Consider the following 57671-nt stretch of genomic DNA (forward strand, 5'->3'; position numbering starts at 1 on the left):
ATCCATGCCTGTTCCTGGGTGCTGGTATAAGGCTTCTTTTCCCATTCCTTGGCCACGGCACCGGCAAGCTGCGGCACGACGGCCGGAACCGGACGGCTTTCCGCCGCAAGCGCCAGCGTCGCCGCGCCATCACGTAGGGCAGAGCCATAATCGGCGCGGGCGAAGCTGACATTGGTGGTGCGGCTTGCCATGTCGAGCGAAGCGCCGAATACGGCCTTCGAACGGGCCTGATCGCCATAAAGCGAAAGGGCGGCAGCAACCTGCGCCTTGGCGAGCGGCGTGGCGAAATCGGCCAGCGCCGTATCCGCGTAATATCTGAGATCGTTGATCGCCGCCTTGCGGTTGCGCGCCAGGACATAAAGCGAATAGGCGATCTCGTTGCCGCGATCCTTGACATTGCTGTCATAGGAAAGACCGTTCTGCAGGTTGTTCAGCGCCTGTACCATGGCGGCTTCGGGCACATCGTAATTCTGCTCGCGGGCGCGGGTCAGGAAGTCGGTGATATAGCCATCGAGCCACAGATCGCCGTAACCGGGCGACCAGAGACCGAAGCTGCCAGAACTCGACTGGAAGGACAGCACGCGGTAGATCGCCTCCTGCACCCGCTTGCGGGTATCGGGGTCCTCAGCCATGCCGCTATCCTTCGTCAGCTCCGAAACGTAAAGCAGCGGCAAAGCGCGGCTCGTCGTCTGTTCGGCGCAGCCGTAGGGATATTTGTCCAGCATCATCACCAGCGCCGGAATATCGAAAGCGGGCGAGCGCGTCACGTTAACCGCGACGGAAGAGCCGAGAAGCATGCTATCGGCCAGAAGATCGCCGTTGATCGTCAGGCTGCTATTGGGCGCGATCCTGATTTCGCGCCGTGTCGTAACGGGCAGAACGGCCGGGCGCACCGGAACATTCAGCACCTGCTCCAGCGAGACACCCGATGCATTGGAGACCTTGATGGTGATCGCACCATTGCCGGGCTGTTCGCCCGTCAGCGGCACTGTCAGCGACGACTTGCCGCCTTTCTGAAGCGCGAGAGTTTGCGACATCTCGCCCTGATCGACCGTCAGCGCCGTATTACTGGTCACATCCAGCCGGTAATCACCGGCCTCGCCATCCGTATTGGCGATATCGAGCCGCAATTGCGACACATCGCCGGGTGCGAGGAATTTCGGCGCGCTGGCCGTGACAACGACAGGATCGCGAATGACGGCATCGGAAACCGCATGCCCCACGCCTGTCTTCGTCCAGGCCACCGCCATGATGCGGGCCGTGCCGTTGAACTGCGGAATATCGAAGCTGACTGTCGCCTTGCCGTCAGCGTCAAGTTCGACCGGACCGGCAAAGAAAGCCACGAGCTTTTCCGTGGGTGGGCTGCCCTGAAGAGCAACCTGTCCGCCGTCACCGCCGGTGCGCAGCCGGCCGGTGGCGCCAAGTGAACCGTCGATCAGGCGGCCGTAAAGGTCGCGGATTTCCAGTCCCAGCCGACGCTGGCCAAAGTACCATTCATCCGGCTTCGGCGGCTCGTAGCGGGTAAGGTTCAATATGCCGACATCGACTGCCGCAACGATGGCATAGGCCTTTTCGCCCACGTCAGCGCCGGCGACCGTGATCGGAATTTCAAGCGGCTGGCGCGGCAGCGTTTTCTGCGGCGCGCCAAGCGTGACGGCAAGTTTGCGCTCGGCCGGATCGACGGCGAGCCATTTGATGCCGATGGCGCGCATCGGCATACGGCTTTCCTGCGCATCGCCCGGGCGGAACAGCGTGGCCGTGACATAAGCGCCCGCGCCCCATTCCTCGGTGACCGGAATATCGATCTCGCCGCCATCCGTTCCGATCTCGGCATTCTGAACGGAAATCAGCTTTTCTGAACCGGAAGTTACCATCAACTCGCCGGCAAAACGCGACGAAATCTTGAGTTTGGCCGTATCGCCGATCTTGTAGCTCTGTTTGTCGAGAGCGATTTCCAGCGCATCCGGCGTTTCCGTCGAGCTTGCCTCGACATAAAAACCGGCATCGAATTCAACGCTGGAAACCGGCGCGCCATTGCCGGCGCCCTCCACTTCCAGCCGGTAGCGGCCCCAGGTGACAGGCACGGAAATCTCGCCACCATTGGCATCGACGGACAGGGTGCCGGTTTCCTGCTGCTTGGTATATTCCACCGGCTCGTAACGCCAGGAGTTACCCTGACGATACCATTGATAGTTCCGCTCTACCTTGATGAGTTTCCAGGTCAGGCCATTCATCGCCTGTCTGGCGCCGTCGGCACTGACGCCAATGATGTGGAAACGACCAACGGAATTTTGAGCGAGATCGCCGGAAAATTGCGGTTTGATGCCGATGACAGGCGCATCCGCCTTGATAGGCAGCGTCAGCGAGCGCTCGACGGCACGGCCCCCGGCCTCTTGCATGCGCACGGTGATGTTGGCCGAAAGAAGCTGGGTAGTGGAAGGCAGATCGGTCAGATCGACATTGAAGCTAGCCTTGCCCTCTTCATCCAGATCAGGCAGATCGGCAAGCGTGGTGCGGTTTTCCTCTTCGCTCTCCTCATCGGCCAGACCGAAGAAATAACCTTCGAAATCGGCGCTGGTGCGCGTCGGCTTGATGGCGATCTCGCCTTCCAGCGTCAGGCCGGCGGCGGGCGCGCCATAGAGATAACGTCCATCGACGTCGATTGCCGTTTCCGTGCCCGGATCGATTTGTTTCGCCTTGCTGGAGAGGTCGAATTCCGCCCGGTCAGGCACGAAATCATCGACGAGGAAACTCTTTTCGCTGATCGCAGCCGTTTTCGGGTCGGTGTGGATGCGCAAAGTCCAGGTGCCGCGCATCGCATTTGCCTGCAATGGCAGATCGACCGTATGGCCGCCCAGCGCCTTACCATCGCTGACGAAACGCCGGTCCTCGACGCCATCAGGGCGCGAGAAGATGAAGGTGAGCGGAAGATCCTCGATTGCCTTGCCGTCGACGTCGCGGGCAAGCGCTGCGGCGTGCACGGTCTCGCCGGCGCGGTAAATGCCGCGCTCGGTCCAGCTGAACACGTCGATGGCGCCGGGGGCTGCACGGCCCGTCACGCCACGATCCGAAAGATCGAAGCCAGCGCGGGTCATGTCGAGGAAGACGTAATCCTTGTCGCCGTTGCGCGCCGTCAGGATTGCCGGCGCCTGTGCCGCGGTACCGCGCATCAGGCCGGCCGAGAACACCGCACGCCCATCCGCGTCGGTCTTTGCCGTGCCCAGCACCTCGTTATTCTTGGCGAGCAGTTGCAAATCCACATCTGCCAGCGGCTTTGCGCTGCCAAGGGCGCGAACAAAAACATTCAGACCATCGGTTCCGGCATAGGTGGTGATGCCGGTATCGGATACGAGGAACCATTGCGTGGCGCGCGAATCCCAGGTTTCCGGTGCTACGCCCGGCGGCACGGCGGTCAGCACATAGATTCCGGGCTTGCGCTCGGGCAAGGCCTCATCCACCGGGAAGCTCGTTACCACATCCTTGTTGAGATCAGGCTGGATATCGATCGACCCCTGCCAGACAAGCTCGCCGATCTCGTTTTCAATGCGGTCGGCATTATAGCCGTCCATTTGCGTCAGAAACTGCGAGTTTGAAAGAAGCGAGGTGATATTGCGGTCGCCGACGCGATAAAGCTTCAGGTCCGCCTTGTCGGCATTGACAGAAACGATTGGAATGCCGCGGCGGGCCGTGCCCGGCAGCACGAAATTCTCGCCGGTAAAGCGAACGCTGGCGGCGCGGTCACGCACATAAATATCGAGATCGACCTGCTTTTCCAGTGGCTCTTCCACTGAAGACGGCAGGCCGGCGCGAAGCGCGATCTTGTAACGCTGACCATGGGTCAGGCCTTCCACGCAAATCTCGCTTCCCTTCGCCTCGATGGCCTTGGGAGCGGCCCCGTCCAGCGTGACGAACGAGGAATAATCGACACCGTTCTTCACCAGCGGCTCGGAAAATTGCACGCAGGCGCGCGGGCTGATACTGTCCGTATCCACGGTATTGTTGATGACGCGGAAACCCTGACGCGTGCGCAGATCGGCATAGGCGGCCTTTGTCCGCGCATTGTCGGTAAGTGCAAGGCTCTCCTTATAAGCACTGAGCGCCGCGCGATAATTCTGGGTTCGCTCAAAAGCCTTCGCCAGCCGGTTCAGGGCCTCGGTGCGGGCGCTGACCGTGCGGCTCAGCTGATAGGCATTGATGGCGGCAGACGCCGCCTGCCCGGCAATGGAATAATTATCAGTAACCTGCGCCGCCTTTTCCGACAATTCCGCCCAGAGCGCGCCATCGTCAGGCGTGATAGCAAGGGCCTGTTTGTAGGTCGTGACGGCATCGGGAATATTGCCTGCTGCTGCCTGCTGCCGCGCGATCTGCACAAGGGCTTCCAGGCCCTGTTCGCCCTCGCCCTCATTCGCCGCAAGGCCGGATTTCAGCCGGCGCGCTTCCTGCTGCAGGCTGTCGGTCACAAAGGACAGGCGCTGCGGCGCGCCGATATCGGCTTCCGTGGCCACTTCCACGATCTTCCCGGCCACTGCGCCGGGGAAGGCGTTCAGCTGATTGAAATCCGATTTGAGGAAGCACCATTTCACCTTGGGATTGTAGGTGAAGGCCTTGCAGGCGGTATCGCCGACGCAAATGTCGCCGCATTGCTCCAGCGAGACATTCTGCTCCGTCCTCAGATCGAAGCCGAAATAATCGCCGTTTTGGGTCGTAACGACCTTGCGGGAGGGCTCCGCCGCCATGGCTGGCGGGAAAAACAGGGCGGTGGAAACCGCAACCAGCGAAATCCGGACGAGCGCGCGCAACGACATCAGTTTTCTCCCCGCAACAGACATGTCGGGCGGGACTCTGGTCAAATCCACGCATGGTTGTCAACGCATCTTCGTCAATTCGCGACGCGCAATGTGCGAAGACGGCTAAGCGGGAAGGTCAGTCTTCTATTTTTCGCGCTTCCGAAATCAGCATGATCGGCACACCGTCACGGATCGGATAAGCAAGCCTGGCGCTTTCGGAGATAAGCTCATTGCGGGCGCGGTCATAGGAAAGGCGCCCTTTCGTCAAAGGGCAGACCAAAAGCTCCAGGAGCTTGGGATCGACATTGCTCATCCTGTCGTCCATGGCGGCGATCCTATTGCAGCACGTTGCCGCCCTCGCCCGATCCCTGGGCGAGGACGATCTCGGTGATGGCGATCAATGTTTCGGCCCGTGTCTTCAGGTCAGGCGCTTCCAGCAGTGCCTGTTTTTCAGCCGGTCCGAAGGGAGACATCATGGAAAGCGAATTGACGAGAACGCGATTGCCCGCCCTTTCCACGCTTTCCCAATCCGCTTCCAGCTGGTTGGCCTCCAGAAACGAGCGGAATACCCGCAGCAGGTTTTCACGGTCCACCGCATCCTCATCGTATTCGCCGGAAAGATCGGCGATGAAAGGCGCATGCCGGAAGCTGCGATAGGGTTTGCCCGCCTCCACCTCTTCCAACAGACGGAAACGGCACACGCCGGTGAGCGAGATGATATAACGGCCATCACCGGTTTCAGAAAAGGACGTGATGCGGCCGAGGCATCCGACCGCGCTCAGCGGACCGCCCTCAAGCCCCGCCTCGATGACATGCAGGGCGGGCTGCACCATGCCGATGATGCGATGGCCGGACAATGCCCAGTCGATCATCGCGAGATATCGGGGCTCGAAAATATTGAGCGGAAGATGGCCTTCCGGTAGAAGAAGCGCGCCCGGCAATGGAAACACCGGCACGGTTTCCGGCAGATCGTCGTTCTTCACATATCTCGCATTTCCGACATGCATGGGAATCACGCCCCCTGTTCACTGCTGCCCGGCCGGCGGATCGACCGCCACAGCCGGGATATGCCCGCACTACGAAAACAGTATCGCCGAAAGCTTCCTGCGGCCGGCAACGGTTGCCGGGTCCTTGAAGCCCCAGGCCTCGAAAAACTCCAGAAGCTGGCGGCGCGCGCCGTCATCGTCGAAGGTCCGGTCCTTGCGCATGACGTATAGCAGATGGTCCGCGGCCTCGTCGCGCCGGCCTTGAGCATTCAGCACCTTGGCAAGCTTCACCCGCGCCTCGTGACGATCAGGATCGAGCGCGAGCTCGCGCTCCAGCGCCACCGGGTCGCCGATCTTGCGGGCTTCCTCATATTGCGCGATCTTTTTCGAAACGAGCTGAATGCCCGCATCTTCGTTGAGTTCCGCAGGCAGCGAAGAGAGCAGTTCGCTTGCCCGCTCATATTGACCGGCAGCGATCATGCATTCGGCAATACCGGCAATCGCTGCCGGATTTTCCGGATCGGCTTGCATGACGGCGCCGAAAAGCTGCGCAGCACCATTAAAATCGCCATCCGCCAGAAGCTGCTTGGCCTCTGTCAGAACAGCCTCGATCTCGGCCTTGGGGTCGCCCGCGTCAGGCCCGGCGATCTTCTCGATGAACTGCTTGATCTGGCTTTCCGGCACGGCGCCCATGAAGCCGTCCACGGGCCGGCCGTCGGCAAAGGCGACGATTGCCGGAATGGACTGGATACCGAGCTGGCCGGGAATCGACGGGTGATCGTCAATGTTCAGCTTCACCAGCTTCACGCGGCCATTCGCCTCGTTGATGACCTTCTCGAGCACCGGCGTCAGTTGCTTGCACGGGCCACACCAGGGCGCCCAGAAATCCACCAGTACCGGCTGGCGACGCGATTCCTCTAAAACGTCCCTGGAGAAAGCCGCCGTCGTGGTGTCCTTGATGTGGCCGGAGGCCGCACCGTTCAGCTCGCCATTATGATGGGCACTTGCAGTCATCTGCCCGCTATAGGAACCGCCGTAAGGATTATTGTCGCCGCTCATGCCGGTCTCCCGTAAACTTCTGTCATCTGGCTTATTTGAAGCAAAGATCGTATCTCACTCGCTGACTTTCAAGACAAGCGGCGCATGTCCGGTTGCCTCGAGAAAGCGAATGAGATCTTTGGACGCGATCGTTGTCGTCTGGTCGTTGGAAAGCGGATGGCCGTTCACCAACTCGTTTTCCAGAAGATCGCTGTCGAGCACGAAGGTGACCTGCCTGTCCGTGTCGTTGATGGCGCCGAACACTGTCACCGAGCCCGGCACGACGCCCAGATATTCAAGCATCTTTTCCGGTCTGCCAAAGGACACACGGCTTGCCGCACCGATGGTCTTGTGAACGCTTTTCAGATCGACGACCGCGTTTTCCTCAACGGTCAGAACGAAATACTGATCCTTCTTGTCCTTTACAAAGAGGTTCTTTGTATGGCCGCCGGGAATGAGGTCGCGCAGCGACTGGGATTCGGCGACGGTAAACACCGGTTCGTGCTGCTTCGTGCTGTGGGAAATGCCGAGTCCGTCGAGAAACTCGAACAGCTCCGTTGCCGTCTTCCGGGAATTTTCCGCCATATCCTGCCGCCTGTCTCTGCCGATTCCACAATCCTTGTTTCCTGATTAAGCGGGCAACCGACGCTTGGCAACGCAGGAAAAAACAGCGAGATGAAAAATTCTCAATCATTTCCGCCGCTTGTCGCATTTCTCAAAGAAATTTTCGCGTTTTTGTCATTTCCCTGTTGCATTCCAAAATCGATTGAGCGATATAGCGCCCGTCGCCGCTTGGCGGCCCACGGTTCAGCGAACTACCCCGGACCGGTGGATTTGAGCGGGTGTAGCTCAGGGGTAGAGCACAACCTTGCCAAGGTTGGGGTCGAGGGTTCAAATCCCTTCGCCCGCTCCAAATTTCCCTAAAGATAGAATTGCCTTCTAAATATAGTCGTTCGCGCGCGGCGCATCGTTCCGTGTCGTGCGGCTTGAAATTTGGCCTTCGCAGCCGCCTATCCGCAGAGCGCGACGGAAATTATTCCGCAAGCGGAACTTATGCGGAAGATGTCCGTTTCAGACGCGAGGCTCCTAACCTCAGTTCCCCTCTGATTGCCCGCCTTGAGCGGGCATTTTTTTGCCGATGTCGCTGGAACAGCTTATGTGCACAGCACGTTCTCCTGCGTTGTTCAACGTGGGGAAGAGCCATGTCCGCATATCCCAGAAGAATTCTCTTGATTGCCGCATTCGCCGCCTCGTCGATACCCGGCACATCGCATGCCGCCGATACCACGGTTTATCGTGAGGAACGGGTTTTACCGCACAAAACACATCATCAACCGCAACGGATCGAAAATACCTATTCCAATCCCGTACAAATGAACTGCACCGAAAATATCGTGTCCTATCGCTCCCCTTATGAACGGCACACGGAACAGGTCACGCTCTGCCATCCGCCGCTAAATTGGCGAACAGGACCGTCAACAGCAACAATATGGTCGCCTTGATCTTGCCATAATTCTTTCAATGTGCTTTTGTGCAGCCGCCCTTGTGGGAGGGGGTAGAGGTTGAGACCCGCTGGCTGCATTTTTGCAGTAAGCGGGTTTCCCTTTTTTTGGGCGAAACTTGCTGGCAGAATCAATCGCTTCTCCGCCTCGGAAAAGCAACGAAACACGGGCGCAGAACGGCGCGGTCTGGATTTTTCAGATCAAGGAAAATGGTAGCGGGAGAGGGACTTGAACCCCCGACACGCGGATTATGATTCCGCTGCTCTAACCACCTGAGCTACCCCGCCACAGGGGAAACGTGACAGTCATGTGACCGACCGTTCCATCAGGATGAGCGGCTTATAAGGTGCCGCTCCCCAAAGTGTCAAGCGCAAGATGCGCAAAAAATTCGCTTTCCGCATCATGGCAAAAAGCGAATGGTTTCAGGCGGCAACCGGTTTTTCGAGAAGCGCCTTGAGCGACGCCTCGGCATCCACTGAGCGTTCCGACCGTTCGATGAAACCGCCGCCGTAAACGCGGGCATCGGCCCCCGGCGCGGAATAAAGCACGCAGGCCTGTCCAGGAGCGACACCGGCCTCCCCGGTCATCAGATCGACATAGATGCCGTTTTCGTCCGCATGCAGCACCGCTTCCGTCGGCGGGCGGGTGGAGCGCACCTTGGCGAAACAGGCAAAGCCCTGCCCGGCGTCGACGGCCAGTTCGCCGTCACCCAGCCAGTTCATGTCACGCAGATAGACCCGGCGGGTTTCCAGCGCCTCACGCGGGCCAACGATGACCCGGCGGCCGCGCGCATCGAGATGCACGACATAAAGCGGCTCCCCCGTCGCGACACCGATACCACGGCGCTGGCCGATCGTATAATGCACGATACCATCGTGGCGGCCGAGCACACGGCCGTCGAGATGAACGATATCGCCCGCCAATGCCGCATTCGGCTTCAGCTTGTTGATGATATCGGTATATTTGCCCTGCGGCACGAAACAGATGTCCTGGCTGTCGGCCTTCTTGGCGACGACAAGCCCCATCTCTTCCGCCAGCGCCCGTGTTTCGGCCTTGGAGAGGCCGCCGAGCGGAAAGCGCAGATAATCGATCTGCTCCTGCGTGGTTGCAAACAGGAACCAGCTCTGGTCACGGTCGCTGTCGATCGGCCGATAGAGCGCACGCCGCCCCGGCTGGCCGGCAACGGGATTGGGGCGCGATCGAATGTAATGACCGGTCGCCAGCGCATCGGCGCCCAGTTCCTGCGCGGTGGCGAGCAGATCGGCGAATTTTACCGTCTGGTTGCAGGCCACGCAGGGGATCGGCGTTTCGCCCATCGCATAGGCTTCGGCAAAGGGGTTGATGACGGTTTCGCGGAACCGCGCTTCGTAATCCAGCACGTAGTGGGGAATGCCGAGCGTTTCGCAGACCCGGCGCGCATCGTCGATATCCTGCCCGGCGCAACAGGAGCCGGCGCGGTGCACAGCGGCACCGTGGTCGTAAAGCTGGAGAGTTATGCCGAGGACATCATAGCCCTCACGCTTGAGGATACCGGCCACCACAGAAGAATCGACGCCACCGGACATGGCGACAACGATCCGGGTATCTTCCGGCCTCTTGTCAAAATCGAGCGTATTCACGTTTTTTCCCATCGTCAGTCATAACGGGGGTAAAGGCCCCGCCGCCTGTCGGTCATCCGTCGGGAGAAACCTGGCCATTCGTTGGCCGTCCTGTCTCATCATCCTGCGGATTTAAGGGCTGCATATAGAAAGGAATGGCCGCGCACGCAAGTATGGGGCGGAAAACCGCCCCGCAAAGCCGTCAGATTCGGGCTGGGACCCGGCCCTCAGGCGCCAGCCGTCTTCTGGCCGCTGCTGCCGAACCACTTGTCGCGCTCCCGCCACAGGGCTGGCAAGGCCAGCAATCCAATCGCCGTGACGGCGATCAGCGTCTTGTTGAGCTGCGACAGTTCTGCCGTGCGGCCGTCGAGATAATAGACGCCGTAGACGATCGCCACATGCCAGACATAGACCTGCAGCGAATGGCGGCCGAGCAATTGCAGGAACTTCAGCGACAGCACCCAGATGACGCCTTCGGCGATGGAACGCACGAGCGGACGGTGGTGCTTCGGACCGGCAATCACCAGCCAGGTCAAGCCGACGCCAACGGCGAGGAAGTTGATGAGATAGACCGGGCCGAAATCGGCGCGGATTTCCATGGTAGAGAATTTGCCCATCATGAAATCCGGCATCAGGCCCCAGGCAGTGGCGATGCGCAGCGGCATGAAGAACAGGCAGATGGCGAGCGCCGCTTTCGGCAACCATGTACGCTCAGGCGAGAAGATCGCCTTCCACGGAATGCGGTTCTGCGCCGTCATCGCGCCCATTACCAGCGCCGAATAGAATACCAGCTGCCAGCCGAGCAGGTTGAAGCTGACACGGATACCTTGCTCATCCGCCCCCTTGACGAGTTCGTTGAGCGGGGTCGTCACAATTTGCTGCAGGCCAAGCTGGCCCGCCATCCAGACCAGCAGGGAGCCGGCCATGACATAGGCCCACTTACCATCCAGACAAAGCTTCACCAGCACCGGCGCAAAGATCATGTAGACGATATATTGCGGCAGAATATCCATGAAGGTCGGCTGGAAGAGGAATGTCGCAATCGCCGCGAGACGCAGCGGATCGTCGAACGACGTCATGCCAAGCCAGTTGTACCAGATATAAGGCGCATGCGGGATGACCATGCGGAAAAACAGCACGGCGATGACAAGGCCCATGGCATAACGATAAAGCTCCATCGCGCGGTTCCAGATCATCTGTTTGCCGGCGTCATAGCCATATTTCATCATCTTGCGCGCATAAACCATGCCGATCAGCAGGCCGGACAGGAACACGAAACCCTGCGCGTCCTCGACAAAAGCAAACTGCCGGTGATTGATTTCCACCAGCCAGAAGCCGCCGGCAAACACCAGATGGTTGATCAGCATGAAGACGAGGAAGTAACCACGCATCCCGTCGATCAGGTCAAAGCGTTTCATCTCGATAGCTCTCCGTTCTCGCAGGGCCTGCATTGCCCGGCCATCCAGCCCGGCTTGGGAGGGGCCGGGTATGGATTGTCAACGCTGTTTCGCGCCTCAGGTTCCCTTTCCAAAGCGGTGTAGAACCCGCGCGAAAAGTCACATCGATGTGTGTGCCCTGTGGTTAGGACGCCGGGACTGAATGCCGGATGAATGAAAAAAGGCAATTGCGTGAAGCGGAAGAGCCATGCGCGGGTAACATGTCGCGACAAACAGGGCTAAAAACGTTGCATAGCAGGACGAAGCGGAATTCACCGCCGATGGCCGCGGGAGATATCACCCGTTAGATTTATCAGTCGTTTTTTTGACCGCATCTTTTTGTCCCTTAGCCGAGCGAGCGTCGGCGTGACCATGTTTTCCGCGAGCGTGACGAGCAAAGGCCCGGCGGTAACGAGAACCGCCGGGCCTTGATTTGTTAAATAAGCTACGATTCGTCAGGCGGCCGCCTGAATAGCGGCGACCTGCCAGTTATCGTTTCCGGGGCGGCGGACGAAGGTCCACATTTCCACCGCCTCAGAAGGCTGGTGCTCGTCACCTTCGATCACCTTGCCGGAGGTACGGTCGCGCATCACGTCGATGGCGGAGTAGCGCATAGCCACCGTTGCATAATCCTGGCCCTCTTCGTGCCATGCTTCGGCAACATCGCCCTGTAGCAGCGTCACATCGCGCACGTCGTTTTTCACGCCGCTGGTCGCGTTGTCGCTCAGTTCGTCGGCGAGATACGACATGGCTTCCGGCGTCGTCAGCTTGCGCAATGTGCCATAATCCTCGGCGGCATAGGCGGCCTGCACGTCTTCCAGCATTTTCTGGAAAGTTTCGAGATCGCCCTGGGTAATGCCGATTTCATCGCCTTCCGACATGGCATTGGCATGAGGCGCGGGGGCATGAGGCGCAGGCTTTGCCGTTGCGGCATTGGCGGCCACGCCGCCCGCAGCGCCGGCCAGCGCGCCGATCTTCGGAATCTTGAAGGAGGATGCAGCAGAACCCGGCTGCGAACCGCCATTATAGGAAGAACCGGAATGATCCCTACGCTGCGAGGCACCGGCCGCGCCGTAAGCGGGCTGGCCCTGACGGCGCGAGGCGAAGAAACGCATGGCGAGCATCACCAGAAGGCCGATCAGAGCCACCTGCAACAGCATACCGAAGAAACCGGCCATGCCGCCAAAACCGCCGCCCAGCAGCATTCCGAACAGACCGCCCATCAAGAGGCCGCCCATCAAACCACCCATCATGCCGCCGAACAAGCCGCGGCTCTGCTGCGGCGCCTGCGCGCCGGGACGGGCCGGCTGAGCAGCGCTCGGCGCTGCCTGATTGGTATTGGGAGTCATGCTGCGGTTTATCGGCGCGGTCTGGCCGGGTGCCGTGCTGGTCGAAGGCGGAGCGGAATAGGTCCGCGTGCCGCGGCTGCCGAAACCGCCGCTGGCGCGACGCGCTTCCGCCATATCAACCGCCACGAAAGACACCGCGATACCAAGCGCGGCGACTGCGAACAAACCCTTGAAGCGCCGAAAGGCAGCAAACATCGTTATCTCCTGTTGGCCGCCCTCCCATGAGCGGCATGTCAGCAGGCGATATAGCAACTCATGATCATCATTTTTAGAGCAGTTACCTTAAATTTTTCGTGATATGCAACCAATGCGATAGTCACATATATTCTGCGACGAAAGAGACACTGGATAAACGAAAAACCCGGCACAGGGTCTCCCCTGCGCCGGGCCTTATTGTCCCCTTGGGAGGAACGATATCAGTCGACGTTGAAGGTCAGCGGCTTGACCTGGCGGATCGCCGGGTTGGCGCGCAGCTTGTCGAGCACGGTTTCGGAAACCGGACCGTCGACATAAAGCAGCGCGATGGCGTCGCCGGCTTCCTTTTCACGGCCGAGCTGGAAGTTGGCGATGTTGACGCCAGCTTCGCCGAGCGTGGTACCCATGAAGCCGATCATGCCGGGAACGTCGGTATTGGTGATGTAGATCATGTGCGATCCGACATCCGCATCCATATTGATGTTCTTGATCTGGATGAAGCGCGGCTTGCCATCCGAGAAGACCGTGCCGGCAACCGAGCGGATCTGGTTTTCCGTCTTGACCGTCAGCTTGATATAGCCGTCATAAACGCCGGTCTTGTCGCGCTTGACCTCGGAAAGGATGATACCCTTTTCCTTGATCATCACCGGAGCCGAAACCATGTTCACATCCGCAACCTGGCTGCGGATCAGGCCGGCCAGCAGGGCACTGGTCAGTGCCTTGGTGTTCATGTTGGCGGTTGCGCCATCATAAAGGATTTCGATTTCCTTGGTGGCGCTTTCCTGCACCTGGCCGACAAAGGAGCCGAGAACATCCGCCAGACGGATGAAGGGCTTCAGGCGCGGCGCTTCCTCAGCCGTGATCGACGGCATGTTGATGGCGTTGGAAACCGCACCCTTGACCAGATAATCCGACATCTGCTCGGCAACCTGAAGGGCGACGTTTTCCTGCGCTTCCGTGGTGGAAGCACCGAGATGCGGCGTGCAGACGACATTCGGCAGGCCGAAAAGAGGGCTCTCGGTGGCGGGCTCGACTTCGAACACGTCAAAACCGGCGCCGGCGACATGGCCGGACTTGATGGCTTCGGCAAGGGCCGCTTCATCCACAAGACCACCACGGGCGCAGTTGACGATACGCACGCCCTTTTTGGTCTTGGCGAGGTTTTCAGCGTTCAGGATGCCGCGCGTCTTGTCGGTCATCGGCACGTGCAGGGTGATGAAATCGGCCTGGGCCAGAAGTTCGTCCAGCTCAACCTTGGTCACACCCATTTCCTGCGCGCGTTCCGGCGACAGGAAGGGGTCATAGGCAAGAACATGCATCTTGAGGCCAAGTGCACGCGAGCAGACGATGGAGCCGATATTGCCGGCACCGATGACGCCGAGCGTCTTGCCGGTGATTTCGACACCCATGAACTTAGATTTTTCCCACTTTCCGGCCTGCGTGGAGCTGTCGGCTGCCGGAAGCTGGCGGGCAACTGCGAACATCAGCGCAATAGCATGTTCGGCAGTGGTGATGGAGTTGCCGAAGGGCGTGTTCATGACGATGATACCGCGGCGCGAGGCGGCCGGGATATCGACGTTATCGACGCCGATGCCGGCGCGGCCGATAACCTTGAGGTTGGTCGCGGCTTCGATCAGTTTTTCGGTCGCCTTCGTGGCCGAACGAATGGCAAGACCATCGTAATTGCCGATGATTTCAGCCAGCTTGTCCTTGTCCTTGCCGAGTTTCGGCTGGAAATCGACTTCGACGCCACGATCACGGAAAATCTGGACGGCGGTTTCCGACAGTTCGTCGGATACGAGTACGCGAGGTGCCATGGTTTACGGGCTCCTTGAAAAGCGGTGCAGTTTTGAAAGCGGGGAATATGCGGCCCTGCATCAGCGCAGGGCCGGTATCGAAATCAGGCGGCAGCCTTGGAAAGTGTTGCCTTCTGCGTCTGGTAAGCCCAGGCGAGCCAGGGCATGACGGCTTCCATATCGGCCGTCTCGATGGTCGCGCCGGCCCAGATGCGCAGACCGGACGGGGCGTCGCGATAAGCACCAATATCCAGGGCGACATTTTCCTTTTCGAGCAGGGCGACTACGCCCTTGGCGAAATCGGCCTGTGCGGCGGCATCCAGCGCCTGCACCTCGGGATCGACGATCTTCAGGCAGACGGAGGTGTTGGAGCGGGTTTCCGGCTTGAGGGCCAGATTGGCGATCCAGTTATTCTTCTCGATGAAGTCGTAGATAACCTTGGCATTGGCATCGGCACGGCCGATCAGCGCCTTGAGGCCACCGAGGCTTTTCGCCCACAGCAGCGCGTCGATATAATCTTCAACGCAGAGCATGGACGGCGTGTTGATGGTTTCGCCGGTGAAGATGCCCTCGATCAGCTTGCCGCCGGAGACCATGCGGAAGATTTTCGGCAGCGGCCATGCGGGTGCGTAGTTCAAGAGACGCTCGACGGCACGGGGCGAAAGGATGATGACGCCATGGCCACCCTCGCCGCCCAAAACCTTCTGCCAGGAGAAAGTGACGACGTCGAGTTTCGTAAAATCCATGTCCTGCGCGAAGGCTGCCGAAGTGGCGTCGCAGATGGTCAGACCCTTGCGGTCGGCGGGAATGAAATCGGCGTTGGGAACGCGAACGCCTGATGTCGTGCCGTTCCAGGTGAAGACGACGTCACGGTCGAAATCGACTTCGGCAAGGTTCGGCAGCAGGCCGTAATCGGCCTCCAATTTGCGGACGTCCTTCAGCTTCAGCTGCTTGACGACGTCAGTGACCCAGCCAGCGCCAAAGCTTTCCCAGGCGAGCATATCGACGCCGCGTTCACCGAGCAGCGACCATAGCGCCATTTCAACGGCGCCGGTGTCGGATGCGGGAACGATACCGATGCGATAATCGGCAGGAACGTTCAGAACTTCACGGGTGAGATCAATGGCCTGCTTCAGCTTGGCTTTGCCAACCTTGGCGCGATGCGAGCGACCGAGCGGCGCATCGGAGAGAGCATCTAGCGACCAACCGGGACGCTTCGAGCAGGGACCAGAGGAAAAATGCGTATTGCCCGGACGGACGTCCGGTTTCACGATATCTGTCATTTGACTACCCTTCCAGATAGGCGCTCCACGTTAGGGTGGAGTGTCCTGACGCCGTTGCTATTCCTGTCGCCCATCCCAGTCAAGCGGAATATGTCGCTACGCAGAAGAATCTTGGTCCATATGCGTCATGCGCCGCGTCAGGTGCCGGTAAAACAAAACCGCCCGCACCCGGAGGATGCGGACGGTCTGAAACTACCAGCAGGGCGTGACGTTTATTTATAAACGGCAGGCTGCAGCGGAATATCGGCGGGCGGCATGTATTGTGCGGTATCGCAGCCGTTGAAGACATAACGGCCGCCGACGCGGACTTCGTGCGAATAAAGGCCCTTGTCACGGCCCGGACCGCCGCCATTTTCGTAAGCGAACATATCGCCCTTGTTGATGTGGCGGAAACGATAGCCGATATCGGCCTTCAGGTTACAGGTGACATCGATGGATGCGCCGGCCATCAGGGCGTAGGCGAAGCGCCATTTGCCCTTGCCGCCATGTTCGGTGGTCGGGTCGCAACCCAGGCCGTTGACGCTGCAGGATGTGTTGCGCAGCTTATCCCACTTGACGTAGGAGCCGCCGATACCGCCACCGACATAAGGCGTCACCCGCCCATAAGTGCCGAGATCGACATAGGCATTCGCCATCAGAGTATAGGCGCGAAGTGAGCTAAGGTCCTCTGAGACGCAGCGACCGGGAACGGAACCGCAGGAGCCACTCGTGGAGCCGCGGAAATCCGACTTACCCATATAGTCAAAGGTCAAGTCGCTACGGAAATAGTTGTTGAACTGATAACCGACGCCGGCGCCAATGACATAGCTGTCCTTGATCGTCGCGGTGTCAAAATCCGCGAGATAGCCGCCGGGGCCACCCTGATAATAATGGGCGCCGCGCAGCTTGTTGAAGGAATAACCGACGTCGCCGCGCAGGTACCAGCCACTCGCCTGGGTGACGGTCACTTCGGGTGCATCGACATAAGCAGGGGCAGGCTCGGCTTGATAGAGATCGGCAGCGATGGCGCTGGTACCGGTCAGCAGGACGGCCAGAAATCCGGCCAGGGCGTTTTTCATGACTTCCACTCCAGAAGAGACACATGCGGTTTCGGCGTCAGATGCCAGTGAATTCTTCAGTCATGAAGATTGTCGTAAAATGGTTAAGTCCCGATTAAAATGGAAACCTGTATTACAACAATCGTTACTGAAAATGGTAAACACACTGATACGGTTTGCGCTTTCTTAACCCTAAAACGCATAGGTTAAGGAAGTGCAAAAGCTATTGCGCTGATCCGGTTATGGATGGAAGCCTTACAAAATTCGGCATCTCTCTTTGCACGGAAGGCAGACGGCCCCCTGACAAAATGGCAGCGAAAAGCCGCGCAAGGCAGAAGAGATCGTGACAAAGTTCCGCCAGGTTGGCGTGCTGAATGCGCCGGACGGCACGATGGCGGAAGCGAACCTTGGGATTGCCGGCGAGAACGCCGACCCTATCTCTCGCTCCAACTCATCGTATAACGCGTACCCACCTTCCGGTCCGGGTGGGTATGTGTCTGATCGACACGGGCGCCGATGTTCTGCGCCATCGCCATGATCAGTTTCGTGCCCAACCCTGTGCCCTTCGGCGATATGTGCGGGTTCGACCCTATCCCGTCATCTTCCACAACCAGAATGAATTGCCCATTCTCTTCAGAGAGCTTGACCCGGACGGCGCCGGTTTGATCGGGGTAGGCATATTTGAGCGCGTTGGTCAGAAGTTCTGTGATGATGACGCCAAGCGCAACGGCATGGTCCGCATTCAAATCGACCTCACACAGCGACGTTTCAACAGTGATGGAGGAAGAGCCGGGCACGGCCTGAAACAGATCACCGATGATCGAGGTCAGATAGGAATTGAGAGAGACCAGGCCCACATTCGCGGTGTTATAGAGGCTGCGGTGAACGCCGGCGATTGCCGAAATCCTGCTCTGCGTTTCCAGCAACGCGGTTTCTGCTTCCTGCGACTTCAGGGTATTTATTTGTAGTCGGATCATGGCGGAAACCAGTGAGAGACTGTTCGCGACACGATGGTTCATCTCTTTCACCATCATTTCCGCGTGCTCTTTGGCCTTCACCAGCAAACGGTCGGCCTCCTCCTTCGTCTGGCGCAGGCGATGGTTTTCCAATGCCTGATTAATGGCTGTGAGCAGAAGCGGGAAGAAATCATCTCCGACATTCTTGATGACGTAGTCGGCGGCACCTGCCCTGAGCGCATCCATGGCGATCTGCGCCTCGTTGGACCCCGTCACATAAAGGATGGGAACACGCGCCGGTATCGTCTCGATAGCGGCGAGAAATTCCATGCCCGTCGCGGTTTGGAAATAATGGTCGAGAACGACGATATCGAACTGCCCGTTTTGAAAAAGCTCGAGTCCGGACGCCACGGAGGCGGCATGAACCACCTCCATTCCGTGGCGACCAAGAACGCGGCTCGAAAGCCGGGCCAGAGCCGGGTCGTCATCGACATATAAAACGCGCAGAGCCATCGTGCCTTCAAGGTATCTGAATTACGGAAAAGAACAGGCCAAGATTTTTGATGGCAGTCGCGAAGCCCTCATAATCGACCGGCTTGGTTATGTAAACATTCGCGCCCAGGTCATAGCATTTCTGAATTTCAGTCTCGTCATCGGTAGTTGTCAAAACCACGACGGGCAAACGACGGGTGTATTCGTTGCTTTTGATCTGCTCGAGAATGTTGATGCCCGACATGTCAGGGAGATTGAGGTCGAGCAGGACAAGAAGATAACGGTCTTTGCTCACAAGGCCATCTCGACTTTCGCCCAGTATATAGTCAAGCGCCTCAGCTCCGAGCGTAAACGGCACGATCTCGTTGTTCACGCCGGCCCGCCGCACGTTCTTTTCGATCAGCCGCGCATGGCCCTCGTCGTCTTCGATCATCACGATCGTCACTTCCTGACCGGTCGCTTTCATGTGTCGCCTTCCTTCGTCACTCGTCTGAGGTCACTCGGCAGCAGCAGGAAAAACGTGCTGCCCTCACCGAGTTTGGACTCAACTCTAATGTCACCTCCTAAATTTCTGATTAGCGAACGAACATGGGCAAGGCCAATACCCTCTCCCGGCTGGTCCTGATTGCCCGCCCGGCGAAAGAGTTCGAAAACCCTTTCGAGATCCTTTTCACCGATACCGCGCCCATTGTCGCCGACTTCGATACAGATCGCACCACGCCCGGCCGGATAGGCGCGCGCCGTCAGCCGCAGCGGACGACCAGGCATCTGGTATTTCACCGCATTGTCGAACAGATTTCCGAGAATCTGATCGAGTGATATGCGGTCGGTCACGATCGTCAGCTTCGGCGTGTCGACGTCGATCTCGCCGCCGTTCGCCGTGATCTGGTGGCGTACCGTCTCGGAAAGTGACAAGAGCAATGTTTCTACGTCGACTTTCTCGGGCTGCAGCTTGCGCTGGCCGTCGCGGGAAATTTTAAGGATCGCGTTGATCAGCTGATCCATTTTGCGGGTGGATGAGCGGATAAAGCCGATAGCCTCGGGAATATCCTCTTCCACCGCCAACCGCGCCTCGCGGACGACGTCGTCGGCCAGGGTTTTCCCATCCGCAAGGACATAAGCATTCACCGACTTCAGCGAGGTGTCGAACTCGGAGAGAAAGCCCATTATATTTACCAGCGGCGCCCGCAGGTCGTGTGTAACGATGTAGGCGAAGCGCTGGATTTCCTGATTGGCGCGGCGGAGATCGCGTGTCCTGCCTTCTACACGTTCCTCCAGATTCCGGTTAAGCTCGTCAACATCCTCCCGAGACCGGGTCAGAGCCTTGATATAGGTGAAGACAAGGAAGATCGAACCGCCGACGACAAGGAGAATTGCAAGCGCGCCGCCCACGGTTACCCATCGGAGTGTATTGGCGGCATCGAGCTGATCATTAACAATGACACGCAAACGATCGTCGACATTCGATTGCAGATTGGACAAGATGCCTCTGATCTCGCTCATTAAGCGCTTGCCGTCATTGTTGCGAACGATCTCAATTGCCTCCGTGATTCGACCCGTGCGCTGCAGCTCAATGGTTTCGCTTGTCTCCGCCAGCTTGGCTTCGATCGCCCGCCTCAAACCGGAAAGAGACTGCGCATATTGAGGCTGTTCCTTCAGCAGGTCGAAGAGTCTCGACTGGCGTTGCGGCAATGTACGCAGAGCCTCTTCATAAGGCGCTAGATATTCCGAGTTGTTGGCAAGCAGATATCCTCGTTGCCCGGTCTCAATGTCCTGCATCGCCGTCAGCACATCGAAAACCGCGGCACGAAAACGTCGGAGTTCCGCAGTCTCCTGTGAGTACCTGTTGTTCACCTGGACGAGCCATAAAGACACGGAGACCATGCCAATCAAAATCGCAACACCCACGGCCAGCATCAAAAGGCTTCGTTTGGCAAACGGTGAAAAACCAGTCACAGCAATACATTCCCGGTAGGCGCTAAATTAGTTGCGCAAGCTAGAGTATGACAACACCGGAGGCGACTGTTTTCTTTTTATCGATCCGTGGAACCAGCGCGGGGTTCAGGGGTTTTGCAATGTTGATTGAAAGAGGCCTGCGGGGCCGAAGTAATGAGAATACGGTGACAATGAGCTACGATTTCCAGGGAAAACAGATCCTCGTATTGGAAGATGACGCACTTCTCGCGATGGATATGGAAGATTTTCTCTCCGACCTCGGCGTCAATGTTGTCGGGCCGGTTTCCCATGTTGACGCCGCGCTCGAAAAAATAAACGTCACCGATCTCGACGGTGCGGTCATTGATCTCAATCTGAGAGGAGAATTGTCCTTCCCCGTCATCGAAGAGCTCAAGGCGGCGAACATTCCCTTCGTCATCTGCAGCGGATATGCGGAAGTACCCGGTGTCCGGGCTCAGCTGGACGGCCTGACAGTCGTTTCCAAGCCTTGCGATTTCGACAATCTCTCGCGTGTTCTGGCCAATGAGTTTTCACTGATCGACTAGGGCCGAGCCGATCGCGGCTTGGCGCCCCACCTTCATCTTTTCATCCGGCATCTTTTCATCCGGCGATTCAATCCAGGGGAAAGAGGACCTGATATTTCAGGCCGCCGCGATCGTAGCGAATTTCACTTTCAGCCTGCAATTCGTATTGCGCGCCTTTTGTTATCAGGGTCGTTCCAAAGCCGGTTTCCTTCGGCGCGGAAACAGGCGGGCCTCCGCTTTCCTGCCACCTTAGGTCAACACGGTTGCGCCCATCTCCGTCACGCAACTTCTTCCAGAAAACCTCGACCTTTCCGTTTGCGCCGGACAGAGAACCGTATTTCTGCGCGTTCGTCGCCAGTTCATGCAGGATCATTCCCAGCGCCAAAGCTGATTTTGGCGACACATGCACGCCATCCGGACCGTCAAGTTCGACCCTGCTCGCAAAGACATTATGCGGCTCGATCGCGCGCTTCACGACGTCTCTGAGGTCAGTCTCTCCCCAATTGCTCTGAAAAAGCAGGGCATGGCTCTCCGCCAGTGAACTCACGCGGGCCACAAGCCGTTCCTGATAATCCTCGATCGAGGTACTGCCTTTTGCCGTTCTGCGGATAATGGATATGACCATCGCCATGGTGTTCTTGACGCGATGGCTCAGCTCACGAACAAGAAGTTCCTTGTGCAGCTCTGCCCGTTTCCGCTCCTGTTTTTCCCGCGCTTCCGCCAGCGCGCGCTCGACGGCGGACGGCAATCTCACCAGCCGCTGCTTCAGCACGTAATCCGTGGCGCCGCGCCGGAATGCGTCGATCGCAGCATCCTCGCCCAAAACTCCGGACACGAAGATAAACGGCGTATCGGGTCGGGTCTGCATGACGACGTCAAGCGCCGCCATGCCGTCGAAGTCCGGCAGGGAGAAATCCGCAAGAATGATATCAAACGGCTGTTTTTCCAAAGCCTCTATGAACGACGCCTTGCCGACCGCCCTGGTCACCAGCGGAGGTGGTGAAATACGCGAAAGCTGGTCCTCAATCAGTTCTGCATCGACCGAGCTGTCCTCAAGGAGAAGAAGCTTGCCTGCTTCCATTCGCCGCACCGCCTCATCCACCATTGCGACGTGCACCGGGTGGCGGCTCGTTCAGGAGAGCCCAGAAAACTCCGAGATCCTGTATAGCCTTAAAAAACTGTGTGAATTCCACGGGCTTGACGACAAAGGCGTTAACGCCCAGTTCGTAGCTCCGCACCAGGTCCTGCTCCTCTCGAGATGACGTCAGCATGACGACCGGAATGTGCCGCAGATGATCAGCGCCCTTTACCCTCTGCAAAACCTCAAGCCCGTCCACTTTCGGGAGTTTGAGATCGAGAAGGACGACAGCCGGATCGCCGGCAGGCCGGTTGTGATAGCTGCCAGTGACAGTGAGATAGTCGAGCGCCTCGGCGCCGTCGCGCGCCACCACCACCTCATTCGCCAGCTGGCATTTTTCGAGAGCGGTCAGCGTTAATTCCAGATCGCGCGGATTATCTTCCACCAGCAGAATAGGTCTGAGTTCAGGCAATGTCGTCCTCTTTAATCTTCACAATCGGCAATCGGAAGGAGAACGTGGCTCCCTCACCGACAGTTCCCTCAGCGCCGACCGAACCGTGATGGCGCTCGACAATTCGTCTCACCAACGCAAGTCCAATGCCCGTGCCCTCGAAATCCTCGACACGCTGAAGCCGCTGAAACACGCCGAAAAGCTTGCCGTAATAGGCCATATCGAAGCCGACACCATTGTCTTCGACGGAATAGGTGATGTCGTCTTCGCCTTCAACCGCTGAAATGCTGATGATCGAAATCGGCTCCCGGGAGGAATATTTGATGGCGTTTTCGATCAGATTGTACCAGACCTGCCGCAACAGGGTCGGATCTCCGAATATCACCGGCAGTTTTCCGATCCGCCATTCGATCTGGCGGCCAGCAACCGCCGGATCGAGAGAACGGCGGACTTCGCTCACCACCTTCTGCATATCGACCGGCTTCATGGTAATCTGCGTGCGGCCAAGCTGAGAAAAATTCAGAAGATCGTCCACCAGCCTGCCAGCGCCGAGCGCCGCCTCGGATATCATCTGAAGATAATGCAGGGATTTCTCGTCCAAGGCGTTGCTGCGCTCACGCAATAATTGCGCAAAACCGACGATATGGCGGAAAGGCGCGCGCAGGTCATGCGAAACGGAATAGGAAAAAGCCTCCAGTTCCTTGTTGGTCCGTTGCAGTTCCCGCGTCAGATCCGCCATTTCCTCCGCCTTGCGCAGGACAATACCGATGATCGCGCTGCGCAGCTCCCTTGCGGCTGCAAGCTCGGGCTCCGACCACGGAGACGCCGTGCCGCGCAATTGCTCCTTCCAGATTTCGAAGGACTTGCGCGGATGGATGCGTCCGCTTTCCTGCACCGTCTTGTGCGGATCGCCACCCCAGCGCACTGTTTTTATGACCTCCGGCCGAAACCAGATCAGCCAGCTTCCATGCAGTTCCGAAACCCGCATCGCGATAATCCCGCTGGCGACGGATGCATAGGCCGACGCAGCAGGGTAATCACCTGCCAGATTGTCGGTCGCAAGAACATCGGTTAAATCCTGCTCACCAAGCCACAGGACAAGCTCTTCAACCTGCTGCCGTGAAGGCGTCTTGCCGACAAGTTCATATTTGTCGCCAAGAATAAGCGCAGCACCATCGGCTCCCACCTGTTTCAGCAGGTCTTCTCTTTCGTCGTCGCCTGCAATCAGACCGTCAACCCATTTTTCGGCAGTCGCCATCCGCTTCAGCAGACGCGCCTGAACGTGGCCAAGCTCCACGCGGCGGGATGCATCCTGAGAACTCTGCTCCATCGCTATCCGCATCGACAGCAGCTGCGCCGCAAAATCACAGGCCTCTCGCACGGCAAGGGACACCGCATGAGGTGTGGCGTGGTGGCAGGCGATCAGGCCCCACAGGGCGCCGTTAACGATGATCGACACCGACATGGAAGCGGCCGTGCCCATGTTGCGCATATACTCAAGATGAACCGGAGACACGCTCCGCAGCTGTGAAAAGCTCATATCGAGTACCGCCCCCGTTTCCGCATTCACCTGCGGTCTCACCGGGACGGGCCGATAATTGGCATCGGGGATCATTCGCAAACGGTTGATGGTATAGAGTTGCCGCGCCTGCGGCGGGATATCACCCGCCGGAAAACGTAGTCCAAGATAAGACGGCAAAGCCCCGCTACCGGCTTCCGCCACGACGTGGCCGCTCCAGTCCGGCCCGAAGTCGTAAATCAGGGTGCGATCATACTCACTGATTGCGGAGACCAGTTGCGCTGTTCGAAAAAGCGCATCTTCCAGCGACGGCGCGCTATTCAGATATTGCGCCAGACGGGTGAGTTCGCCCATCAGCCTTTCAGCCGATTCGCCCTCCCTCGTCTTTTCCACCTCAACGATAATCAGAGGGCCGGATCGATGCGCCGAAACATCGAGTTTCTTTTCGGCCCAGACATATCGGAAAATGCTCTCTTCACTGGAATACCAGGCGGACAATGCTGCGAGAAACGGCAACACCACCTCGCTTGCAACGGCACCGATCGGCACTGCCCGACCAATATAGTCAGCGAAATTGTCACTGGTCTGCACCACGGAAAATTCCCGCGCAGACAAGACCAGAAGAGCCCCATGCTCCTGAATAGCGCCGGGGATATGGATGGGCTCGGCGCCGCAACTATCCAGTTTCGGCGTAACTGAACTCATAACTTTCTCCAGCTGCTCCTTGTGCAAGAACGTTCGACCTGCTCAAAAGATGCGGCCAGCCTATTCATTATTGCGGGGATGTAAACGTTCGTTTCGGCAAACGTTTCGAGAGCGGTTTTTGAAACGCGCCCATGCCGATTGCGGGGCGCTGACACTAAACCGCCTTCAAGAGGTAGTGCCCCACCCCCCACACGTCACCACCATCATGCCCGAAAAGCCCCGCGGTGGCCAGGAAGAACAATCGCCACCGCCTTTCCCAAAGCCGCGCATCGGCACCATAGGTTTGTTGCAGAATGGGTCGGATGCGGTCAATTTTTCTGTCGAAGTTTTCGAGCCAATCGAGAGCTGTCCGACGATAGTGCGACCCTGACCAGCGCCACTCCCGCTCGACGGTGAAAAGCTGGTTGAAACGATGGGGAAGGTCAAAGGCCGGCATGATGCCGCCGGTGAAGAAATGCCGGGCGATCCAGTCGGCAGGATTGTTATGGTCGAAACGATAGGATCGGTCGCGGTGGTTAAACACATGCATGAAAAACCTGCCGTCCGGCTTCAGCCACGCGTGAACACGCTCAAACAACACGCGCCAATTCGACATGTGCTCGAACATTTCCACCGATACGACACGGTCGAAGCGATCGTTCGTCGTGAAATCATTCATATCGGCCGTTATTACAGAGAGGTTTGAAAACCCAGATTCTCGCGCACGACCGATTATATATTCGCGCTGCGACACGGAATTCGAGACTGACGTGATACGCGCATTGGGAAAACGGCCGGCCATATAAAGTGACAACGAACCCCATCCGCAGCCAAGTTCCAGAATATCCATCCCGTCTTCAAGGCCGGCATGGGCCGAGGTCTTGGCCAAAGCAACATTTTCAGCTTCATCCAGCGTCGCCGTGGCATCGTCATAATAACAGCAGGAATATTTGCGATGCTCTCCCAGAACGAGCGCGAAAAATGCCGCTGGCACTTCATAATGCTGTTTGTTCGCGTCGTCGGTATGGCTGGCGACGGGAAATTTCACCATATCCGACGCGAAAACCTCTTCCGCATCGGCTGGGATGGCGGCAAGCCGCCGCTTCGTCCGTCCGCAGAGCATATCTATTCCGGCAAGCGTCACGCTATCGCTAAGCGGCGTGCGCTCGGCGGCGTTGATGGCGAGTGCGAGCATGTTCATGGCCTGTCCTCGTTCTTGCGCGGCCCCGGGAAAAAGGCGTTGACGCGTTGTTGAAGGGCGCGGAATTTTTCCCCGCGCGATTGCAGCATATGGTCTTCAAGCGGCGGAATGCCGGAGACATGGACAAGCAGCCAGTACATCATCGCCGGTGCGGCGAGCGACGCCCATGACAAGGCCAGCCCCTGAATGGCCAGCAGCGGAAAACTGCACCAGAAAAGCCATTCGAAAAAATAATTGGGATGGCGGGAATAACGCCACAGGCCGGTTTCGCAGACACTGTTTTTTGCCGCTGCGGTCTTTCTGAATTTCGAGAGCTGGGCGTCGGAGAGCGCTTCGCCTGCCAGCGCGCCAAGGGCAAGCACCATGGCGATCACGTCAACGATACGCGGAAAACCATGGGTGTTGCTTGCGGCGAGATAGACCGCGAGAACGAGCACAAAAGCGGCGATTGCCTGTATTTGCAGGAAGATGAAGAGCCGCAGGGCGGCAGCGCTCCCCCATTGCTCCATAAGCTTTGCATAACGGGGATCTTCCCCGCCTCCTCGCGTGCGCATGCCGATATGGCCGGCAAGCCGCAGGGACCAGACAACGACCAGGAAAAGTGTAGCGCCGCGCCGCCAGCCGTCTCCGCCGGCGAAAACAACAGCGAAAATTCCGCCAAGCCCGACGCTCGCCGCCCACACCGTGTCGATCCAGCCGCTTGAACCGGTTGCTCTCTGCAACGCCCAGGCGCCTGCCATCAGAAGCGACATAAGAATGGCCAGCGCCAGGACAACAGAAAATATCACCACTTTGCTCGCCCTTGTGAACAGTTTGAGGTCGGGTTTCGTGATGGGAAATACGACCGAACCGGCAAAAGAGTTTCAGGCGTCGAACAAAATTTCAGAAAATCAATGCGCCGGTGAAACTGATCGGGCGCCCTCCTCGTACATGTCGCAGACCCAAAGACTGGATTGGCAATGCGATAGCGAGGAAAAATGGTCGACACCGAAGCGAAAAAACAACAAAGCCGGCGCCGCATCGCCGTGGTTGGAACGGGAATTTCCGGTTTGTCGGCGGCTTGGCTTTTGTCGCAACGGCACGATGTAACTGTTTTCGAAGCTGCTGATCGCATCGGCGGCCACACCAATACGGTGACGTTCAGGACGGACCACGGACAAGTCCATGTCGACACCGGATTCATTGTCTACAACGAGCAGACCTATCCCAATCTCACCGCTCTTTTTCGAACACTGGACGTGGCCACGGCGGCTTCGAACATGTCTTTCGCTGTTTCTCTGGATGATGGCGGTTTCGAATATTCCGGCGGAACCGGCCTTGGCCTGCTGGCCCAGAAGTCCAATATCCTGAGGCCACGTTTCTGGGCGATGCTTGCGGACCTTTTGCGCTTTTACCGCAACGCCCCACGGGACCTGCATGTGATGGGCGATCTGTCTCTCGATGAATATCTCTCCCGCAATCGGTATGGTTCAGCGTTTCGCGACGATCATCTTTATCCCATGGCTGCGGCCATCTGGTCCACGCCGGCCATGGAGGTCGGCCGTTATCCGGCGGCGCATTTCATCAAATTCTGCCGCAATCACGGCCTGCTGTTGCTGCGCAATCGGCCGGTCTGGCGCACCGTCGTCGGTGGCTCGCGCGAATATGTGAAACGCATCACGGCGCCTTTTGCGGATCGAATTCGCCTGTCGACACCAGTGAAGCGCATCCACCGCCTGCCGGACGGCGTCGAAATCACTACTGCGGACGGCGAAGCCGTGCGCTTCGATGAGGTGGTGATCGCAACCCATGCGGATCAGGCGCTCGACATCCTTGCCGACGCAACACGCGCCGAACGGCGCATTCTCGGCGCTTTTACCTATACCCAAAACCGCGCCGTGCTTCACACCGACAGCAGCTTCATGCCGCGCCGCCGCGCTGCCTGGTCAAGCTGGAACTATGTGGCCGACACGCGCATTAAAACGGGCCAGCCGAGCATTACCTACTGGATGAACAGGCTTCAGCCGCTGGGCGAAATCCCGGACGTTTTCGTAACGCTGAACCCGGCGCGGGAACCGGATCAAGGAAAAATCATCGCCGAGGAAACCTATCACCATCCGGTTTTTGACGCTGGCACCGAACAGATGCGTCAGGAGCTATGGGCCTTGCAGGGCCTGCGAAACACCTGGTTCTGCGGCGCTTATTTCGGATCCGGTTTCCACGAGGACGGCCTTCAGGCCGGCCTCGCCGTCGCCGAAGATCTTGGCGGCGTATCCCGCCCATGGAAGGTTGCCGATGACAATGGCCGGATCATTCGCCTGAATTTGGCGACAGTTGCGGCAGGCACGGAAGTGATGGAGGTGATGGCATGACGTCCCCCCTCAACTCGGCGCTTTTTCCCGGCCATGTAACGCATGCGCGTTTCAAGCCGAAAACCCATAAACTCGCCTACCGGATTTATTCGCTGCTCCTCGACCTCGATGAGTTGAATGTGCTTGACCGAAAATTGCGGTTTTTCTCCGTAGACCGGTTCAACCTTTTCTCATTCCACAGCAGGGACCGCGGCAGCCGCAGCGCCATCGGGCTGCGCCAGCAGATCGAAACAGCCATGACGGCGGCAGGCATGCCGGTGGACGGAGGACCGATACGTCTGCTCACCATGCCGCGTGTGCTCGGCTGGGCCTTCAACCCACTCAGTGTCTTCTTCTGTTACGGGCGCGACTTGTCGCTCAAAGCTATCCTCTGGGAAGTGGACAACACGTTTGGCGAGAGACACGCATACCTGATCCCCGTGGAAGCCGGCAAATCGACCGAGATCGTCCAGCGATGCGAAAAGGCCTTTTATGTCTCGCCTTTCATGGACATGGATCTCCGTTATGTTTTCCGCGTCACCCCACCCGGCGACAGGCTGAAAATCGTCATCGAGACTTTCGACGATGACGGCCTGGTCCTGACCGCCCGCCATCTGGCCCGACGTGTCGAGTTGACGGACAGCGCACTTGTGAAAGCTTTCTTCGCCATCCCCCTCCTGACGCTCAAGGTCATTCTGGGCATTCATTGGGAGGCGCTGAAAATTTGGCTGAAGGGTGTGCGTTTCAGAAAACGTCCGCTGCCGCCTGCCAGTCCAGTCTCCTTCCTTCATCCTTCATCGTCGCAAACCGAGGCCAAAATTCATGACCCCGTTTGACAATCTCACGGAATCATCGGTGAAAAATACGCGTCTTGACCGCCGCATCAGCCCTGGCATGTGGCTCATCAGCCGGCTGTTGAGCAATATCGACCGAGGAAGATTACATGTTATTCTTCCCGGCGGCGGTTTCATTGAAAAATCCGGCGCAACAAATGGCAGCGAGGCGACCATTGTCCTGCATAGCTGGCGCGCGCTCCGGCGAATGCTGCTGAACGGCGACATCGGCTTTGCCGAGGGGTTCATCGAAGGCGACTGGACAACACCGGATCTGACGGCGCTTATTCGCTTCGCGGCCCAAAATCGCGAGGCGTTCACAAGGTCGATGCGCGGCAGCCTGCCCATGCGCCTTCTCCACCGCACTGCGCATAGGTTGAATGCCAATACCAGACGGGGCAGCCGCCGCAATATCGAAGCACATTATGATCTCGGCAACGAGTTCTACCGGCAATGGCTCGATCCTTCGATGCTGTATTCATCGGCGATCTTCGATGACACGGCGTCTACGCTCGAGGCCGCCCAACTGAAAAAACTGGAACGTATCGTCGATAAACTGCAATTGAGTGGCGGCGAAAACATATTGGAGATCGGCTGCGGCTGGGGCGCACTCGCCATTCACCTTGCCACCCAGGCCAAAGCCAACGTCACCGGCATCACCCTTTCCCCCTCCCAGTTGAAATGGGCAAAAAATGCAGCGGAAAAAACGAAAAGGACAGGCCGCATCGATCTGAGGCTGCAGGATTATCGTGACCTGAATGGCCAATTCGACAGGATCGTCTCCGTCGAAATGTTCGAAGCAGTCGGCGAGGCCTATTGGCCAAGCTATTTCGAAACGCTGAAAAGATGCCTGAAACCCGGCGGCCGCGCTGTGCTGCAAATCATTTCGATTGAAGAAAGCCGCTTCGATACATATCGGCGTAAGGCGGATTTCATCCAGAAATACATCTTTCCCGGCGGTTTTTTGCCCTCGAATGACGCGCTCGAAAAGGCGGTCGGCAAGGCCGGCCTGAAGCTCACGGATAACGAGCTTTTTGGCCAGTCCTATGCGCTCACGCTCGCCGAATGGCGTCAGCGTTTTCATGCGCGGTGGCAGACGATATCCCTGCTCGGTTTCGATGACCGCTTCCGGCGGCTTTGGGATTATTACCTTTGCTATTGCGAGGCAGGTTTTGCCGAGGGGACCATAAACGTCGGATTCTACACCATCGAACACGGATAAGGCGGGACCAAACTACGGAGTGAGACAATGATGATCAATGGATTGACAGCTGCTTCCGTCCTGTGGCCACTGCTGGTTGCATCCAGCGCCATGGCGGCCGATATCGACGGCAACTGGGCGCGCGGAGACGGCAAGGCGAAAGTAATGATCGCGCCCTGCGGCGAAAATATCTGCGCCACAAATACCTGGATCAAGCCGGGAACCCCGAAAGAAAAAACCGGGGACCAGCTGATCATGGACATAAAGCAGACAGAGGCGGGCAGCTATTCCGGCACCGCTTTCGACCCCCAGCGTGACAAGTCCTACAGGATAACAGTGACAGTGAACGGCAACGGCATGACCACGAAAGGCTGTATCGTCGCCGGTCTGCTGTGCAAGGGCATAAACTGGACAAGGATCGACTAGCCACATCTCCACATTGCTTTGCCCTCGCATCTTCGCTTCCGCATCAATGCCCTGCAAAGGAAAACACCGATGAAGACCTATTTCGCGGCATACCTTGTTACCCTCGTCGCCTTTCTGGTGATCGATTTCATCTGGTTGAGTACGATGGCGTCGCGCCTTTACCGCCCGGCTATCGGCGATCTTCTGGCGGACAATTTCAGGCTTGCTCCAGCGGTCGTCTTTTACCTCATCTATGCCGCCGGCCTGACCTTTCTCGCGGTTCGCCCGGCCTTTCAGACGGGGGAATGGACGACCGCGCTGCTTTATGGCGCGGTGGTCGGCTTCATGGCCTACGCCACTTACGACCTGACCAATCAGGCGACGTTGAAAAGCTGGTCCACGACCTTGACCGTCGCCGATCTTTTATGGGGAACCTTCGTCTCCGCAGCGGCGGCCACAATCGGCTATTTCATCACGGCGCGGCTCGTCGGCCCGCTGGAAAATCCGGCGGGCCTGTGATGACGACATCCTCTCTTACCGGCAGCTTCGTTCCGATACCCCTGCAGCGTATCCGTTGCCGGGTTCCCGGCATACATCTCTTGTCTTCCTGCGAAAGACGGCTCTATAAAGGAGACGCAGCAAGGAAGGTTCGAATGCAGGCCACAGAGATCGCAAGCCTTATAAACCGCGTCGGCATGGGTGATCGTTCAGCATTCGTCTCGCTTTACCAGGCGACCAGTCCGAAGCTCTTCGCAATCTGCCTGAAAATCCTGCGTGACAGAACGGAAGCCGAAGAGGCGCTGCAGGAAATCTATATCAAGGTCTGGCAGCGGGCCCGAACATTCGCCGCCAGTGCCGGAAAACCCGCCACATGGCTTGCCGCCATTGCCCGCAACCATGCCATCGACACGATCAGGGCGCGCAAGCCCATAACCGATGACATCGAGGAAGCCTACGATCTTGCCGACGAGAGCGTCCGCGATCCTGAGCAGCAGATCGTTCTCGCCGATGAAGGCCGCAGGATCGAAGACTGCATGCGCGAACTTGAGACCGTACACGCGCAGGCGGTGCGCCGGGCCTATGTCGAGGGCTTGAGTTATCTCGAACTCGCCGAGGAATTGCGCGTGCCGCTCAACACGGTCAGAACCTGGCTACGACGCAGTCTCCTCAAACTCAGAGAGTGCATGCAGCGATGACCACGGGCGAACAGAGCGGCGGCAAGCATTCGCGCGACGATATCCTCGCCGGTGAATATGTTCTGGGCGTCCTACCGCTTGAAAAGCGTCGGGAACTGGAACGACGCATGCAGGACGACTCGGCCTTCGCACAGCTGGTACAGCGTTGGGAAGCGGAATTTTCCGACTTCAATGCCGATTACGAGGAGCACGTACCGAGCGCCACTGTTCTTGAGCGTATCGAACAACGACTGTTCGGAAGCAAGGCCGTCAATACCAATGGCAGCCTGTGGAATTCCGCATCCTTGTGGCGCTGGATTTCGGTTGCCACCAGCGCAACCGCCGTTGCCGCCGTCGTTTACGCCGCCTTCCCCGAAAAGCGGCAGGGCACCGCACCGCTGGTGGCCGAACTTGCAACGACGGACAGCCAGGTCAATCTCCTTGCCTCCTACGACGCGGAATCCGGACGGATGCGGATTGTGCCTGTTGCAACCGGCAAGACCGACGAAAAATCACTGGAATTGTGGCTGGTGATGGACGGCGGCAAGACCCGCTCGCTCGGCGTTTTCCAGCCCGGAACGAATGGCGACCTCATCATCCCCGCCGACATGCGCAACAGCATCACCGAAGGCACAACCTTCGCCATCAGCGTCGAACCTTTCGGCGGCTCGCCGACTGGTCAGGCAACCGGCCCTGTTATCGCTGTCGGCACTGCGCGATGGGGATGAAGGTCTAGCGCTTCCCGATTTCGAGGCGAGTCCCGATGACGCGTCACGATAGGAGATGGGTTGTAACGGTCAGTCTCCGAAACCGACGATGCCCTTGATTTCGGTGAACGACATGCTGGATGCACAACGGGTGTATTTGGGCAAAAATGCTGTGTTGCGGCCGGGTTTCCGCAGCTTTCCGCGCCAGAAACCGGCAATTGTGGACGAGGACGGGATTGCGGCCGCATCAGCCGACACCACCAACTCCGATGCACCCTATCCCACGAACATTGTCCGGCGAAATGGTCTTGTCCTTATGCGCCAGCCGCATCACTATCGGCTTCTCGTCAAATGGCATGAGTGAGAGACCGACAAGATGTCCACATTCACATTCGCAACCGTCCCGCAGATAATCGCAGGCCCCGGTAGTATCTCAAGACTTTCGGAGCTGAAGACCGGACTTGGGTCGCGTATTCTGGTAATTTCCGACGATGGCGTCGTCAGGGCTGGGCTTGTTCAGCCCGCCCTTGCAAGTCTTTCGGAGGGCGGGGCCGAAACATCGATCTTCACCGGCGTTGTCGCTGATCCTCCGGAAGCCGTCATCCACGACGCTGTGGCGCGTGCAATCGAATTCGGGGCCACCGGCATACTAGGCATCGGCGGCGGCTCATCGCTTGATGTCGCGAAACTCGTGGCGCTGTTGGCAAGGAGCGGTGAAGCGCTCTGCGATATTTACGGGGTCGGCAAGGTGACCGGTGAACGCCTGCCATTGGTGCTGGCGCCGACGACGGCCGGCACCGGATCGGAAGTCACACCGATTTCCATCGTTACCACGGATGCACACCAGAAAAAGGGTGTCGTGTCGCCAACCCTGCTGCCGGATGCGGCCATCCTGGACGCAAGTCTGACAGTCGGCCTTCCTCCGTCGGTAACGGCGGCGACGGGAATTGATGCGATGGTCCACGCCATCGAGGCTTTCACCTCCGCAAGCGCGAACAACAATCCTGTTTCCCGCACACTTGCCAAAGAGGCGCTCCGGCTACTTGGAGCAAATATCGAGGCCGCCGTAAAGAACGGGACCGACATGGTTGCCAGACAGGCCATGCTGCTTGGTGCGATGTTGGCCGGTCAGGCCTTTGCCAACTCGCCGGTGGCGGCCGTTCATGCTCTCGCCTACCCGATTGGCGGTCTCTATCATGTTCCACACGGGCTCTCCAACAGCCTGGTCCTGCCGCATGTGTTGCATTTCAACGCAACGGTGTGCGGCGATGCCTATGCGGAACTGGCGCCATGTCTTTTTCCTCAGCTGGAGCCTGCCGACAGGTCAGGACGACTTGCCGGCTTCCTGGAAGGGCTGGCCTTGCTTCCCGTGCGCCTGAACCTGCCGGTGCGACTGAGAGATGTTGGAATACCAAAAGACGGGCTTGCCTTGCTGGCGGAAAATGCGATGGAACAGACACGCCTGCTGGTTAACAATCCACGCACGGTGTTGCTGTCCGATGCCGCCAGAATCTACGAAGATGCTTGGTAGGCAAGGGTCAGCGCCTCCTTATCTCCACTTCGACATGTCGGCGCAAAAGTTCTGATATTCTTCCCGACTGTTACCTTTATCAAAGTCGACTGCTCCGATACGGTTGTGGCGGGGATATTCGGAGCCGAAAAGTCCGGGTTCAGAACTGGGAACAACATTGTGCGCTTGGCCCATTGCTCATGTCGTCAGCTAACTGTCGTGACAAATGGAGAACCCCGCAAGGTATCCGTTTGTCACTGTCGTGCGTGCCAGCATCGCACCGGCTCAGCGTTCGGCGTCGCAGTGTTTTATGAAGCCGATCAAGTCACTGCGTCGGGAGAATACAAAACCTACATGCGGCCCGGAGATAGCGGAAAGAACCTGGAGTTCCGCTTCTGCCCCGCCTGCGGATCCACGGTTTATTGGTTACCGGAATTTCGGCCCAGGCTCGTCGCCATCGCCCTGGGCTGTTTTGAAGATTCAAGCGCCATGGAACCAACGCAGAGCGTTTATGAGGAGACCCGCCATGCCTGGGTGTCTCTATCTATTCGAGATTCTGGAGAAAAATGAAGCGGCAAGGCTCCGCCATGGGCTTTCAGGTCCCCTGATCCGGCTCCAGTGAAACAGACAAATTTTAAAGAGGCTATAAAACCGTGTTGACTCGGCCTAGCATTTAGACTTTTTTGTAAAGCGGTTTAGTAAATCGCTTTACAAGCCAAACAGAGGTCGAAAAGACCCGGTAGAGTGGAACAGAAAGCGGGAGTGTGATGGCGCGAAACCCTGCGACCAGCCTCAAAGATGTCGCCTTGGCGGCAGGCGTTTCAGTTGCGACCGTATCGCGGCTTCTGAACGGCACGCTGGAGCTGCCGCCAGAAACGAAAGCGCGCATCGAGGCCGCGATCCGTGAACTCAATTACGTGCCCAATCCCCATGCCAGACGTTTGAGCCGAGGGCGCTCGGACACGATCGGCCTTGTCGTTCCTGATATTGGAAACCCGTTTTTCGGCATGCTCGTTGCGGCCGTGGAAGAAGAAGCCGACAGGCGAGGACTTGCCCTTTCGCTTTTCGCCACGCTGAACCGTACGGGTCGGGAATTGTCCTATCTTCGTCTGCTTGCCCGCAATCATGTCGATGGGCTCGTTTTCATCACGAACCACCCCAATACCGATGAACTGGCGGAGCTGATCAATACCACCGGAAAGGTCGTGGTGGTCGATGAAGACGTGCCCGGCGCCACCGTGCCGAAACTCTTCTGCGACAATGAGCAGGGCGGTCGTCTGGCTGGCGCGCATCTGGCTATGCATGGGCATAAACATGTCCTTTATGTCGGAGGACCAGAGGAGATGATCAGTACGGAGCGTCGTTTTCGCGGTCTAAAATCTGCTCTCACCGAGCGGGTGGCGGAGGCAGAGCTTTCGATTTCCAGATATTGCGGCGCATATACAGTGGAATTTGGCCGGGCTGCCGCGCGCCGCTTTCTGGATGAGGGGCGCCCGGCAACGGCTGTTTTCGCCAGTTCGGACGAAATCGCCATCGGCTTCATCGAAGTTCTGCGATCCGAAGGCGTGCGTATCCCGCAAGATGTGTCGATGATCGGTTTCGATGATGTCGGACCGCTGCATCTGTTTGCCCCGCCGCTCACCGCCATTCACCAGCCTGTCAGCGCCATTGGCCAACGCGCCCTGTCGCTTTTGCTCGAAACCAATTGGGACCAGGAACCTCCTTTGCTGTCAGAGGAGCTATTGCCCGTCGAAATCGTCGTGCGTGAATCCGTTGCGCCGCCCGCGATCAAATAAAAAGCAACGAAACCAACAGAGGAAGAACGATAATGCTGAATTTTAAACGTCGATATTTTTCCGCAGCGCTCGCTGCGACCGTTCTTGCCGGCGCGACCCTGTCTGCCGGTCTTGCCACCGCCGCCGAAAAAACAATCGCCTTGGTGCAGATCAACCAGCAGGCGCTGTTTTTCAACCAGATGAATGAAGGCGCGGAAAAGGCCGCCACGGAAGCCGGCGTCAAGCTGGTGATCTTCAACGCCAACAATGATCCCGCCGCCCAGAACAGCGCGATCGAGACCTATATCCAGCAGAAGGTGGACGGCATTGCCGTGGTCGCCATCGATGTCAACGGTATCATGCCGGCCGTAAAGCAGGCTGCTGCCGCCAATATTCCCGTCGTCGCGATTGACGCCATTTTGCCGGAAGGGCCGCAAAAAGCGCAGATCGGCGTCGACAATGGCAAGGCGGGCGCCGACATGGGGCAATTTTTCCTCGACTACGTGAAGTCGGACATGGGCGGCAAGGCAAAGATCGGCGTCGTCGGCGCGCTGAACTCCTTCATCCAGAACATCCGCCAGAAGGGCTTTGAAGACACGATCAAGGATAAGTCCGGCATCACGACGGCTGGCGTCGTCGATGGCCAGAACGTTCAGGACACCGCTCTGTCGGCAGCGGAAAACCTCATCACCGGCAATCCTGATATGACCGCAATTTATGCCACGGGTGAACCGGCTCTTCTTGGAGCGGTCGCCGCCGTTGAAAGCCAGAGCAAGCAGAAAGACATCAAGGTGTTTGGCTGGGACCTGACCAAACAGGCGATTGCCGGCATCGATGCGGGTTATGTCGCAGGCGTCATCCAGCAGGATCCTTCCGCCATGGGTGCAGCGGCGGTCAAGGCGCTCAAGACCGTCTCCGACGGCGGCACCGTTGAAAAGACCATAGCCGTGCCGGTTACCATCGTCACCAAGGCCAACGTCGAACCCTACCGCGCGGTCTTCAAATGATTGCGGCCGGACAGCACACAGGCGCTGTCGACGGCGCCGGGGGAGATATTCTCTCCCGGCAGCCCGACCGTGAAGCGCGTATCTCCCTGCGCAATATCCGCAAGACATTCGGCTCGCATCAGGCGCTTCGCGGCGTCGATCTCGATATCTTCCCTGGCGAGTGCCTCGGTCTCGTCGGCGACAATGCGGCCGGTAAATCCACCCTCACCAAGGTGATTTCCGGCACCTACATACCCGATGAAGGCACGATCACGATGGAAGGCGAAGCCATTCGCTTTTCGGGGCCCGCCGATGCTCGTAACCGCAACATTGAAATGGTCTTTCAGGATCTGAGCCTCTGCGACCATATCGACGTCGTCGGCAATCTCTTCCTCGGACGCGAGATTACCAGGGGGCCGTTTCTCGACCGGCCAACCATGCTTTCGGAAGCCCGCAAGATGCTGGATGCGCTGGAAATCCGCATTCCGCGTCTCACCGCAAAGGTGGAAAAACTGTCCGGTGGCCAGCGGCAGGCAATCGCCATCGCGCGGGCGGCCTCTTTCAATCCCAAGGTCCTGATCATGGACGAGCCGACATCCGCGCTCGCCGTTGCGGAGGTGGAAGCGGTGCTTTCGCTCATCAATCGCGTCAAGGCGAAGGGCGTGTCGGTCATTCTCATCACCCACCGCCTTCAGGATCTCTTTCGGGTCTGTGACCGCATCGCCGTCATGTATGAGGGCACCAAGGTGGCGGAGCGCCAGATCAACGACACCAGCCTTGAGGATCTGGTAAGGCTGATCGTGGGAGGGCAACGTCATTGACCGTCTATACTGAACGCGCCAAAGGCTCACCGCTTTCGGACTTTTTTGCCGAAAATGCGCAGGTGCTTTCCATCGCGGCCTTTTTTGCCCTCTGCCTGGTGTTCTTCTCCGCGACGACGGATACGTTTCTGACGGCCGGCAATCTTCTGAACGTCGTCCGTCAGGCCGCACCTATCCTGATCGTCTCCGTCGCGATGACATTCGTCATCATCACCGGCGGTATCGATCTGTCCGTCGGCTCCATGGTTGCCCTGATCAATGCCGTCGGGGCGATCCTGCTTGCAGCCGGTTACCCCTGGCCGCTGGTTGTCGTCGCCATGCTCGTGCTCGGCGGCGGCCTTGGCCTCGTGCAGGGCTGGTTCATTGCCTATCAGGGCATTCCAGCCTTCATCGTCACGCTTGCCGGCCTCTCCATCCTGCGCGGCGTTGCCCTCTATATCACGCAGGGTTATTCCGTGCCGATACCGGAAGCACCCGGTTTCTTTTACCTCGGGCGGGGTGATTTCCTCGGCATGCCCGTGCCCGCCCTGATCGGCGTCGTCGTCACCGTGATTGCCTATATCGTTCTTTCGAGCACCCGATATGGTCGTCGCGTCGTGGCCGTCGGCTCCAATCCCGAAGCGGCGCGCCGTGTGGGAATGCCCGCCAAATGGATTCTCGCCTCCGTCTATCTGGCTGCGGGCGTGGCCTCGGCCATTGCCGGCCTGATGATTGCGGCGCGGCTAGGGTCTGGATCCTCGAATGCGGCAGTCGGGTTCGAGCTTCAGGTGGTGGCGGCCGTGGTTCTGGGCGGCACATCGCTGATGGGCGGCCGAGGCACCATTCTCGGCACGGTGCTGGGCACCATGACCATCGCCGTGATCGGCAACGGTCTGATCCTCATGCACATCTCTCCCTTCTTCACCCAGATCGTGACGGGCGCCATCATCCTTGCCGCAATCTGGCTCAATACGCGCATCTTCACCGCGAACTTCCGCCTGGGCGCGAAGAGAAAGGGCTGATGCGATGACCGCGGAACTGTCTGAAGGACATATCCGGTCGGGAAAGGTCATGACCGTGCGCGGCGCAATCGCTGCGGATCAACTCGGCGTCACGCTGATGCACGAGCACATCCTCAACGATTGCCGTTGCTGGTGGCACGCCCCCAAGACACCGGAGCGGCAATATCTTGCCGAGGGATTCGTCTGCATGGAAATCCTCGGTGAGCTGCGTCAGGATCCCTTCGTCAACAAGCACAATATCACGCTTGACGACGAACCGCTGGCGATTGCGGAACTGAAGGATTTCGCCACGGCCGGTGGACAGACGGTTGTTGAGCCGACCTGTCAGGGTATCGGCAGAAATCCCTTGGCGCTGCGCAGGATTTCAGAGGCAACCCGGCTCAATATCGTCATGGGGGCGGGTTATTACCTTGCGTCCTCTCACCCCGAAAAGGTGGCCGGGCTGACGGTCGAAGCCATAGCCGACGAGATCGTGCACGAGGCGCTCCACGGTGTCGATGGGACCGATGTCCGCATCGGCCTGATCGGCGAAATCGGTGTTTCCGCGGATTTCACGGCAGCGGAGGAAAAATCCCTGCGGGGAGCGGCGCAGGCGCATGTTCGCACCGGCCTGCCCCTGATGGTTCATCTGCCGGGATGGCTGCGGCTGGGGCATAAGGTTCTCGACATCGTCGCGGAGCAAGGTGCGGATCTGAACCACACCGTTCTTTGCCATATGAACCCTTCCCACGCGGATATTACCTACCAGAGCGAACTCGCAGGCCGCGGCGCCTTTATCGAATATGACATGATCGGCATGGATTTTTTCTATGCCGACCAGCAGGTGCAGTGCCCCAGCGACGAGGATGCCGCCCGTTCGATTGTCACGCTGGCGGAGGGCGGTTACCTCGACCGCATTCTGCTTTCCCACGACGTCTTCCTGAAAATGATGCTGACGCGATATGGCGGCAATGGCTACGCCTATATTCTCAAGCACTTCCTGCCGCGCCTGAAGCGGCACGGGCTCGACGACGCCACCCTTCAAACCCTCATGCGGGATAATCCGCGCTCGGTCTTCCAGGCGAAGACCTGACGAAACTATGGAAATGGAAAGATCATGACAAAAAAAGTGCTCCTCGTCGGTGAAAGCTGGGTCAGCTCCGCCACCCACTACAAGGGCTTCGATCAATTTGGCAGCGTGACGTTTCACCTCGGTGCCGAGCCGCTGGTGAAAGCGCTAGACGGCAGCGAATATGAGCTGACTTACATGACAGCCCATGATGCGGTGGAAAAATTCCCCTTCGAGATGGCCGGGCTAGACGCGTATGACGTCATCATTCTCTCGGATATCGGTGCGAATTCGCTCCTGCTGCCACCCGCCGTCTGGCTGCAATCCAAGACCGTGCCGAACCGGTTGAAGCTCATCAAGGCATGGGTGGAAAAGGGCGGCGGCCTGCTGATGGTCGGCGGCTATTTTTCCTTCCAGGGCATCGACGGCAAGGCGCGCTGGCGTCGCACGCCGGTGGAAGACACCCTTCCCGTTACCTGCCTTCCGTGGGACGACCGTGTGGAAATTCCGGAGGGCTCGACAGCCGATATTCTTAAACCCGACCATCCAACCGTCGCAGGCCTTTCCGGCGAATGGCCGCTTCTGCTGGGGGTGAACGAGGTCGAGGTGCGTGACCGCGCCGATGTCGAGGTGGTTGCCCGTCTGCCGGAAGATCAGGGTTCCCATCCTTTGCTCGTCACCGGACGTTTCGGCCAGGGCCGCACGGCCGCATGGACCTCGGACATCGGCCCCCACTGGCTCTCTCCCGCCTTCTGCGAGTGGGACGGCTATGGGCGCCTGTGGAAGAACATTCTCGGCTGGCTGACGGAAAAGCCGTGATCGGCAGGCTCAGGCCCGCAGGATGGTTGTCAGTTCTTCATGGCTGGGAAAGGCGTCCTGCGTGCCACGGCGGCCGACCGTGATGGCTGCGGCCCTCGCGGCATCCTCAAGGGCACGCGTATCCACGGCGACGCCGCGACGCGTGGCGGAGGCGAGCGCAACACCCGCGAAGCAATCGCCGGCACCCGTGGTGTCGACAATCGTGGCGGGCGCGGCCAGCACCTCGATTGCACCATTGGCAGACACGAGCACGCAGCCCTGTCCGCCGAGTGTGACGACAACGAGGCCGACGCCGGCCCGCAGCAGAAAAGCGCCGGCCTCAGCGCCACTCTCGCCTGATAGCACCTCTGCCTCGATGCGATTGAGGACGGCGATATCGATGAGCGGCAGGACGCTTGCGAACCAGGGTTGCAGGGGCGAAGGATTGAAGGCAGTCGTCAGCCCCTTTGATCTCGCCGCATGGAGAATGGCGAGGGTTGTTTCTTCCGATAGATTGCCCTGCAGGACAACGAGGTCACCCGATACGGCATCACCGAGTGCCTCCAGGGCCGCGTCTTTATCAAGCGCTGCGGCTGCCGACCAGGTGGTGATGATCGAGTTTTCGCCGTCCGGGGTCGTCAGAATGATGGAAATATCGCTACTGGTGCTGTCGACGGGAATGAGTTTTGGTGTCAGGCGTTCGCGGGCAAGCGCTTCTCTGATCGCAACGGCGCGGTCATCCCTGCCGACGGCGGCGACCAGCGTGGTTTCGACACCGCACCGCGAAAGAACGATGGCCTGGTTGCAGCCTTTGCCACCCAGACTGCGCGAGGCCTGCTCGCCGAAGATTGAAGCGCCTGCCTCGGGCAGCGCGGCAATGGAATAGGTTTCATCAAGTGCGATATTGCCGATAACAAAGGCGCGCATGGAGAACTTTCGAAAGGGACTGAAATGCAGACCATATCCGACAATGCGGCCAATGCTATCAAGGAAATTTTCGGTCGAAGCAAGGCGCTGATCGGCATGATCCATTGCCCGGCCTTTCCCGGAGCGCCGCGTTATCGCAACGCGAGCATGGATGCCATCTACGATGCGTGCATGCGCGATGCCGAACGGCTTGTCGAAGGTGGCATGCACGGTCTGATGATCGAAAACCATGGCGACGTGCCGTTTTCCAAGCCCGACGATATCGGGCCGGAAACCTCGGCTTTCATGAGCGTGGTGACAGACCGTATCGTTCGCGCCGCCGGCGTTCCCGTTGGCGTCAACGTGCTGGCCAATGCCCCCATTCCTGCCTTCGCCATCGCCATGGCGGGCGGGGCAAAGTTCATCCGTGTCAATCAATGGGCCAATGCCTATGTGGCCAATGAGGGTTTCATGGAGGGGCGTGCAGCCGAGGCGATGCGCTACCGTTCGTTGCTGCGGGCAGAGCACATAAAGGTTTTTGCCGACAGCCATGTCAAGCATGGCGCCCACGCCATCACGGCGGATCGTAGCATTGATGAACTGACTCGCGACCTTGCCTTCTTCGACGCCGACGGGGTCATCGCCACGGGCCAGCGCACCGGCAACAGCGCGACCCTGGAAGAAATCGAGGAAATCGGTGCGGCAACACATTTGCCGCTGCTGGTCGGGTCGGGCGTCAATGAAGGCAATATCGTCGACATCCTCAAACGCACCAGCGGCGTGATCGTAGCCTCATCGCTGAAGGAAGGCGGTGTCTGGTGGAACCCGGTCGAACTGTCCCGGGTACGTTCTTTCGTTGCAGCGGCTCAGAGCGGCCTCGATGGCTGAAAAGGAGACAGCAATGGCAAAACTTTCGATCAACGGCGAGAGACTGCTGGCAAATCTTGATCGATTTGCGGCGATCGGCGCGACTGAAAAGGGCGGCGTCAACCGGCAGGCATTGACCGTGCTGGATCGAGAGGCGAGACGACTGCTGGCGAAACTCGCCATTGATCGGGGTTTTTCCGTGTTTCAGGATCCCCTTGCCAATCTTTTCATTCGCAGGAGTGGCCGCGACGAGAGCCTTGCACCGCTTCTGATCGGCAGCCATCTGGATAGCCAGCCGTCAGGCGGCCGGTTTGATGGAGCGCTGGGAACGCTTTCGGCATTCGAGGTTCTCGAAACGCTCGAAGATTTCGGAATCGATACGGAGCGCCCCATTGAGGTGGTCGCCTTCACCAATGAGGAAGGCTGCCGCTTCGCTCCCGGCTGCATGGGTTCCATGGCTTTTGCTTCCGGTAATATCCCCGACAACTGGCTTCATCTTGTGGCAACGGATGACGGCGCCGGTTTTGCAGGTGAGCTTGACGCCACCCTTAAAAGCCTGCCGGAAGCGACCATGCGCGATCTTGGTTTTCCGGTCTTTGCTTTTGTCGAGGTGCATATAGAGCAGGGTCCATCCCTTGAAAAACAGGGCATTCCCATCGGGATCGTGACGGGCATACAGGGCACACGCTGGCTGAAGGTGTCAATCACCGGCCAGACCGCCCATGCAGGCACAACAGCCTTGGCATACAGACGCGATCCCTTTCATGCGGCGGTCAATGCACTGGGATCGCTTTTCCCCGCCATGATGCCGCAGGATCCTGCGGCCCGGTTCACCGTCGGCCGAATGGCGTTGCAACCTGGCGCCGTCAATGCCATTCCACAATCCGTGACTTTTACCGTCGATATCAGGCATCCATCATCAGAAACACTCACCAAGATGGAGAGCAAAATCCGCGCGATCGTGCACGAAGCTGCGACGGGCCAAAAGTGCGACGCGACGATTGAACAGATATTCGACATGTCACCCGCGAATTTCCAGGATAGCATCGTCTCGGCATTGGACCGCGCTGCGCGGGAGCGTGGTTTTCCGACCGAACGCATGTTGTCGGGCGCATTTCACGATGCACTTTTTATGAATAGGGTCGCCCCATCAGCCATGATTTTTGTTCCGTGCCGCGATGGTCTCAGTCATAACGAGGCAGAACATGTTGAACCTGAACATAGCATGGCGGGATGCGACATGCTTTTAGCTTCGGTTCTTCAAATCCTGCCATTGGTCACCTTCGAAGACCCTGGGCAGGATATGTGCACATGACCCGATCAGTTTGCTGCGTCAAACGCCAAGGACAACGACCAGGCCGAGGAAATCAGGAGAGATGTGCTGCCCGAACCGCGTTGCCGTCTGATCCGGCTCGCCGAGGTCAAGGCGCAGATTGGCTCCAAGCGCCGTCCCGGTATCTATGGCGGCAGGCCGAAGGCGGCAACGAACTTCGAATCTATTCAGACAGTCCATCGCTTCGATGAAACCCACGACCGTCCACTCCATTTATCAACAAATACCCAATAAAAAGCCGGCTGCAGAGCCGGCTTTTTTACACGTTACCATAGCGGACGTTTACGCCGCCGAGCGGGCGTTGGCGATAACGCCGACGAGATCGTTGACGATCTGTTCCACCTTCGCACTGTCGTCGCCTTCCGCCATGACGCGGATCAGCGGTTCCGTACCCGAAGGGCGAATAACGAGACGGCCATTATTGGCCAATGCGCTTTCCGCATCCGCAATTGCCTGCTGCACAACAGGGTTTTCGAGCGGTTTGCCGCCGGAAATCCGCACATTCTTCAAAAGCTGCGGTACAGGCTCGAACTTGCGACAGACTTCGCTGACCGTACGGCCCGAGCGCTTGACCTTGGCGAGAACCTGCAAGGCCGCGACAAGGCCATCGCCCGTCGTGCCATAGTCCGACAGGACGATATGGCCGGACTGCTCGCCGCCGACGTTGAAGTTGTGGTTGCGCATGTGCTCGACGACATACCGGTCGCCCACCTTGGTGCGGGCAAGGGTAAGGCCCTTGTCGCCCAGAAAGCGCTCCAGCCCGAGGTTAGACATGACGGTCGCGACAATGCCGCCGCCGCGCAGCATGTTGTCGGCAGCCCAGCTATCGGCGATGACAGCCATGAGCTGATCACCGTCGACGATCTCGCCGCGCTCGTCGACGATGATGACGCGGTCCGCATCGCCATCGAGCGCGATGCCGATATCGGCCCGCACCTCGTGCACCTTTTTCTGCAGGGCTTCAGGATGAGTGGAGCCGCATTCGAGATTGATATTGATGCCGTTCGGCTCATTGCCGATAGTGACGACTTCCGCGCCGAGTTCCCAGAGCGCAGCGGGCGCCACCTTGTAGGCCGCGCCATTGGCGCAGTCGATGGCGATCCGCAGACCGCTTAGCGTCACGTCGCGTGGCAAGGTGCGCTTGACGAATTCGATATAACGATAAATGTCGCCGTCCACACGCTTGGCACGGCCGATCTCGCTCGGCTTGGCAAGCTGCGCATAGATATCCTTGTCGAGAAGATCCTCTATCTCCAGTTCCAGCTCATCGGAGAGCTTGTAGCCATCCGGTCCGAAAAGCTTGATGCCGTTGTCGGAGAACGGATTGTGCGAGGCCGAGATCATCACGCCGATATCGGCGCGCAGCGAACGGGTCAACATGGCGACGGCCGGTGTGGGAATGGGCCCGAGCAGGAAGACATCGAGACCGGCGGCGGTGAAACCGGCGACCAGCGCGTTCTCCAGCATGTAGCCGGAAAGGCGCGTATCCTTGCCGATGACGACGCGATGGCGGTGATGGCCACGACGGAATATCGTCCCGACCGCAATGCCCACACGCATCGCCAGATCAGGCGTCATGGGGAATACGTTCGATTGTCCGCGGATACCATCGGTTCCGAAATAACGGCGTGCCATTTAAACTCCAAATCTTTTCCAGCATTCCGGCAAAAGCTGAAAACAGCCGGAAGCGTTTTTGGCTAGATGCCACAAACCACGACAAACAGCACGTAAATTACCGCAAAAATGGCTTATATCTTGTTACCAAAATGAAAAGGCCACCCGGAAACCCGGATGGCCTTTTACAATTCTCAGCTTGCGCGCACGATCAATGCGGCTGCGGCTCCATGCCGCCTTCGGCCTCGCCGTCGCCTTTTGTTTCACCATCGGGCTTCGCTTCGCTGGGACCGTCCTTCTTGGCGCCGGCTTTCGGCACCGCCGAACCACGGCTGCCGGGAGAATCGTCACCCAGATCACGCGCGGGCTTCTCACCCCTCAGCAGCGCCTTGATCTCGTCACCCGTCAGGGTCTCATATTCGAGAAGACCCTCGGCAATAGCGACAAAGCCATCGTGGTTGTCCGTGAGGATACGCCGTGCTTCCGTGTAAGCCTCGTCGATCAGGCGGCGAACTTCCGTATCGATGGTCTGGGCCGTCGCCTCGGAGACGTTCTTCGACTGCGAGACGGAATGGCCGAGGAAGACTTCCTGCTGATTTTCACCATAGGACACCTGGCCGAGAGCATCGGAGAAGCCCCATTGCGTGACCATCGCGCGGGCAAGCTTGGTGGCCTGCTCGATATCGGACGATGCGCCCGATGTGATGTTCTCCTTGCCGAAGGTCAATTCTTCAGCAACGCGGCCACCCATCATGATGACGAGACGCGACACCATCCACTTGTAGCTCATGGAATAGCGGTCGCCTTCCGGCAGCTGCATGACCATGCCGAGCGCACGGCCGCGCGGGATGATCGTCGCCTTGTGCAACGGATCGGCCACGGCAACCTTGAGTGCGGTGATGGCATGGCCCGCTTCGTGATAGGCGGTCAGCTTCTTTTCGGCCTCGGTCATGGCGGAAGAGCGGCGCTCCGCACCCATCATGATCTTATCCTTGGCGTCTTCGAATTCCTGCATGGTGACGACGCGCTTGTTGCGGCGGGCAGCCATGAGGGCGGCTTCGTTGACGAGGTTCATCAGGTCCGCACCCGAGAAACCGGGGGTACCGCGGGCCAGAACCTTGAGGTCGACATTCGGCGCCAGCGGCACGTTGCGGATATGCACCTTAAGAATGCGCTCGCGGCCGACAATATCCGGGTTCGGCACGACGACCTGACGGTCGAAACGGCCGGGACGCAGAAGTGCGGGGTCGAGAACGTCGGGGCGGTTGGTGGCGGCGATCAGGATGATGCCCTCATTCGCCTCGAAACCGTCCATCTCGACCAGCAGCTGGTTCAGTGTCTGTTCGCGCTCGTCGTTACCGCCGCCGAGGCCAGCGCCGCGATGGCGGCCGACGGCGTCGATTTCGTCGATGAAGATGATGCAGGGTGCGTTCTTCTTGGCCTGTTCGAACATGTCACGCACACGGCTCGCGCCGACGCCGACAAACATTTCCACGAAATCCGAACCCGAAATCGTGAAGAACGGGACGTTGGCTTCACCGGCGACGGAACGCGCGAGAAGCGTCTTACCCGTACCGGGAGGTCCGACGAGCAGCACGCCGCGCGGAATTTTACCGCCGAGACGCTGGAACTTCTGCGGATCACGCAAAAATTCCACAATTTCCTCGAGGTCCTGCTTGGCTTCGTCCACACCTGCAACGTCATCAAACGTCACGCGGCCATGGGCTTCCGTCAGGAGCTTGGCCTTGGACTTGCCAAAGCCCATCGCACCACGCGAACCGCCCTGCATCTGCCGCATGAAGAACAGCCAGACGCCAAGAATGAGGAACATCGGCAGAAGCGTGCCGAGATAGCTCAGGAAACCGGAGGAACCATCACTTTCGGGACGCGCCACGATGGTCACGTTCTTGCTCTGCAAGCGCTCCATCAGGCTGTCGTCGATGACGGGGGAATAGGTCTGAAAGGCCGTGCCGTTTTCGGTGTAGGTTCCAAGAACCCGGTTACCGGTGACGGTCACGTCGCGAACTCGCCCGGAATCCACGTCACGAATAAACTGGGAATACGGAATCTCCCGCGAACCCGTTTGCGTCGGCGACGTCTGGAACATGCTGAACAACGCGATCAGCAGCAGGGCGATCACGGCCCACAAGGCGAAATTTCTGAAATTTGGGTTCATCGAACTCCCCGAACTCACACGGACATATCTGCTGCCCGCCATTATGTCCCCCTAACATAAGGACGACATATGCCGTTGCCAAGGCAAAGCGCATTTTCTGATGCGTTTTGGTGTAAAAACTATTCCATGGCAATTCACGAAAAAGAGGCCCGATTTAAACCGGGGGCTGTGGATATGCGGCGCGCCCGAATAAATTGGCGATTGCGTTCGCCAACTCAAGGTCGAAACGCGGCAGGAAAAGATCGAAAGGCGCAAGCCTCGGCGTGATGGTGACGGTCTCCACCCACGAAACCGGCCCGTCGGCCGCTACGGCAATTTGCGGCAGGCCCGCCATTGCCTGTTTCGCCACGCCAACAGGTACTGACGGAAAAAGTGCGGCGGCTTCCGCAGCATTGCTCGCTCTGCGCGCTTTGACATGCACTGGAAAAGCCGATCCGTTCTTTACGAAGAAGCGATCGTCCCACAGCATCTGTTCGTATGCGCCGATATGAAGCTCTGGCAGGCTTCGCTGCTCGCGGAACATATAAAGCCCGTCCCGCCGGCGATCGAGCAGGACGCGACCAACCGTCAACCGCCCGTTTTCAGCCTTATCGAGGAACCGCAAAACGCGCTCGAAGCTGCTTGCGGCCGGAAAATATGCCCTTCCGCCAAGGGTTGCGATCAGCGTCGCCAGCCCATGCCGGAACGCGGGAAGATCGGGATTGACACTATCGCCGGGCAATCTGGCGAGCGCAGCATGAAAGACCTGTGTGTGGCCGCGCAGGAAAGCGGCCGTTGTTTCGGAAAGCGCCTGCCTTTTGAAAGAGGTTTCCGCATCGATCCGGACGGGAGAGACGAGAAGCGTCTGCCGTACACGCACTCTCTCATATCGGGTGTTCTCATTGCTCGGATCGTCAAACCAGCCGCGTGAGCGGGAAGACACATAGTCGCGGATCGCCTGCCTCTCACACCTCAGGAACGGCCGCATGACCCAGTGACGGCCATCGTATAAGACCGCATCCGCCATGCCGGAGAGACCAAGATTGTCAGAACCGCCGTTCCGGGCGGCGCGCATCGCCACGGTTTCGCGCTGGTCGCCGATTGTATGTCCAGTCACGACAAGATCAGCGCCGGTCTCGCGGGCGACCTCGGCAATCAGGCGGTAGCGGGCAAGCCGGGAGGCTTCGGAAAGGCCTGAGACCGGTTTGTCGCCCCCCCATCGGCAGATGAAATGGGGGATGCCAAGTTCGGCGCAGAGTGTCGCCACTTTGCGCGCCTCATCGGCGGATTCCGCTCTCAGCGCGTGGTCGACGGTGACGGCGGAAAGGTGTAACCGTTCCTGACCCATCTCCGCCGCTGCCTCATGCAATGCCAGCAACAGGCCGCAGGAATCACTGCCTCCAGAGATTGCGACAAGGATATGGGCGGGTGTGTGCAGATTTTTGACAAAAGACCTCGCCGCCGCGAGCGGCGCAACAGTCTTTTCGCTCAGAATGCGGGCGTCAACCGGCATGGAAATACCCGCCATGACAGGGAAAAATCAGCAGCTCAGGCGCTTCTGTTCGCTGGCAACCTTGTTCAGCACGGTCTTCGAGGCACTGGGATAACGCTTCGGCACCTCGCGCAGCGTGGCGCAGGCGGTTTCGGTATTGTCGAGAGCGGCAAGCGACATGCCGAGCTTCATCAGCATTTCCGGCGCCTTCGGAGATTTGCCGTAGGCCTGATGGCCGTTCAGGAAGGTTTTTGCGGCCTCATTGAATTTGCCCTGGGAATATTGCGCCTCGCCTAACCAGAAGCTCGCATCCGCGGCCTTCGCGCCCTTGGGATAACCCTGCAGATATTGCTGGAACCCCTGTTCCGCCAGCTTGTAGTCACCCGAAAGAACATGGCCGTAAGCGGCCTGATAGATATCGCCTTCACTGGTAAGCGCGGCCGTATTCACCGGATCGGTCTTGCGCTGGCTATTGCCCGTGTTGACGCCAGGAAGGCTGGCGGAGGAATTGTTTGCACCCTGATTCAACGTGCCGCCAACCGGCATTCCCTTGGAATCGAGTTCAATCGAGCCGAGCGTCGTCTCACCCGGCGCGCCTGTCGGAGCACTGGAGGGAGCAGACGGAGAAACGGAAGCGCCACCCTCGGGTGGCGTTTCGATGATCGTTGCAACGTCGTCGGTCGGCGGCGTGGCCGGATTGACCGGACTGGCTTCAGCCTTCTTTTTCGGCGCAGCGGTCGGGCTTGCACCCTTGCCGCTTTCCAGTTCCTGGAAGCGGAACTCATTGTCTTCCTGTGCTTTGCGGATCGTCTCCTGCATCTGCAGAAGCTGGAAGCTCATTTCCTCGATACGGCCGTTGAGCTGCCGGATCTGTTCTTCAAGCTGCTGAACCCGATAGGCTTCATTGGCTTGAACCCGGACGACCGGGGGCTGCTGAGAGTTGATCGTGCCGAAGCTACCCCCCGCACCGAACAGCGGACCCGAAACGGCGATGCCGCTCAAGCCGGTGCAGGCTGCAAGCCCCAGCATTCCCGCCACGACAAGTTTCTTCATCTCATTCGTCCTGCCTTAACTGATTTGCACCGGAATGGCGCAAGCCGGATTTTTTCCATATCAACCGAAAAAGCAACTTAACTTCGGCCAAACTATGAAAAAAACAAAAGGCGGCCCGAAGGCCGCCTTTCATTCTCGTTCACAATAACGTCAGGCCATTACATGCCCGCGCCACCGAGAACCGTCACAGCACGGCGGTTCTGGGACCAGCAGGAAATGTCGTCGCAAACCGCGACCGGCTTTTCCTTACCGTAGGAGATCGTCTTCATGCGGCTTGCCGGAACACCCTGGGAAGCCAGGAAGTCACGGGTTGCAGCCGCACGACGAGCGCCCAGCGCCAGGTTGTATTCACGCGTGCCGCGTTCGTCGGCATGGCCTTCAACGGTGATGGCGTAGTTCGGATAACGGGCCAGCCACTGGGCCTGACGCTGCAGGGTCTGCTGGGCGTCGGCGCGGATCGAAGTGGAGTCGGTGTCGAAGAAGATACGGTCGCCGACATTGACCGTGAAGTCCTGCTGGGAGCCCGGCGTTGCGGAGCCCGCGCCACCGAGGCCGAGTTCACCGGCGCTGTTCGGCATGTTCTTCTTGTTCGCGCAGCCTGCGAGAGCAAGCGCGAGCGTCATGGCGATGACAGCCGGGTTACGGGCCAGTTTCTGCATGGGGCTGAGTGCCGAAATGTGTGTACGGCTCATCGCCGGTCTCTCCTTAGGATTTCAATAACGTTGCCGGACACTAACTGATCGCGGTTAATAGCCGGCAAACGCTTATGGTTAACAGAAAGGAAATGTCCCACCTTTTGCTCCCTCACAACACTTTGCGGCAAGAAAGAGGCGCACTTCCCCATCGTATCAAGTAAAACATGACGGCGCCGGTTCATACCGACGCCGTCATGGCAGTCATATCAGTCCAGAAGCGGCGACCATGCCGGATCCGAAGCGAAAGTCGGCGTCTTGATGAGCTGTTCGTTATAGCCCGTCAGGTCGATCGAATAGAGCTGCGGACCGCCCGCGCCGGCGTTCTGACGGAAGAACATCAGCACGCGACCGTTGGGCGCCCAGGTCGGACCTTCATTATGGAAGCCGCTGGTCAGGATGCGCTCGCCCGAACCGTCGGGCTTCATCACGCCGATCGAGAACTTGCCACCCGACTGCTTGGTGAAGGCGATCAGATCGCCGCGCGGCGACCATACCGGTGTGGAATAGGAACCGTCGCCAAAGGAAACGCGCTGTTGCCCGGAACCATCGGCATTCATGATGTAGATCTGCTGGCGGCCGCCACGGTCGCTTTCGAAGGCAACACGCTGACCATCCGGCGAATAGGACGGCGCGGTATCGATAGCGGCTGTATTCGTTAGCCGCGTCGTGGTGCGCGAACGCAGGTCCATGGTGTAGATATTGGCATTGCCATCCTGCTGCAGGCTCATGATAACTTTCTGGCCATCCGGCGAAAAGCGCGGCGAGAAGGTCATGCCGGGGAAATTGCCGACAACTTCACGCTGTCCGGTTTCCAGCTGCAGCAGGTAAACGCGCGGCTGCTGGCCTTCGAAGGACATGTAGGTCACTTCCTGACGGTTCGGCGAAAAACGCGGCGTCAGAACGATATCGTTCGAATTGGTGAGGTTGCGGACGTTGAAACCGTCCTGATCCATGATCGACAGCTGGCGCTTGCGGGCCGTCTTCGGGCCGCTTTCAGAGACGAAAACGACGCGGGTATCGAAGTAGCCCTTTTCACCGGTGATGCGCTCATAGATGGCGTCGGCGATGATGTGGGCGACGCGCCGCCAATTTTCCGGCTGGGTGAAGAACTGCTGGCCGGTCATCTGCTGGCCCGCGAACGTATCCCACAGGCGGAACTCGGCGCGCAGGCGGCCATCGCTTTCACGCGTGACACGGCCGGTCACGAGCGCCTGGGCGTTGATGACCTTCCAGTCCTCGAAACGCGGCTGCTGATCCGGATTGCTGATCTTTTCAATGAAAGCGTTCTTGTTGACCGGCGCGAATAGGCCGGAGCGCTGCAGGTCGGCGGCAATCACCGCGGAAACCTGTGCGCCGATGCCGTCGCTCGACATGAAGTCGGTGATGGCAATGGGCAGCGGCTCGACATTGCCCTTGTTGATGTTGATTTCCACCCGCGCAAAAGCCGGTGCGGAGAAAACCGACATGAGGGCCGCGACAGCGAGCACCAGCCGGATCGGCGAAAATATCTTCATGTTGCCAGGCCTTTCAGCATTCATAGCAATTCACTGGGATCGAAGTTCACGACAACTTCGTTCCATGCGTCATATTTATCGGCAGGAAGGTTCGTGAAAGGAGCAGAACGCATGATGGCGCGATACGCTCCGCCAGAAAGAGCACGGCGCGTCCCTTCGGAACCGCCGGTCGCCTCGATCTCGGGCCGACCGATGATCGACCCATCACGGTCGAGCTTCATGGTGACCCGGACGCGAACGTCCGAGGCATCTGCCATGCCGGGAATGATCTGCCAGTTCTTCTGGATCGCGCCGCGCAGCGCATCCATTTCCGTCTGGCTGAGCGTCGAACCGCCCGTCGTCTTCTTGCCGCCAAGCGAGGCCTGTTGGGTGGAACGCTTTGCGCCACCGCCCGAAGGCGCCTGCTTGTTCAAAAGCGCGGCGATATCGTCAGCGTTAAAATCGCTTTCCTTCGAAGAGGCCGATTTCGCAGTCTCCTGCTTCTTCTCGCCGGGTTTCTTGTCGGAAGGCTTGTCAGTGGACTTCGCCTGATCGGGCTTGGTCTCGGCCGGTTTTTCAGCGGGCTTCTGCTCTGCGGGCTTGGTCTCAGCCTGCTTCGGCTCTTCCGGCTTCGGCGGCTCGGGGCGGGAATTCGGGCGAGGAACGTTCTGCGGCACGGGGATTTCGGCCGGTTCCTGCTGCGCGGGCGGCGGCTCTTCGGCCTTGGTTTCCTGCGGCGGCGGTTCCGGCTTCGGCTGCGGCGCGATCTCGGGCTTGGTTTGCGGCAAGGCGGCCATTTCCTGCGGCTTCGGAGCCGAGGTTTCTTCCTTGACGATTTCCTTTACCTCGTTCGCCTTGGTATCGACGACGGGTTGCGGCTTTTCCTGCTTTGGCGGAGCGGCGGCGCTGAGATTGTCGTTGGGCTTGGTGGTCGGGGTCGGCGGCGCTTCGATATCGGCCGTGTTGTTGCCGACATTCTGGGCGTTCTCGACAATATCCGGCCGCGTAGTCGGCACCGGGGCTGACTTTTCCGCTTTCGGCGCGTTCTTGTCGCCCTGCTGGATCTGGCTCAGCTCCTCGATAGGCACCAGTTCCACCGGCAGGGCCTCAGCCTGCGACACGTCAAGCGGCTCCGGCGAGCCCAGGGAAACAAGGGCGAAAGCCAGAAGCGACGCGTGCACGATCGCGGATGTGGTAAGGCTGCCCTTCATCGCTTTACGTCAATTGTCCTGTTTCTGCTGGGTCACGAGGCCGATATTCTTGAAACCAGCCGCCTGGATACGCGCCATCACATCGGCAACGACGCCATATGCGGCAACGGAATCCGCGCGCACGAAGATGCGTTCATTATAACCTGTCGTGGCAATCGCCTGCAGCTTGTCGGCCACTTCGGCCGCCTGGATTTCGGTTTCCTGCAAATGGATCTGGCCATTGGCATTGACGGAAATCGTGATCGGCTGCGTGTCCGAGTTCAGCGCATTGGCGGATGTCTGCGGCAGGTCGATCGGCACGCCGACAGTCATCATCGGCGCCGCCACCATGAAGATGATGAGCAGCACGAGCATGACGTCGACCAACGGCGTCACGTTGATCTCGCTGATCGCACCGCCCCTGCGTCGTCCGCCGCGCCCCCTGCGTCCACCGGAACCGCCGCCGCCACCTGCTGACATACCCATATCATCTACTCCATTTTGCCTTGCGGCAAATTACTGCACAGCATGCGGCCGCTTATTGGGCGGCCTGCCGTGTCTGAAGTTTTTCATCGATCTGGCGTGACAGGATCGCGGAGAACTCGTCGGCAAAACCTTCCATGCGGGCGGAAAGCTTATGCGCGTCGGCCGTGAACTTGTTGTAGGCGATAACCGCGGGAATAGCCGCGACAAGACCGATAGCTGTCGCCAGAAGCGCTTCGGCGATACCCGGCGCCACGACCGCAAGGTTGGTGGACTTCGAACCGGCAATCGCCTGGAACGAGGTCATGATACCAACGACCGTACCGAAAAGACCGATGAAGGGACCGGCCGAACCGATGGTGGCGAGCGAACCGAGGCGCGCCTCGTATTGTTCGCCTTCACGCGCAATCGTCACGTCCATCGCCCGGTCGATACGCATCTGCAGACCGATGGGCGAGCGTGCGCCGCGCTCGAAGGACTTTTTCCATTCGCGCATGGCGGAAACGAAAATCGCCGCAAGACCGCCGTTCTGGCGTTCCGCCAGCGTGCGGTAAAGCTCTTCAAGCGACTGGCCCGACCAGAACACCTGTTCGAACTGGTCGAACTGGCGTTTTGCCTTGCCGAAGCTCACATACTTGTCGAAGACGATCGCCCACGTCCAGACCGAGGCGGCGATAAGTCCGATCATCACGAGCTTCACGATGAGGCCCGCCTGCATAAACAGCGCCCAGAGACTTACATCGTGCGTCGCCGCTGCCAAACCTGCCTGTTCCATAAATATCCAATCCCCGAATCCAAACGCCCGGTACGGGACCGGGCGATTCAAACGCGTGTTAACGCTCGAAGCTATGCGGCCGCAGCCGCCAACCCCTTAGCCATACCCCGATACTTGCCAGTAAGCCTTACTTGCCAATAAATTTGGTGAAAGGAAGGCGTGCGCCGCACAAATACCAGTTGCTAAAGTAAGACACCATTATGGTTAAAGGAGTGTTACAGCCCGGCCACGCAGGACGAGTTTACTGGACCGGGCCGCCGATTACTTCAGGAATTTTTCCGCTACCGTCTCCGGAAGGCGCCTCGGCCGACCATTGGCATTGATGACGGCGATGATGACCTTGGCGGCGACAAGCAGCGTTTCGCCGCGTCGGATTTCCTGATTGAGCACCATTTTCGCGCCGCCCGCCTTTTCGGTGATGGTGGTGATGGTCAAGACGTCATCCATCCGCGCCGGGCTCTTGAAATCGATCTCCATGCGGTGAACAACGAAGACCAGACCCTCCTCATCGGCGGTCAGAAGCGCGCTTTGTTCGCAGCCCAGGCACCGCAGGTAATCGGTGCGGCCGCGCTCGAGAAAATGCAGATAACGGGCGTGGTAAACGAGACCGGAAAAATCCGTATCCTCATAATAGACGCGTTGTGTCAGGCGGTGGCCATGGTCGATGAGTTCGCCCGAAAGCGAAACTACAAGCTCGCTCATAGTGTCTCCTTGAGAATTTTGGCTACACGGGCCCGACCTTCCCGAACGATAAGATGCGCGTGCAACGGAGGCAGCGCCTCGATACGTTCCGCGATAAACCGGGGTCGGAGATCATTTTGCAGTAGGGCAGCACGCTGGGCGGCCAGCCAGCGGAATTCCACTTCGACTCCATCCAGCACCCGATGCACGATATCGCTTTCATGGAACGGCAAAGGCTGGTGAAGTGAGATCAGATAATAAAATCCCAGCTCGTGGGCTGCGTACTTGCCAAAGGTGAAGAAATTCTCGGCCGACCAGAGACGGCGTTCGACCGAACAATCCCGGTCAAGTTCCTCACCGATTTCGCGGATAATGGTTTCCTCAGAGCTTTCGCCGATTTCCGCCCGACCACCCGGCAGGGCCCAATAGCTGTCGCCAACACCGCGCTGAACGAGAACATGATCATTCTGGAAAATAAGCGCCGCAACCCGCATGCTGAAAAGCTGCGGTTTCCGCTCCAGCCGGATCATGTGGCGTTCAGGCGCAGAGGTCATTTATCGTCCAGATCGCCGTCATGCCAGACGAGGTGTCGTGTGGCCTTCGGCAGGTTCTCTATTTCGTCGGCGATGAAATAGGGCGGAATATCGAGCGCCGTCAATGCCTGCCGGGTTGCCGCGACCCAGCGGAACTCGAGTTCGTTATCGCCGTCCTGAACGCGGTGAATGATGTCAGAGGGATGGAATGCGAGTGTGTCCGGCAAATCCATCAGGTAATAAAACCCGAGTTCGTGCCAGTCCTTGCCCTCGTAGTGGAAAAAATTCTCCACTGCCCAGAGGAGCCGCCCGACCTTGGCCTCGGCACCAAGTTCCTCGACCATTTCACGCGCCAGCGTTTCGTCGGAACGCTCGCCCATTTCGGCGCGGCCACCCGGAAAGGTCCAGAATTTTTCATGCGTTGCCCGGTGCACGAGCACATGGCCGTCGCGAAACGCCAATCCCGCAACACGCATCTGGAAGATGCGCTTCGGCTTGAATTTCATGCGGATGCGAGTGTCCTGCTTGGTATCGTGCGTCATGGTACTGGCCTGCGGACTGGAAACATCAAATCGGTTTCCGTCCACCCTAACGCATCCATGTCGTCTTTTCTCGCTTTTGCATCATCTCCCACAATGAATTCATCCAGTTGCGGCGGCTTGATGGTTGTTCCCGACAACATCGCATGCGCTTGCCCGCGGTGGTGAGTCTGATGCTGGAAGAGATGTGACAGGACATCGTCGCACCGATCCTGCTGAATACGCGTGCCACGATGGATATCAACAATCGCAGCAAGACCGTCTTCATCGAGGCCATCGACAAAGGCGATCAACACCTCATCGAGCGCCACCTGAGCCTCGTGCAGCGCCGCGATGGTGGCAAAGGGTTCCTCATCGACAAAAGCGGCATAGCCCAGCGTGCCGCCCTTGAGGGCGTCGATATAAAACCGGTCGACAATGTAGATATGATTGAGCGTTGCCCTGAGCGTCGGGAAGAAACTGACACGGTGCGCGACGAAATCATCCTGCGGAAGCTGGAAACACGCGTGATGCAGCCTGAAATTGGCCAGGCGGTTGTTGCGAGCGAGTTTGCGGAAGACCCGCAACGGATCGTACGGCATGGGCGTCCTTTCCTGTGACGCCTGATGCGGCGCCTTTCAATCGGCGTGTTCAAGCTCGGATTTGCTCTTGAGAACCTTCGCACCATCGTTCTGTTCGATGAAATAGGCGGGTTCGTCCTTGCTTGCCTTGCGCTTTATATTGGAACCGGAAATCGTCTTCTCCACATCTTCCGTGAAGATCTCGACGATTTTTCCTTCGCCGGTTCCATTACCCCATTTCCAGCGAACCTTCGTACCCTTGCGATATGCCGACATGATCATCTCCGTTTAAAAGACGATCAAGGCCGACAAGTCTGCTTTGTTCCCTCAATCATCTTCCAGCGTCAGCCGGAACTGCGCCGCCTCGAGATCCTTCGGCGGTTGCATGCCCAAATGTTTCCAGGCTGTCGCGGTCAGGATACGCCCGCGCGGCGTGCGCTGGATGAAACCCTGCTGGATCATATAGGGCTCGATAATGTCCTCGATGGCGTCGCGCGGTTCCGAAAGGCCCGCGGCGATGGTCTCGATGCCGACAGGACCGCCGCCGAAGTTGACGGCGATCATGGTCAGATAACGCATGTCCAGTTGGTCGAGGCCCATATTGTCGACCAGAAGCCGCGTCAAAGCCTCATCGGCGATCTCGCGGGTAACGGCTTCCGCCCGCGCCACCTCGGCGAAATCGCGCACGCGGCGCAATAGCCGCCCAGCGATACGCGGCGTGCCGCGGGCGCGCCTTGCGACCTCGCGCGCGCCCTCGTCGGTCATGTTCAATCCCATCAGCCGCGCGCCGCGCCGGACGATCAGTTCCAGCTCATCGACGGTATAGAAAGCCAACCGGACGGGA

55 protein-coding genes, 2 tRNA genes and 1 pseudogene (2 of these 58 only partly in view) are annotated in these 57671 nt (G+C 58.7%); 22 read left to right on the forward strand and 36 right to left on the reverse strand.

The annotated features are described in order from the left end of the window. The 5 genes from BS627_RS21955 to BS627_RS21975 all read right to left on the reverse strand — a co-directional run. A protein-coding gene (locus BS627_RS21955) for an alpha-2-macroglobulin family protein (RefSeq protein WP_077985244.1) crosses the window boundary here: on the reverse strand, positions 1-4805 show its 5' portion. 652 nt of this gene lie to the left of the window's left edge; 4805 of the gene's 5457 nt are visible here — the first part of the coding sequence; it begins with the start codon at positions 4803-4805; its stop codon lies off the left edge, out of view. 118 nt (positions 4806-4923) lie between these two features. Beyond that, complete coding sequence (locus BS627_RS21960; RefSeq protein ID WP_003497541.1) at positions 4924-5112, reverse strand: Trm112 family protein; 189 nt, start codon at positions 5110-5112, stop codon at positions 4924-4926. Between the two features lie 10 nt (positions 5113-5122). Then, positions 5123-5794, reverse strand: coding sequence for an LON peptidase substrate-binding domain-containing protein (locus BS627_RS21965; protein ID WP_162520637.1), 672 nt, complete (start codon positions 5792-5794; stop codon positions 5123-5125). Between the two features lie 69 nt (positions 5795-5863). Next, complete coding sequence (gene trxA / locus BS627_RS21970; protein ID WP_077985245.1) at positions 5864-6832, reverse strand: thioredoxin; 969 nt, start codon at positions 6830-6832, stop codon at positions 5864-5866. Positions 6833-6886: 54 nt separating this feature from the next. Then, a complete protein-coding gene (locus tag BS627_RS21975; RefSeq protein ID WP_077985246.1) occupies positions 6887-7396 on the reverse strand; it encodes a prolyl-tRNA synthetase associated domain-containing protein in 510 nt (169 codons plus the stop codon). Between the two features lie 253 nt (positions 7397-7649). Here BS627_RS21975 and BS627_RS21980 point away from each other — a divergent pair. After that, positions 7650-7724: transfer RNA gene (locus tag BS627_RS21980), tRNA-Gly, on the forward strand. A gap of 289 nt (positions 7725-8013) precedes the next feature. After that, positions 8014-8313 carry a hypothetical protein gene (locus BS627_RS24390; RefSeq protein WP_131829435.1) on the forward strand — a complete coding sequence of 100 codons (300 nt, stop codon included), beginning with the start codon at positions 8014-8016 and terminating at the stop codon, positions 8311-8313. 210 nt (positions 8314-8523) lie between these two features. Here BS627_RS24390 and BS627_RS21985 read toward each other — a convergent pair. The 10 genes from BS627_RS21985 to BS627_RS22030 form a co-directional block, all read right to left on the reverse strand. After that, positions 8524-8600 (reverse strand) — tRNA-Met (locus tag BS627_RS21985). 135 nt (positions 8601-8735) lie between these two features. Continuing rightward, positions 8736-9932 carry a tRNA 2-thiouridine(34) synthase MnmA gene (gene mnmA / locus BS627_RS21990; protein WP_077985344.1) on the reverse strand — a complete coding sequence of 399 codons (1197 nt, stop codon included), beginning with the start codon at positions 9930-9932 and terminating at the stop codon, positions 8736-8738. Positions 9933-10138: 206 nt separating this feature from the next. Then, positions 10139-11329: an OpgC family protein gene (locus tag BS627_RS21995; RefSeq protein ID WP_077985247.1), complete on the reverse strand. Its 1191-nt coding sequence runs from the start codon at positions 11327-11329 to the stop codon at positions 10139-10141. A gap of 473 nt (positions 11330-11802) precedes the next feature. Beyond that, entirely contained in the window at positions 11803-12891 is a 1089-nt protein-coding gene (locus tag BS627_RS23990) for a Tim44 domain-containing protein (protein WP_089153281.1), read from the reverse strand. Between the two features lie 221 nt (positions 12892-13112). After that, entirely contained in the window at positions 13113-14708 is a 1596-nt protein-coding gene (gene serA, locus BS627_RS22005) for a phosphoglycerate dehydrogenase (RefSeq protein WP_046799887.1), read from the reverse strand. Between the two features lie 83 nt (positions 14709-14791). Then, positions 14792-15970 (reverse strand): phosphoserine transaminase, encoded by a 1179-nt coding sequence (locus BS627_RS22010; RefSeq protein WP_077985248.1) that lies wholly within the window; start codon positions 15968-15970, stop codon positions 14792-14794. Between the two features lie 212 nt (positions 15971-16182). Continuing rightward, complete coding sequence (locus BS627_RS22015) at positions 16183-17028, reverse strand: outer membrane protein (protein WP_077985346.1); 846 nt, start codon at positions 17026-17028, stop codon at positions 16183-16185. A gap of 413 nt (positions 17029-17441) precedes the next feature. Then, entirely contained in the window at positions 17442-18476 is a 1035-nt protein-coding gene (locus tag BS627_RS22020; RefSeq protein ID WP_077985249.1) for a sensor histidine kinase, read from the reverse strand. Between the two features lie 7 nt (positions 18477-18483). Continuing rightward, positions 18484-18921 (reverse strand): response regulator, encoded by a 438-nt coding sequence (locus tag BS627_RS22025; RefSeq protein WP_077985250.1) that lies wholly within the window; start codon positions 18919-18921, stop codon positions 18484-18486. Beyond that, entirely contained in the window at positions 18918-20372 is a 1455-nt protein-coding gene (locus tag BS627_RS22030) for a sensor histidine kinase (protein ID WP_077985251.1), read from the reverse strand. Before BS627_RS22030 ends, BS627_RS22025 begins: the two co-directional genes overlap by 4 nt. Before the next feature lie 209 nt (positions 20373-20581). On the opposite strand from BS627_RS22030, the gene BS627_RS22035 reads away from it, so the two are divergent. Next, positions 20582-20956: a response regulator gene (locus BS627_RS22035; protein WP_077985252.1), complete on the forward strand. Its 375-nt coding sequence runs from the start codon at positions 20582-20584 to the stop codon at positions 20954-20956. 67 nt (positions 20957-21023) lie between these two features. Here BS627_RS22035 and BS627_RS22040 read toward each other — a convergent pair whose 3' ends face one another. The 5 genes from BS627_RS22040 to BS627_RS22060 all read right to left on the reverse strand — a co-directional run bounded on the left by BS627_RS22040 (position 21024) and on the right by BS627_RS22060 (position 26653). After that, entirely contained in the window at positions 21024-22016 is a 993-nt protein-coding gene (locus BS627_RS22040; protein WP_077985253.1) for a sensor histidine kinase, read from the reverse strand. Positions 22017-22029: 13 nt separating this feature from the next. Next, positions 22030-22485, reverse strand: a complete 456-nt coding sequence (locus tag BS627_RS22045) for a response regulator (protein ID WP_077985254.1) — start codon at positions 22483-22485, stop codon at positions 22030-22032. Then, complete coding sequence (locus BS627_RS22050; RefSeq protein WP_077985347.1) at positions 22478-24688, reverse strand: sensor histidine kinase; 2211 nt, start codon at positions 24686-24688, stop codon at positions 22478-22480. The genes BS627_RS22045 and BS627_RS22050 overlap by 8 nt, the downstream gene beginning before the upstream one ends. A gap of 154 nt (positions 24689-24842) precedes the next feature. Next, on the reverse strand, positions 24843-25868 hold the full coding sequence (locus BS627_RS22055) for an SAM-dependent methyltransferase (protein ID WP_077985255.1): 1026 nt from the start codon (positions 25866-25868) through the stop codon (positions 24843-24845). After that, positions 25865-26653 carry a DUF1295 domain-containing protein gene (locus BS627_RS22060; protein ID WP_077985348.1) on the reverse strand — a complete coding sequence of 263 codons (789 nt, stop codon included), beginning with the start codon at positions 26651-26653 and terminating at the stop codon, positions 25865-25867. Before BS627_RS22060 ends, BS627_RS22055 begins: the two co-directional genes overlap by 4 nt. Positions 26654-26845: 192 nt before the next feature. Here BS627_RS22060 and BS627_RS22065 point away from each other — a divergent pair, with 192 nt between their 5' ends. The 16 genes from BS627_RS22065 (at position 26846) to BS627_RS22140 (ending at position 40479) form a co-directional block, all read left to right on the forward strand. Further along, positions 26846-28219: an NAD(P)/FAD-dependent oxidoreductase gene (locus tag BS627_RS22065; RefSeq protein ID WP_077985256.1), complete on the forward strand. Its 1374-nt coding sequence runs from the start codon at positions 26846-26848 to the stop codon at positions 28217-28219. Then, complete coding sequence (locus BS627_RS22070) at positions 28216-29034, forward strand: DUF1365 domain-containing protein (protein ID WP_077985257.1); 819 nt, start codon at positions 28216-28218, stop codon at positions 29032-29034. The genes BS627_RS22065 and BS627_RS22070 overlap by 4 nt, the downstream gene beginning before the upstream one ends. After that, entirely contained in the window at positions 29021-30253 is a 1233-nt protein-coding gene (locus tag BS627_RS22075; RefSeq protein ID WP_077985258.1) for an SAM-dependent methyltransferase, read from the forward strand. Before BS627_RS22070 ends, BS627_RS22075 begins: the two co-directional genes overlap by 14 nt. A 27-nt stretch (positions 30254-30280) precedes the next feature. Next, positions 30281-30658: a DUF2147 domain-containing protein gene (locus tag BS627_RS22080; RefSeq protein ID WP_077985259.1), complete on the forward strand. Its 378-nt coding sequence runs from the start codon at positions 30281-30283 to the stop codon at positions 30656-30658. Between the two features lie 69 nt (positions 30659-30727). Next, positions 30728-31156: a DUF2177 family protein gene (locus BS627_RS22085; RefSeq protein WP_077985349.1), complete on the forward strand. Its 429-nt coding sequence runs from the start codon at positions 30728-30730 to the stop codon at positions 31154-31156. 134 nt (positions 31157-31290) lie between these two features. Beyond that, the gene (locus tag BS627_RS22090; protein ID WP_077985260.1) at positions 31291-31833 is read left to right on the forward strand and encodes a sigma-70 family RNA polymerase sigma factor; all 543 of its coding nucleotides are present in this window, start codon (positions 31291-31293) and stop codon (positions 31831-31833) included. Further along, positions 31830-32540, forward strand: a complete 711-nt coding sequence (locus BS627_RS22095) for an anti-sigma factor (RefSeq protein ID WP_077985261.1) — start codon at positions 31830-31832, stop codon at positions 32538-32540. The genes BS627_RS22090 and BS627_RS22095 overlap by 4 nt, the downstream gene beginning before the upstream one ends. An 88-nt stretch (positions 32541-32628) precedes the next feature. Further along, a complete protein-coding gene (locus BS627_RS22100; protein ID WP_077985262.1) occupies positions 32629-32883 on the forward strand; it encodes a carbon-nitrogen hydrolase family protein in 255 nt (84 codons plus the stop codon). A 12-nt stretch (positions 32884-32895) separates the two neighbouring features. Further along, positions 32896-34050, forward strand: a complete 1155-nt coding sequence (locus BS627_RS22105) for an iron-containing alcohol dehydrogenase (RefSeq protein WP_077985263.1) — start codon at positions 32896-32898, stop codon at positions 34048-34050. A gap of 156 nt (positions 34051-34206) precedes the next feature. After that, positions 34207-34599, forward strand: coding sequence for a GFA family protein (locus tag BS627_RS22110; RefSeq protein WP_077985350.1), 393 nt, complete (start codon positions 34207-34209; stop codon positions 34597-34599). Between the two features lie 197 nt (positions 34600-34796). Then, positions 34797-35825, forward strand: a complete 1029-nt coding sequence (locus BS627_RS22115; protein WP_077985264.1) for a LacI family DNA-binding transcriptional regulator — start codon at positions 34797-34799, stop codon at positions 35823-35825. Between the two features lie 32 nt (positions 35826-35857). Continuing rightward, the gene (locus BS627_RS22120) at positions 35858-36811 is read left to right on the forward strand and encodes an ABC transporter substrate-binding protein (RefSeq protein WP_077985265.1); all 954 of its coding nucleotides are present in this window, start codon (positions 35858-35860) and stop codon (positions 36809-36811) included. Then, complete coding sequence (locus BS627_RS22125) at positions 36808-37611, forward strand: ATP-binding cassette domain-containing protein (RefSeq protein ID WP_077985266.1); 804 nt, start codon at positions 36808-36810, stop codon at positions 37609-37611. Before BS627_RS22120 ends, BS627_RS22125 begins: the two co-directional genes overlap by 4 nt. Then, positions 37608-38612 carry an ABC transporter permease gene (locus BS627_RS22130; RefSeq protein WP_077985267.1) on the forward strand — a complete coding sequence of 335 codons (1005 nt, stop codon included), beginning with the start codon at positions 37608-37610 and terminating at the stop codon, positions 38610-38612. The genes BS627_RS22125 and BS627_RS22130 overlap by 4 nt, the downstream gene beginning before the upstream one ends. A 4-nt stretch (positions 38613-38616) precedes the next feature. Next, positions 38617-39684 carry a phosphotriesterase family protein gene (locus BS627_RS22135; protein WP_077985268.1) on the forward strand — a complete coding sequence of 356 codons (1068 nt, stop codon included), beginning with the start codon at positions 38617-38619 and terminating at the stop codon, positions 39682-39684. A 24-nt stretch (positions 39685-39708) separates the two neighbouring features. Then, positions 39709-40479: a glutamine amidotransferase gene (locus BS627_RS22140; protein WP_077985269.1), complete on the forward strand. Its 771-nt coding sequence runs from the start codon at positions 39709-39711 to the stop codon at positions 40477-40479. Positions 40480-40488: 9 nt separating this feature from the next. Here the strand turns inward: BS627_RS22140 and BS627_RS22145 are convergent, their stop codons facing one another. Then, entirely contained in the window at positions 40489-41385 is an 897-nt protein-coding gene (locus tag BS627_RS22145) for a ribokinase (RefSeq protein WP_077985270.1), read from the reverse strand. A 24-nt stretch (positions 41386-41409) separates the two neighbouring features. On the opposite strand from BS627_RS22145, the gene BS627_RS22150 reads away from it, so the two are divergent. The 3 genes and pseudogenes from BS627_RS22150 to BS627_RS25110 form a co-directional block, all read left to right on the forward strand. After that, positions 41410-42252 carry a BtpA family protein gene (locus BS627_RS22150; protein WP_077985271.1) on the forward strand — a complete coding sequence of 281 codons (843 nt, stop codon included), beginning with the start codon at positions 41410-41412 and terminating at the stop codon, positions 42250-42252. Between the two features lie 13 nt (positions 42253-42265). Further along, positions 42266-43546, forward strand: coding sequence for a Zn-dependent hydrolase (locus BS627_RS22155; RefSeq protein WP_077985351.1), 1281 nt, complete (start codon positions 42266-42268; stop codon positions 43544-43546). A gap of 55 nt (positions 43547-43601) precedes the next feature. Then, positions 43602-43720 (forward strand): annotated as a pseudogene (locus BS627_RS25110) (IS3 family transposase); the annotation flags it as partial. Positions 43721-43846: 126 nt separating this feature from the next. Here BS627_RS25110 and glmM read toward each other — a convergent pair. From glmM to ruvB, 15 genes are all read right to left on the reverse strand, one after another. After that, positions 43847-45199, reverse strand: a complete 1353-nt coding sequence (gene glmM, locus BS627_RS22165; protein WP_077985273.1) for a phosphoglucosamine mutase — start codon at positions 45197-45199, stop codon at positions 43847-43849. A 190-nt stretch (positions 45200-45389) separates the two neighbouring features. Further along, a complete protein-coding gene (gene ftsH, locus BS627_RS22170; RefSeq protein WP_077985274.1) occupies positions 45390-47354 on the reverse strand; it encodes an ATP-dependent zinc metalloprotease FtsH in 1965 nt (654 codons plus the stop codon). Positions 47355-47508: 154 nt separating this feature from the next. After that, positions 47509-48846 carry a tRNA lysidine(34) synthetase TilS gene (gene tilS / locus BS627_RS22175; RefSeq protein ID WP_077985352.1) on the reverse strand — a complete coding sequence of 446 codons (1338 nt, stop codon included), beginning with the start codon at positions 48844-48846 and terminating at the stop codon, positions 47509-47511. Between the two features lie 27 nt (positions 48847-48873). Continuing rightward, positions 48874-49878 carry a tol-pal system protein YbgF gene (gene ybgF / locus BS627_RS22180; protein ID WP_162520608.1) on the reverse strand — a complete coding sequence of 335 codons (1005 nt, stop codon included), beginning with the start codon at positions 49876-49878 and terminating at the stop codon, positions 48874-48876. 158 nt (positions 49879-50036) lie between these two features. Continuing rightward, positions 50037-50570, reverse strand: a complete 534-nt coding sequence (gene pal, locus BS627_RS22185; RefSeq protein ID WP_077985275.1) for a peptidoglycan-associated lipoprotein Pal — start codon at positions 50568-50570, stop codon at positions 50037-50039. 209 nt (positions 50571-50779) lie between these two features. Beyond that, the gene (tolB, locus tag BS627_RS22190; protein ID WP_077985354.1) at positions 50780-52087 is read right to left on the reverse strand and encodes a Tol-Pal system beta propeller repeat protein TolB; all 1308 of its coding nucleotides are present in this window, start codon (positions 52085-52087) and stop codon (positions 50780-50782) included. A gap of 20 nt (positions 52088-52107) precedes the next feature. Next, a complete protein-coding gene (locus tag BS627_RS22195) occupies positions 52108-53277 on the reverse strand; it encodes a PspC-like choline-binding domain-containing protein (RefSeq protein ID WP_077985276.1) in 1170 nt (389 codons plus the stop codon). Between the two features lie 9 nt (positions 53278-53286). Continuing rightward, positions 53287-53742 (reverse strand): protein TolR, encoded by a 456-nt coding sequence (gene tolR / locus BS627_RS22200; protein ID WP_077985277.1) that lies wholly within the window; start codon positions 53740-53742, stop codon positions 53287-53289. A gap of 52 nt (positions 53743-53794) precedes the next feature. Then, positions 53795-54514 carry a protein TolQ gene (tolQ, locus tag BS627_RS22205; RefSeq protein WP_003497570.1) on the reverse strand — a complete coding sequence of 240 codons (720 nt, stop codon included), beginning with the start codon at positions 54512-54514 and terminating at the stop codon, positions 53795-53797. A gap of 261 nt (positions 54515-54775) precedes the next feature. Further along, positions 54776-55216, reverse strand: coding sequence for a tol-pal system-associated acyl-CoA thioesterase (gene ybgC / locus BS627_RS22210; RefSeq protein WP_077985278.1), 441 nt, complete (start codon positions 55214-55216; stop codon positions 54776-54778). Further along, complete coding sequence (locus BS627_RS22215) at positions 55213-55749, reverse strand: NUDIX hydrolase (RefSeq protein ID WP_077985279.1); 537 nt, start codon at positions 55747-55749, stop codon at positions 55213-55215. Before BS627_RS22215 ends, ybgC begins: the two co-directional genes overlap by 4 nt. Then, positions 55746-56270 (reverse strand): NUDIX hydrolase, encoded by a 525-nt coding sequence (locus BS627_RS22220; RefSeq protein ID WP_077985280.1) that lies wholly within the window; start codon positions 56268-56270, stop codon positions 55746-55748. Before BS627_RS22220 ends, BS627_RS22215 begins: the two co-directional genes overlap by 4 nt. After that, positions 56267-56848, reverse strand: coding sequence for a DinB family protein (locus BS627_RS22225; RefSeq protein WP_077985281.1), 582 nt, complete (start codon positions 56846-56848; stop codon positions 56267-56269). Before BS627_RS22225 ends, BS627_RS22220 begins: the two co-directional genes overlap by 4 nt. A gap of 36 nt (positions 56849-56884) precedes the next feature. Then, complete coding sequence (locus tag BS627_RS22230; RefSeq protein ID WP_077985355.1) at positions 56885-57103, reverse strand: hypervirulence associated TUDOR domain-containing protein; 219 nt, start codon at positions 57101-57103, stop codon at positions 56885-56887. A 51-nt stretch (positions 57104-57154) separates the two neighbouring features. Further along, positions 57155-57671, reverse strand: partial view of a Holliday junction branch migration DNA helicase RuvB gene (ruvB, locus tag BS627_RS22235; protein ID WP_077985282.1) — the 3' end only. The gene runs 524 nt beyond the window's last position; 517 of the gene's 1041 nt are visible here — the last part of the coding sequence; its start codon lies beyond the right edge, outside the window — the gene reads right to left on this strand; the stop codon is at positions 57155-57157.

This window comes from Agrobacterium salinitolerans (genome assembly GCF_002008225.1).
GTDB classification, from domain to species: Bacteria; Pseudomonadota; Alphaproteobacteria; order Rhizobiales; family Rhizobiaceae; genus Agrobacterium; species Agrobacterium salinitolerans.

What these genes read in the sequence shown, in the direction of transcription:
- BS627_RS21960 (WP_003497541.1), bottom strand. Translation starts at nt 5,112, where the DNA reads ATGGACGACAGGATGAGCAATGTCGATCCCAAGCTCCTGGAGCTTTTG.
- BS627_RS21965 (WP_162520637.1), bottom strand. Translation starts at nt 5,794, where the DNA reads ATGCATGTCGGAAATGCGAGATATGTGAAGAACGACGATCTGCCGGAA.
- trxA (WP_077985245.1), bottom strand. Translation starts at nt 6,832, where the DNA reads ATGAGCGGCGACAATAATCCTTACGGCGGTTCCTATAGCGGGCAGATG.
- BS627_RS21975 (WP_077985246.1), bottom strand. Translation starts at nt 7,396, where the DNA reads ATGGCGGAAAATTCCCGGAAGACGGCAACGGAGCTGTTCGAGTTTCTC.
- BS627_RS24390 (WP_131829435.1), top strand. Translation starts at nt 8,014, where the DNA reads ATGTCCGCATATCCCAGAAGAATTCTCTTGATTGCCGCATTCGCCGCC.
- BS627_RS21995 (WP_077985247.1), bottom strand. Translation starts at nt 11,329, where the DNA reads ATGAAACGCTTTGACCTGATCGACGGGATGCGTGGTTACTTCCTCGTC.
- BS627_RS23990 (WP_089153281.1), bottom strand. Translation starts at nt 12,891, where the DNA reads ATGTTTGCTGCCTTTCGGCGCTTCAAGGGTTTGTTCGCAGTCGCCGCG.
- serA (WP_046799887.1), bottom strand. Translation starts at nt 14,708, where the DNA reads ATGGCACCTCGCGTACTCGTATCCGACGAACTGTCGGAAACCGCCGTC.
- BS627_RS22010 (WP_077985248.1), bottom strand. Translation starts at nt 15,970, where the DNA reads ATGACAGATATCGTGAAACCGGACGTCCGTCCGGGCAATACGCATTTT.
- BS627_RS22015 (WP_077985346.1), bottom strand. Translation starts at nt 17,028, where the DNA reads ATGAAAAACGCCCTGGCCGGATTTCTGGCCGTCCTGCTGACCGGTACC.
- BS627_RS22020 (WP_077985249.1), bottom strand. Translation starts at nt 18,476, where the DNA reads ATGGCTCTGCGCGTTTTATATGTCGATGACGACCCGGCTCTGGCCCGG.
- BS627_RS22025 (WP_077985250.1), bottom strand. Translation starts at nt 18,921, where the DNA reads ATGAAAGCGACCGGTCAGGAAGTGACGATCGTGATGATCGAAGACGAC.
- BS627_RS22030 (WP_077985251.1), bottom strand. Translation starts at nt 20,372, where the DNA reads ATGCTGGCCGTGGGTGTTGCGATTTTGATTGGCATGGTCTCCGTGTCT.
- BS627_RS22035 (WP_077985252.1), top strand. Translation starts at nt 20,582, where the DNA reads ATGAGCTACGATTTCCAGGGAAAACAGATCCTCGTATTGGAAGATGAC.
- BS627_RS22040 (WP_077985253.1), bottom strand. Translation starts at nt 22,016, where the DNA reads ATGGAAGCAGGCAAGCTTCTTCTCCTTGAGGACAGCTCGGTCGATGCA.
- BS627_RS22050 (WP_077985347.1), bottom strand. Translation starts at nt 24,688, where the DNA reads ATGAGTTCAGTTACGCCGAAACTGGATAGTTGCGGCGCCGAGCCCATC.
- BS627_RS22055 (WP_077985255.1), bottom strand. Translation starts at nt 25,868, where the DNA reads ATGAACATGCTCGCACTCGCCATCAACGCCGCCGAGCGCACGCCGCTT.
- BS627_RS22065 (WP_077985256.1), top strand. Translation starts at nt 26,846, where the DNA reads ATGGTCGACACCGAAGCGAAAAAACAACAAAGCCGGCGCCGCATCGCC.
- BS627_RS22070 (WP_077985257.1), top strand. Translation starts at nt 28,216, where the DNA reads ATGACGTCCCCCCTCAACTCGGCGCTTTTTCCCGGCCATGTAACGCAT.
- BS627_RS22075 (WP_077985258.1), top strand. Translation starts at nt 29,021, where the DNA reads ATGACCCCGTTTGACAATCTCACGGAATCATCGGTGAAAAATACGCGT.
- BS627_RS22080 (WP_077985259.1), top strand. Translation starts at nt 30,281, where the DNA reads ATGATGATCAATGGATTGACAGCTGCTTCCGTCCTGTGGCCACTGCTG.
- BS627_RS22085 (WP_077985349.1), top strand. Translation starts at nt 30,728, where the DNA reads ATGAAGACCTATTTCGCGGCATACCTTGTTACCCTCGTCGCCTTTCTG.
- BS627_RS22090 (WP_077985260.1), top strand. Translation starts at nt 31,291, where the DNA reads ATGCAGGCCACAGAGATCGCAAGCCTTATAAACCGCGTCGGCATGGGT.
- BS627_RS22095 (WP_077985261.1), top strand. Translation starts at nt 31,830, where the DNA reads ATGACCACGGGCGAACAGAGCGGCGGCAAGCATTCGCGCGACGATATC.
- BS627_RS22100 (WP_077985262.1), top strand. Translation starts at nt 32,629, where the DNA reads ATGCCCTTGATTTCGGTGAACGACATGCTGGATGCACAACGGGTGTAT.
- BS627_RS22105 (WP_077985263.1), top strand. Translation starts at nt 32,896, where the DNA reads ATGTCCACATTCACATTCGCAACCGTCCCGCAGATAATCGCAGGCCCC.
- BS627_RS22115 (WP_077985264.1), top strand. Translation starts at nt 34,797, where the DNA reads ATGGCGCGAAACCCTGCGACCAGCCTCAAAGATGTCGCCTTGGCGGCA.
- BS627_RS22120 (WP_077985265.1), top strand. Translation starts at nt 35,858, where the DNA reads ATGCTGAATTTTAAACGTCGATATTTTTCCGCAGCGCTCGCTGCGACC.
- BS627_RS22125 (WP_077985266.1), top strand. Translation starts at nt 36,808, where the DNA reads ATGATTGCGGCCGGACAGCACACAGGCGCTGTCGACGGCGCCGGGGGA.
- BS627_RS22135 (WP_077985268.1), top strand. Translation starts at nt 38,617, where the DNA reads ATGACCGCGGAACTGTCTGAAGGACATATCCGGTCGGGAAAGGTCATG.
- BS627_RS22140 (WP_077985269.1), top strand. Translation starts at nt 39,709, where the DNA reads ATGACAAAAAAAGTGCTCCTCGTCGGTGAAAGCTGGGTCAGCTCCGCC.
- BS627_RS22145 (WP_077985270.1), bottom strand. Translation starts at nt 41,385, where the DNA reads ATGCGCGCCTTTGTTATCGGCAATATCGCACTTGATGAAACCTATTCC.
- BS627_RS22150 (WP_077985271.1), top strand. Translation starts at nt 41,410, where the DNA reads ATGCAGACCATATCCGACAATGCGGCCAATGCTATCAAGGAAATTTTC.
- BS627_RS22155 (WP_077985351.1), top strand. Translation starts at nt 42,266, where the DNA reads ATGGCAAAACTTTCGATCAACGGCGAGAGACTGCTGGCAAATCTTGAT.
- glmM (WP_077985273.1), bottom strand. Translation starts at nt 45,199, where the DNA reads ATGGCACGCCGTTATTTCGGAACCGATGGTATCCGCGGACAATCGAAC.
- ftsH (WP_077985274.1), bottom strand. Translation starts at nt 47,354, where the DNA reads ATGAACCCAAATTTCAGAAATTTCGCCTTGTGGGCCGTGATCGCCCTG.
- tilS (WP_077985352.1), bottom strand. Translation starts at nt 48,846, where the DNA reads ATGCCGGTTGACGCCCGCATTCTGAGCGAAAAGACTGTTGCGCCGCTC.
- ybgF (WP_162520608.1), bottom strand. Translation starts at nt 49,878, where the DNA reads ATGAAGAAACTTGTCGTGGCGGGAATGCTGGGGCTTGCAGCCTGCACC.
- pal (WP_077985275.1), bottom strand. Translation starts at nt 50,570, where the DNA reads ATGAGCCGTACACACATTTCGGCACTCAGCCCCATGCAGAAACTGGCC.
- tolB (WP_077985354.1), bottom strand. Translation starts at nt 52,087, where the DNA reads ATGAAGATATTTTCGCCGATCCGGCTGGTGCTCGCTGTCGCGGCCCTC.
- BS627_RS22195 (WP_077985276.1), bottom strand. Translation starts at nt 53,277, where the DNA reads ATGAAGGGCAGCCTTACCACATCCGCGATCGTGCACGCGTCGCTTCTG.
- tolR (WP_077985277.1), bottom strand. Translation starts at nt 53,742, where the DNA reads ATGGGTATGTCAGCAGGTGGCGGCGGCGGTTCCGGTGGACGCAGGGGG.
- tolQ (WP_003497570.1), bottom strand. Translation starts at nt 54,514, where the DNA reads ATGGAACAGGCAGGTTTGGCAGCGGCGACGCACGATGTAAGTCTCTGG.
- ybgC (WP_077985278.1), bottom strand. Translation starts at nt 55,216, where the DNA reads ATGAGCGAGCTTGTAGTTTCGCTTTCGGGCGAACTCATCGACCATGGC.
- BS627_RS22215 (WP_077985279.1), bottom strand. Translation starts at nt 55,749, where the DNA reads ATGACCTCTGCGCCTGAACGCCACATGATCCGGCTGGAGCGGAAACCG.
- BS627_RS22220 (WP_077985280.1), bottom strand. Translation starts at nt 56,270, where the DNA reads ATGACGCACGATACCAAGCAGGACACTCGCATCCGCATGAAATTCAAG.
- BS627_RS22225 (WP_077985281.1), bottom strand. Translation starts at nt 56,848, where the DNA reads ATGCCGTACGATCCGTTGCGGGTCTTCCGCAAACTCGCTCGCAACAAC.
- BS627_RS22230 (WP_077985355.1), bottom strand. Translation starts at nt 57,103, where the DNA reads ATGTCGGCATATCGCAAGGGTACGAAGGTTCGCTGGAAATGGGGTAAT.